We start from the raw sequence: 44,711 nt of genomic DNA on the forward strand, positions 1-44,711 counted from the left end.
GGGGCGGTGTCACGTCGTGCGGCGGTGGGTCGTGGTCGTGTCGGAGGGGGCGGGCGTGGCAGCGCAGCACGCCTGTGCTGCGGGCCCTCCGGCGTCGGCGTGCCGGGCGGTTACGCCTCGTCCCGGCGCAGGGACGGCTTGAGTTCCTTCAGACGGCCGAGCAGGCCGTTCACGAACGACGGCGACTCGTCCGTCGAGAACTCCTTCGCCAGCTGCACCATCTCGTCCAGGACGACGGCGTCCGGGGTCTCGTCGACCCAGATGAGCTCGTACGCGCCCAGCCGCAGGATGTTGCGGTCCACGACCGGCATCCGGTCGAGCGTCCAGCCGACCGCGTACTGGGCGATCAGCTCGTCGATGCGCTTCGCGTGTGCCGCGTAGCCCTCCACGAGCTGCATCGTGTACTCGCTGACCGGCGGCTGCCGGGTGTCGGACCGGGACAGCCGGACCCAGTCCGCGAGGACCGTCAGGACGTCGGCGCCGCGCTGGTCGCCCTCGAAGAGGATCTGGAAGGCGCGCTTGCGGGCCGTGTTGCGGGCAGCCACGGTTAGCTGTTCACCCGGCCGAGGTAGTCGCTCGTGCGGGTGTCGACCTTGATCTTCTCACCGGTGGTGATGAAGAGCGGGACCTGGATCTGGTGACCGGTCTCCAGGACGGCGGGCTTGGTGCCACCGGTGGAACGGTCGCCCTGGACGCCCGGCTCGGTCTCGGCGATCGTCAGCTCGACGGCGGCCGGGAGCTCGACGAAGAGCACCTCGCCCTCGTGCTGCGCGACGGTGGCGGTGAAGCCCTCGACGAGGAAGTTGGCGGCGTCGCCGACCGCTTTCCGGTCGATGTGCAGCTGGTCGTAGGTCTCCATGTCCATGAAGACGAAGTACTCGCCGTCCATGTACGAGAACTGCATGTCGCGCTTGTCGACAGTGGCGGTCTCGACCTTGACGCCGGCGTTGAAGGTCTTGTCGACCACCTTGCCGGACAGCACGTTCTTCAGCTTGGTGCGCACGAAGGCCGGGCCCTTGCCGGGCTTGACGTGCTGGAACTCGACGACGGACCAGAGCTGGCCGCCTTCGAGCTTGAGCACCATGCCGTTCTTGAGGTCGTTCGTGGAAGCCACGGTTGCGGAATCTCCTGGACTGACGTACGACCCCGGGGCATGCGCACAGCGCGAGGCTAGAGCGCGAGCAGCTCCTTGGTCGTGATGGTGAGTAGCTCGGGTCCGCCGTCCGCCTCGGGGCGTACGACGAGCGTGTCATCGATCCGGACACCGCCCCGGCCCGGGAGGTGGACCCCAGGTTCGACGGTGACCGGCACGCAAGCGTCCAGTTTACCCATGGCGGCGGGGGCCAACTGCGGGTCCTCGTCGATTTCGAGTCCGACGCCGTGTCCGGTCAGCGGGGGCAGCGCCTCCGCATAGCCCGCGGAGTCCAGCACCTGGCGGGCCGCGCGGTCCACGTCGCCGTAGGCGGCGCCGGGCGCCAGGGACTCCCGTCCGGCGCGCTGAGCGGCGAAGACGAGGTCGTACAGCTCGACCTGCCAGTCCGCGGGCGAGGTCCCGATGACGAACGTACGGCCGATCTCGCAGCGGTAGCCGCGGTAGGTCGCGCCCAGGCACACGGTGAGGAAGTCGCCCTCCTCCACCCGCCGGTCGGTGGGGCGGTGGCCGCGGCGGCCGGAGTTCGGACCGGTGGCGACGGACGTGGGGAAGGCCGGCCCGTCGGCGCCGTGGTCGACCAGACGGCGCTCCAGCTCCAGCGCGAGGTGCCGTTCGGTGCGGCCGACCAGGATGGACTCCAGCAGCTCGCCGAGGGCCTGGTCGGCGATCTCGGCGCCGATGCGCAGGCAGGAGATCTCCTCCTCGTCCTTGACCACCCTGAGCTGCTCCACGGCCCCGCCGAGGTCGCCGAGGCGCAGCCGCGGGGCGACGGAGGCGATCGCTCTGTGCCGGGCGACCGTGAGGTGGTGTTCCTCCACGGCCAGGGAGTCGGCGTCCTGGGACACGGCGAGGTCGGCCGCGGTGACCACCGTGTCGCCGCCGGCGCCGCTGGGCGGCAGGACGTGCAGGCGCAGGTTCTCGTCGGGCCGCCCCTCGTAGGCACGGTCCTCGGGCGGCCCGGTGCACACGAGGAGGTCCTCGCGCTTGCCGAGCAGCAGCGCGGAGCCCTGCGGGGCTGCGGCGGCGAGGTAGCGCACGTTGGCTGGGCGGGTGACGAGCGCTGCCGCGGTGCCGGCCGCGGTGAAGTGGTCTCTCAGCCGGGATCGGCGGGTCGCGTACACCTCTGACATGAGACGAGCGTAGGAGTTTTGTGGCGGTTATGCCGATTCGTGGGGGCCGAGTGGGGTTGCGGGGCAGGTGGGGGGTGGTGCCCCCGCCTACCAGCTCGGGGGGCTCGCTATGGCCCTGGCCAGGACCTCGTCCAGGACGCGGGCCGTGCCGGGGACGTCCAGCTGGGAGTTGTCGATGATCGGCAGGCCCGAGCCGTACCAGCCGGCCATGCGGCCGTGGATACGGGCCACCTCCTCGTCGGTGAGGCGGCGGTTGCCGGTGCGTTCGGCGTTGCGCTCCAGGACGATGTCCAGGCCCGGCAGGATGACGACCGGGAGCAGGCCGGGGCCGACGTGCCGCTTCCAGCCGCCGAGGCCGACGACCGGGCGGTCCGGGAAGACGGCGTCGTCGAGGATGCAGGAGATGCCGTTGGCGAGGAAGTTCCGGGCGGCGAAGCCGCAGGTGCGGCGGGCCAGGCGGTACTGGGCCTCGGAGTTGTCGTTCCAGCCGGACTGGGGGTCGGCGAAGCCCGAGCGGACCCATTCACGGACGTCGTCCAGGCTGATGTGGGCGGTGGGCACGCGTCGGTGGTCCGCCCAGTACTTGGCGACGCTGGTCTTGCCCGCACCGGCCGGGCCGATGAGCAGGACGGCCAGGGTGGTGGTCACCGGGTCGGGGGCCGCGGCCGGAGCCGGGGGCACCGTGGGCACGCCGACCGGACCGCCGGGAGGCAGCGGGACGTGACCGGTGGTATCAGGGGCCGGCGGGGCGGCGGGCTGGGGCGCGGGGGGCTGCGGGGGCGTCGGCGGGACGGCACCGGACGGGGCCGGGAAGCCCGGCGGCGGGGGCACGGGCGCGGGTCCCTGGGAGACTCCCGGGTGCGGGCCCGGGTGGTGTGCGGCCGACACCCAGCCGGCGTGCGGCACCTGCCCCGGCTGATGGGGCGGCGGCAGCGGAGACCCCACTGCGTGCTGCATCCGTTGCCACTCCGTCTCGTCGTCTTCGGCTCGCTGCCTACCGAACGGTACCGTCCCCCGCCGTCGTTCTGTGAAACGGCCGGGGACGGCTGGAAGTGCCCATTCCGCGAAGGAAGTCGAGGTCAGGAAACGGACGGACGGAACAGCACGGGACTCAACTGGCGACCTCGCCGTACGCGGCGAGCAGGACGGCCGGGTCCGGGCCCTCCAGGACGGTCGGCTTGGCGAGACCGTCCAGGACGATGAAGCGCAGCAGGTCGCCCCGGGACTTCTTGTCGACCTTCATCGTCTCCAGCAGCTTGGGCCACTGGTCGTAGCGGTAGTGCAGCGGGAGACCGACCGCTTCCAGGACCGTGCGGTGGCGGTCCGCCGTCGCGTCGTCCAGCCGGCCGGCCAGGCGGCCCAGTTCGGCGGCGAAGTGCATGCCGACCGCGACCGCGGCGCCGTGCCGCCACTTGTAGCGCTCGTTCTTCTCGATGGCGTGGCCGAGGGTGTGGCCGTAGTTGAGGATCTCGCGCAGGCCGGACTCCTTCAGGTCCGAGGAGACGACCTCCGCCTTCACCCGGATCGAGCGCTCGATCAGCTCGGCCGTGTGCGGGCCCTGCGGGGTCCGGGCACCCTCGGGGTCGGACTCGATCAGGTCCAGGATCACGGGGTCGGCGATGAAGCCGGCCTTGATGACCTCCGCGAGCCCGGAGACGTAGTCGTTGACCGCGAGGGAGTCCAGGGCGGCCAGGTCGCACAGGACGCCGGCCGGGGGGTGGAAGGCGCCGACGAGGTTCTTGCCCTCGGCGGTGTTGATGCCGGTCTTGCCGCCGACCGCCGCGTCCACCATGGCGAGGACGGTGGTGGGGATGGCGATCCAGCGCACCCCGCGCAGCCAGGTCGCGGCGACGAAACCGGCGAGGTCCGTGGTCGCGCCGCCGCCCACGCCGACGATGACGTCGGAGCGGGTGAAGCTGGACTGGCCCAGGGCCTTCCAGCAGTAGGCGGCGACCTCGGCCGTCTTGGCCTCTTCGGCGTTGGGCACCTGGACGGCGATCGCCTCGTAGCCCTGCTCGGCCAGGTCGGCGCGGAGCGCGTCGCCGGTCTCGGCCAGCGCCTCGGGGTGGATCACGGCGACCCGCTTGGCCCGGTCGCCGATCAACCCGGCCAGCTCGCCCAGGAGTTGGCGGCCCACCAGCACCTCGTAAGGGTCGGTGCCCGCGGTGCCGGCGACCTGGATCCGGGTGACTGCCTCGCTCATGCTTCCTTCAACTCCAGTGCGTCCAGCGCTGCTTGGGTGACCTCTTCGGGGGTGCGGCCGTCGGTCGGTACGACGGCGGAGGCGACCTCCTCGTACAGGTGCCGCCGCGCCTCCATCAGCTCGCGCCACTGCTTGCGCGGGTTGACCGCGAGCAGTGGCCGGGCCACGTTCAGGCCGGTGCGCCGGACCGCCTCCTCCACGTCCATCGAGAGGTAGACCACCCGGTGCCCGGCGAGCAGGGCGCGCGTGTCGGCGTCGAGGACGGCGCCGCCGCCGAGCGCGAGGACGCCCCCGTGCTCGGCCAGCGCGGTGTGCACGGCCCGCTTCTCGATCGCGCGGAAGGCGGGCTCGCCGTCGTCGACGAAGATGTCGGCGATGGTGCGCCCCTCGGTGGCGACGATGTCCTCGTCGGTGTCCCGGTAGCCGAGGCCGAGGCGCTCGGCGAGCAGGCGGCCGACGGTGGACTTGCCGACGCCCATCGGGCCGACGAGTACGACCGCAGGCACGGCGCTCACCGGATGTGGAGGTTGTCGAGGTACGACTGGACGTTGCGGCGGGTCTCGGGCACGGAGTCGCCGCCGAACTTCTCGGCCACCGCGTCCGCGAGGACGAGCGCGACCATGGCCTCGGCGACGATGCCGGCGGCCGGCACGGCGGAGACGTCGGAGCGCTGGTGGTGGGCCTGGGTGGCCTCGCCGGTGGCGACGTCCACGGTCTTCAGCGCGCGCGGCACGGTCGCGATCGGCTTCATTGCGGCCCGCACGCGCAGCAGCTCGCCGGTGCTCAGGCCGCCCTCGGTGCCGCCGGAGCGGCCGGAGACGCGCCGGATGCCCTCGGGCGTGCCGACGATCTCGTCATGCGCCTGGGAACCGGGCACCCGGGCCAGCTCGAAGCCGTCGCCGATCTCGACGCCCTTGATCGCCTGGATGCCCATCAGGGCGCCGGCGAGACGGGCGTCCAGCTTGCGGTCCCAGTGGACGTGCGAGCCGAGGCCGACGGGCACGCCGTAAGCCAGCACCTCGACCACACCGCCGAGCGTGTCGCCGTCCTTGTGGGCCTGGTCGACCTCCGCGACCATCGCCTTGGAGGTGTCCGCGTCCAGGCAGCGCAGCGGGTCGGCGTCCAGCTTCTCGACGTCGGCCGGCGTGGGGTACACGCCCTGGGGCGCCTTCACGGAGCACAGCTCGACGACGTGCGAGACGATCTCGACGCCCGTGGTCTCCTTCAGGTACGACCGGGCGACCGCGCCCAGCGCCACCCGGGCGGCCGTCTCCCGGGCGGAGGCGCGCTCCAGGACCGGGCGGGCCTCGTCGAAGCCGTACTTCTGCATGCCCGCCAGGTCGGCGTGGCCGGGACGCGGGCGGGTCAGCGGGGCGTTGCGGGCCAGCCCGGCGAGGATCTCCGGATCCACCGGGTCGGCCGCCATGACCTGCTCCCACTTGGGCCACTCGGTGTTGCCCACCATGATCGCGACCGGGGAGCCGAGGGTCAGGCCGTGCCGGACACCACCCAGGAAGGTGACCTCGTCCTGCTCGAACTTCATGCGCGCACCGCGGCCGTATCCGAGCCGCCGCCGCGCGAGGTGGTCCGCCACCATCTCCGTGGTGATCGGCACGCCGGCGGGAAGCCCCTCCAGCGTCGCGACAAGTGCGGGACCGTGGGACTCCCCCGCGGTCAGCCAACGCAGCCTGCTCAACGGTGCTCCTCAATGCTCGCGCCCGGTACTGCCCTGCGTACACGCGTCCGCGCGTACGGCGACGGCCGGACCAGGTGCGCGACCCCGGTCCGCCACCTCCGATCCTCCCACGTCCGAGGCCGTTGTCCGGGCGCAGGTCCAGCAGGCGGACTCTCGCGGGTGCTCAGCGGGCCGCGAGCGCCTTCTCACCGGCGTGCCGCATGGCCTCCAGGGGCGCCGGGGTCCGGCCGGTCATCCGCTCGACCTGGAGGACGGCCTGGTGGACCAGCAGGTCGAGGCCGCTGACCACGGCGCCGCCGAACATGGACCAGCGGGCCGCCAGCGCGGTGGGCCAGGGGTCGTAGAGCACGTCGAAGAGGGTGGCGGGGCGCTCGGGCACCGCGGCGGCCAGCGTGTCGGTCGTACCGGCCGGGGTGGTGGCGATCACCAGCGGGGCGCGCAGGGCCTGCCCGGCGTCCGCCCAGTCCGCCGTGCGCACCTCCACGTCCAGGCGTTCGCCCCACTGGCGCATCTCGGCGGCGCGGGCCTCGCTGCGGACGTAGGCGACGACCTCGCCGGTGCAGACGCGGGCCAGGGCGGCGAGTGCGGAGGATGCGGTGGCGCCGGCGCCGAGGATCGCGGCGGAGTCGACCTGTTCGATGCCGTGCTCGCGCAGGGCGGCCACCATGCCCGGGATGTCGGTGTTGTCGCCGAGGCGTCGCCCGTCCCCGGTCAGGACGACCGTGTTGACCGCGTCGACCGAGGCGGCCGTGTCGCTGACCTCGTCCAGCAGCGGGATCACCGCCCGCTTGAGCGGCATGGTCAGGGACAGGCCCGCCCACTCGGGCCCGAGTTCGTCGAGGAAGCCGGGCAGACCGGCCTCGTCCACCTCGAAGCGGTCGTACGACCAGTCCGTGAGCCCGAGTTCGTCGTACGCGGCCCGGTGCAGCACCGGGGAGAGCGAGTGGGCGATGGGCTTGCCGAGAACGGCGGCCCGGCGGGCGTCAGTTGCCCGAGCTGGCATTGAACTTTTCCTTGAGCTGCTTGAATTCTGCGTAGGTCTTGGCGAATTCGGTATTGTTCTGGCCGTCGGTCGCCACGAAATAGATCCACCCGTCGCGGGTCGGATCCAGTGCCGCTTTCAGCGCGTCCTCACCGGGGTTGCCGATCGGCCCGGGCGGAAGTCCCTTGTGGGTGTACGTGTTGTACGGATTCTGGTTGCTGTTGATCTCCTTCTCGGAGATGCGGATGTTACTGGTGCCCTTGAGGTAGTTGTAGGTCGAGTCGAACTGCAGGAATTGGTTCGTCTCGGTGTTGGTGGGCTTGAGACGGTTGTAGACCACCTCCGCCATCTTGCGGAAGTCGTCCTGCGTCTTGCCCTCGGCCTGGACCAGGCTCGCGACGGTGACGAGCTCGAACGGGTTCTTCAGGCCCAACGCCTGGGCCTTCGAGGTGAGGCCGTAGGCGTCGTACTTGGACTTGGCGTCCGCGACCATCTGCTTCAGGATGCTGTCCGGCTTCATGCCCTTGGCGGCCGGATAGGTGCCGGGGAAGAGGAAGCCCTCCAGCGGGTCCCTGATGGCGGCGGCGTACTGTGTGTTCAGCGCCCAGGTCGGCAGGCCGAGGCTCTTGTATTCCTTCTCGGCGAGCTTCTTGGCGGTGCCGTCGGAAAGCGCGAGTTTCTTGTCGATCGCGTCGTAGACACTCGCGTTGCGCTCGCCCGGCCGCACGATGACATAGCTCTGGCTCTTCGGGTCGAGCATCAGTTTCACGGCGCTGACGGCGGACATCTGCTTCTTCAGGACATATGCGCCCGCCTGGATTCCGCCGGCCCCCGGAAGGTCGTTCTGCGCGTGCACGAAGGCCTCGGCGCTCTTGACGACCCCGGCCTCCTTCAGGCGGTTGCCGATGTCCCAGCCGCCCGCGCCCTTGGGAATCTCGACCGTCACGGACTGGTTGATGCCGTCGCCCTGGTAGTCGGGCGCCGGGGCGAAACGATTTTGGTAGAACCTGTAGCCGTAGTAACCGGCCCCGCCGAGAGCGCCGCCGAAGACCAGGACGACGACCATGCAGGCACAGCCGTTGCGTCGCTTCTGCCCCTTCTTGCCGGGTTTCTTCCCCTTGCCGCGCCGGTCGCTGCGCCTCTGGAGCTCATGCTCCTCGTCGTCGTCATCGTCGCCGCCGCCCGTGAAGAAGGGGTGCTGCTCCTCCTCGGGCTCCTCCTCCGGGTCGGGCTCCGGCTCGGGGCGCCTGCGGCCCGGCGGCTGCGGCGGCGGATAGGCGTCGTCGGTGCCGTAGAAGTCGGGCTGCTGTCCGCCGTAGGCGAGGTGCTGCTGGCCGTACGGGTCGCCCGGGTCGGCGGCGTACGGCACCTGACCCTGGCCGGCGGCCGCGTCCCAGCCGCCGTGGTGCTGGTACTGCTCCTGGGGGTGACCGACGTACTGCTGATGGCCCTGTTCGTCGTAGTACGGGTACTGCTGGTGGCCGTACCCGGACTGCTGTTGCTGGTTCCAGTCGTCGTACTGCGGCTGCTGCGGCTGCGGCTGCGGCTGCGGCTGCGGCTGCTGCGGGTATCCCTGCTGCGGGTGGCCGCCGTAGGCAGGCCGGCGCTCTATGTGCGCCTGCTGCCCTTCCCATCCGCCGTCCCCGTACAACGGGTCCTGCGGATGCCACGGTTCGGAGCCGGGGCCCCGGCCATACTCAGTCATCGATCCCCTAGAGCCGCGAGGCCGACCGGTCGCGCGGCCCCGCGGGCCCGTTTCCGTTCCGCCTCTTGCTGTGCGCCGGCTGTTCGAACACCGGCGCATCGCGCGGAACGTTACCGTATCGCGATCAGATGACCACTTCGACGCCCTCGCCGGGTGCTTTACCTGACACTCGTTCGGATTCGAGGGCCTGCTGCAGGATCACGACGGCTGCGGCCTGGTCGATGACGGCCCGGCCCTTCTTGGACTTCACGCCCGAGGCACGCAGTCCCTGACTGGCCGTCACGGTCGTCATCCGCTCGTCCACCAGGCGCACCGGGACCGGCTTGATGCCCTTGGCCAGCTCCTGGGCGAAGGCGCGGACCTTGACGGCGGCCGGACCCTCGCCCCCCTTGAGGGAGCGAGGGAGTCCGACGACGACCTCGATCGGTTCGTACTCCTCCACCAGTTGACGAAGACGGCGGTGGGCGGCGGGGATGTCCCGGCCGGGGACGGTCTCCACCGGGGTGGCGAGGATGCCGTCGGGGTCGCACGAGGCGACCCCGATCCGGGCGTCCCCGACGTCGATCGAAAGTCGACGTCCTCTGCGCATTTCCGACCGTTTCCTTACTCGGCTGTCACTTGGCGGTCTCGGTGACGAGGCGCTCGACGGCCTCGACGGCCTCGCCGACGGCGGCCGGGTTCTGGCCGCCGCCCTGGGCGACGTCCGGCTTGCCGCCACCGCCGCCGCCGAGGGTCTTGGCGGCGGTGCGGACCAGGTCACCGGCCTTCAGGCCGCGCTCGCGGGCGGCCTCGTTGGTGGCGATGACCGTGAGCGGCTTGCCGTTGTTCACCGTGAAGAGGGCGACCACGGCGGCGCGTCCACCCTGGATGCGGCCGCGCACGTCGAGGACCAGCTTGCGCAGGTCGTCCGGGGTGGTGCCGTCCGGGACCTGCCCGGTGACGACGGCGATCCCGCGCACGTCCTTGGCGGACTCGGCGAGACCGGCGGCGGCCTGCAGCACCTTCTCGGCGCGGAACTTCTCGATCTCCTTCTCGGCGTCCTTCAGCTTGCCGAGCATGGCGGAGACCTTCTCCGGGAGCTCCTCCGGGCGGCCCTTGATCAGCTCCTGGAGCTGGGCCACGACGGTGTGCTCACGGGCGAGGAAGTTGTAGGCGTCGACGCCGACGAGGGCCTCGATACGACGGACACCCGAGCCGATGGAGGACTCGCCGAGCAGCTTCACCAGGCCCAGCTGGGCGGTGTTGTGCACGTGCGTACCGCCGCACAGCTCCTTGGAGAAGTCGCCGATGGTCACCACACGGACGCGCTCGCCGTACTTCTCGCCGAACTCGGCGATGGCGCCCTGCTTCTTGGCCTCGTCGATGCCCATGACCTCGGCGTGCACGTCGAGGTCGCGGGCGAGGACCTCGTTGATCTTCTGCTCGACGTCGGTCATCACCGCCGTGGGAACGGCGGACGGCGAACCGAAGTCGAAGCGGAAGCGGCCGGGCTGGTTCTCGGAACCGGCCTGGGCGGCCGTCGGGCCGAGGGCGTCGCGCAGGGCCTGGTGGGTGAGGTGCGTGGCCGAGTGGGCGCGGGCGATGGCCTTGCGACGGCGGACGTCGATGGAGGCGTGGGCCTTGGCGCCGACGGTGACCTCGCCGACCTGGACGACGCCCTTGTGGACGTACACACCCGGGACCGGCTTCTGGCAGTCGCGGACCTCGATGACGGCACCGGAGTCGACCTTGATCCGGCCGGTGTCACCGATCTGGCCGCCGCCCTCGGCGTAGAACGGGGTGCGGTCCAGGACGACCTCGACCTCGTCGCCCTCGGTGGCGGCCGGCGAGGAGACGCCGTCGACCAGGATGCCGACGATGGTGGTCTCGCCCTCGGTGTCGCCGTAGCCGATGAAGTCGGTCTCGCCGGCGGTGTCGGCGATCTCGCGGTACGCGCCCATGTCGGCGTGGCCGGTCTTCTTGGCCTGGGCGTCGGCCTTGGCGCGCTCCCGCTGCTCCTTCATCAGGCGGCGGAAGCCCTCCTCGTCCACGGCGAGGCCCTGCTCGGCGGCCATCTCCAGGGTGAGGTCGATGGGGAAGCCCCAGGTGTCGTGGAGCAGGAACGCCTTGTCGCCGGAGAGGACCGTGCCGCCGGACTGCTTGGTCTCGGTGACGGCGGTGTCGAGGATGTTGGTGCCGGCCTTCAGCGTCTTGAGGAAGGCGTTCTCCTCGGCGATCGCGACCTTCTCGATGCGCTCGCGGTCGGTGATCAGCTCCGGGTACTGCTGGCCCATCATCCGGATCACGGTGTCGAGGAGGTCCTTGACGACCGGGCCGGTGGCGCCGAGCAGGCGCATGTTGCGGATGGCGCGGCGCATGATGCGGCGCAGCACGTAGCCGCGGCCCTCGTTGCCCGGGGTGACGCCGTCACCGATGAGCATCGTGGCGGTGCGCATGTGGTCGGTGACCACGCGCAGGGAGACGTCCGAGGCGTGGGCGTCGCCGTAGCGGACGCCGGTCAGCTCGGTGGCCTTCTCGATGACGGCCATGGAGGTGTCGATCTCGTACATGTTCTGCACGCCCTGCAGAATCATGGCGAGGCGCTCCAGGCCGAGGCCCGTGTCGATGTTCTTGCTCGGCAGCTCGCCGAGGATCTCGAAGTTGTCCTTGCCGATGCCCTCGCCGCGCTCGTACTGCATGAAGACGAGGTTCCAGATCTCCACGTACCGCTCGTCGTTGACGGCGGGGCCGCCCTCGGCGCCGAACTCGGGGCCGCGGTCGTAGTTGATCTCGGAGCAGGGACCGCACGGGCCGGGTACGCCCATGGACCAGTAGTTGTCCTTCATGCCGAGGCGCTGGATGCGCTCCTTCGGCACGCCGACGACCTCGTGCCAGATACGCTCGGCCTCGTCGTCGTCCTTGTAGACGGTGATCCAGAGCTTCTCCGGCTCCAGGCCGTAACCACCCTTGTCCTGGGGCGTGGTGAGCAGCTCCCAGGCGTACTTGATGGCGCCTTCCTTGAAGTAGTCACCGAAGGAGAAGTTGCCGCACATCTGGAAGAACGTGCCGTGGCGGGTGGTCTTGCCGACCTCTTCGATGTCGGGCGTGCGCACGCACTTCTGCACGCTGGTGGCGCGCGGGAACGGCGGCTTGACCTCGCCCAGGAAGTAGGGCTTGAAGGGCACCATGCCGGCGGGGACCAGGAGCAGAGTCGGGTCGTCCGCGATGAGCGACGCCGAAGGGACGACGGTGTGCCCGCGCTCCTCGAAGAAGCTCAGCCAGCGGCGGCGAATCTCGGCCGACTCCATCAGTGGTCCTCATTCCGGTTGTACGAGTACGTCGTGTTCTCGATGTACTTCGGGTTGCTGCGGTTGTTCTCGATGGCGGTGTACCGCCGCGGCGCGGGCAGTTCGGGGTTGTCCTGGATGCCCAGGGCCTCCTCCAGCTCGGCCTCCCGCTGGGCCATGTTGTCGCGGACGTCGAGGGCGAAGCCCACCGCTCGGTCCTTCAGCCGCTGTCCGGTCTCCAGGGCCTTGTTGGCCGCGGTCGCGGCGAGGCTCTCGGGGGTCAGCTGCTTGAGCTTGCGGTTGACCTTGGTGGTGGCCCACACACCGGCGGCGACACCTGTGGTGAACCAGAACGTACGGCGGAACATCGCTCGGTCTCAGCCCCTACTTCCCGCGGAGGTTTCGCTTGCGTCGTGCGGAGGGAACCGTGCGGCCCACGATCACGGTACGCCGGGGCGCCTTCGCGGGCACGTCCTCCTTGCGGCCGCCCAGCGCCCGGCGGACGCCGTAGCCGAAGGCCGCGACCTTGACCAGCGGGCCGCCGAAGGTGGAGGCGACGGTGGTCGACAGCGCGGAGGCGTTCGACGTGACCTCCTGGACGTCGGAGGCGATCGCGTCGACGCGGTCGATCTGGGTCTGCGCGGACCGCACGGCCGCGGAGGCGTCGGCGAGCAACGGGACGGCCTGGTCGGTCACGTCCGCCACGAGCTTGGTGGTCGCCTTGAGCGTCTGGGCCAGCCTCGCGAGGGCCACCGCGAGGAAGGAGACCAGGATCGCCCAGAAGACGGCCACCAGGATCCCGGCCACCTCTCCACCGGACACTGTGCGCACCCGCTCCCTGAAACGTGCCTCACCATCGAAAAAGTCGTGTCCGAGCCTATCGCGCCGGGACCGGGGCTCCGTACCCGATTTCCCAGGTGGCGGGTCGGAGTTGCGGGAAGCGATTGTACGCATTGAACACACTTCAGTACGCTCCGTGTCCCATGCGAGGTCCTCAGCGCCCAGATCCGTTCACCGATGGCGATCCGCCCCTGGAACTGACCACGTTCGTCGGGCGCTCGGCCGAGCTCGCCGAACTGGCGGCCGCGCTCGGACGGGCGCGGCTGGTGACCGTGACCGGGGTCGGCGGTGTCGGCAAGTCCCGGCTGGCCGCGCGGGTCGCGGCCGGGTGGGAGTACGCCTCCGGGCGGGTGGAGCTGGCCCCGGTGCGCGATCCGCAGTTCGTGGAGTACGCGGTCGCGGAGGCGCTGGGGCTGACCGATCACACCGCCCGGCCGCCGCGGGAGACGCTGCTGGAGCATCTCGCCGGCCGTCCGGCGCTGCTGGTGCTGGACGGGTTCGAGCATCTGGTGGACGCCTGTGCCGAGCTGACGGCGGAGCTGTTACGGAAGCTGCCGGAGCTACGGGTGCTGGCGGTGGGCCGGCGACCGCTGGGGCTGGCGGGCGAGCGGCTGCTCCCGCTGGCGCCGCTCGGCGAGGACGAGGCGGTGGAACTGTTCACGGACCGGGCCCGGGAGCAGGGGCTCACGGTGTCCGAGGGGCCCGAACTGCGCGAGCTGTGCGGTCGGCTGGAGGGGATCCCGCTGGCGCTGGAGCTGGCGGCCGGGCGGTTGCGGGCGCTGACCCCGGCGCAGCTGCTGGAGCGGCTGGACGACCGGTTCCGGCTGCTGACCGCGAGCGGCCGCGACGGAGCCGTGCGCCCGGTTCCCGGTGGCCCGCCGTCCCGCCACCAGACGCTGCGCACGGCCATCGGCTGGAGCCACGAGCTGTGCACGCCCGCCGAGCGGCTGCTGTGGGCGCGGCTGTCGGTGTTCGCGCAGACCTTCGACCTGGAGGCGGCGGAGTACGTGTGCAGCGGGGACGGACTGGCCGCCGAGGACGTCCTGGACGTGTTGTCGGAGCTGCTGGCCCAGTCCGTCCTCAGCCGCGAGGAGAGCCCGGCCGGACCCCGCTACCGGATGCTGGACACCGTCCGGGCCTACGGCACCGACTGGCTGGAGGGGACCGGGGACGCGGACCGGCTGCGCAGACGGCACCGGGACTGGTACCTGGGCCTGGCGACCTGGTGCGAGCTGGACTGGTTCTCGCCGAGGCAGGGCGAGGTCGCGGCACGGGTCGAGGTGGAGCTGCCCAATCTGCGGGCGGCCCTGGAGTTCTGTCTGACGCAGCCGGAGGAGGCCCATCTCGGCCAGTATCTGGCGGGGTCGCTCTGGTTCTGCTGGGTGGGCTGTGGACGGCTCGCGGAGGGACGTCGCTGGCTGGCGCGCAGCGTGGAGCTGGAGTCGGGGTACGAGCAGTCGCGGCTGAGGGCGCTGTGGGTGCTCGGCTATGTGGCGATCCTCCAGGGTGACACCGTGCCCGCGCTGACGGCGCTTCGGGAGTGCCGGGAGCAGGCCGAGCGGGTCGGCGATCCGACGGCGGTGGCGTACGCCGAGCACCGCACCGGCTGTCTGGCCCTGGTCACCGACGACATGGCCGGTGCAGAAACGCTGCTGCGGTCGGCGCTGGACCGCTACCGGCAGATCGGCGAGCTCAACAGCAACGTGCTGATGGGCCAGGTGGAGCTGGCGATGACGCGGGCCTTCCAGGGGGACCTGCCGGAGGCGGTGCGGCTGTGCGAGGACGTGCGCCGGGTGTGTGAGGACCACGGGGAGCGCTGGGCCCGGTCGTACGCGCTGTACGTGCTCGCGTACGCGGCCTGGCAGGACGGCGCCCAGGACAGGGCGCGCGAGCTGCTCGCGGAGTGCCTGCGCAATGCGCACGCCTTCCACGACCTGCTCGGCTCGGTGCTGTCGGTGGAGCTGCTGGCGCTGGTGACCGCGACCCAGGGCGACCCGGTCGAGGCGGCGCTCCTGCAGGGGGCGGCGGGCCGGATGTGGCCCTCGGTGGGGCTGCCGTTGTTCGGCTCGGCGTACTACAACGCCCCGCACGAGCGCTGCGAGGCGATGGCCCGCCGGTCCCTGGGTGACGTCCGCTATGAGGAGTGCGTCCGTGAAGGCGCCCGCCTGGACCGCGCGACGGCCGTGGCCCGGGCTCTCGGGCACGACGGGGTTCGCCCCCTGGACGCCCTGCCGACCCCCCGCGGCCCGCTGCCACCGGTCGCCGCCGGGTCCGACGGCGCCACGGACGCCGGGCTCTCCGGTCGCTCTGCCGACCCCACCCGGGGCGGCGGGGCAGACCGTCCGGGCGGCGGACCGCGGCGAGGAGCGCGCGGGGGGCGGTGAGGGGGACGGCGGGCGGTGCCGGCGGGGCGCGCGGCCTCGGCACGCACGGGCAGGGCCGGGAAACGCGAACCCGCCGCCTCGCTCACCCCGGAGGGCGAGGAAGCGGCGGGCTGAGGGACTACGCCGGGGCTGGGGTCAGCGGGCGTAGTACTCGACGACGAGCTGCTCGTCGCAGATCACCGGGATCTCCTTGCGGTTCGGCTCGCGGTCCAGGCGGAACGCCAGGGCCTTGAGGTTCACCTGGAGGTAGCGCGGGGTCTCGCCCTCGGGGGCGAAGCCACCCTCACGGGCGATCGTGAAGAGCGTCTTCTCCTTCGAGCGGTCGCGGACCTGCACGACGTCGTCCGGACGGACGCGGAAGGACGGCTTGTCGACCTTCTGGCCGTTGACCTGGATGTGGCCGTGGACGACCATCTGACGGGCCTGGTAGATGGTGCGGGCGATGCCCGAACGCAGGACCAGGGCGTCGAGACGGCGCTCGAGCTCCACGATCAGGGCCTCACCGGTCTTGCCCTGAACCTTGGACGCGCGCTCGTAGGCGCGGACCAGCTGGCGCTCGGAGATGTCGTACTGCGCGCGCAGACGCTGCTTCTCCAGCAGACGGACCTTGTAGTCCGAGTTCTGCTTGCGGCCGCGGCCGTGCTCACCCGGCGGGTAGGGGCGGGCCTCGAAGTACTTGACGGCCTTCGGGGTCAGCGCGATGCCGAGGGCACGCGACTTCTTGACCTTGGGGCGGGACTGGTTCGCCACTGTCTTTCGTCTCTTTCGTAGTTTTCGGCTCGTCAGGGTTAAGGGAGGTCGCATCCGCAGCCGGGAAAACCCGTCGGGTCCCGAGGGGACCTGCCGGGCAGCCGCTTCCCTGGTCTGGGCACATACGTGCAGCACGCGAGTGGCCCACCGACCGCCCCGGAACTCCGAGTGGTGGTGGGCTGCCCGCGACACCGTTCGACGGTGCGCGACGCTCCTGGAGTCAGTCCGTGACGGACTGGATCTCCGGCTGGCTGTCCCGCTCTGACAGCGCGGGACTCAGCACTTCGGAGCAGTCTACAGGGTGCTCAGGAGCGCTTGCGACCGAGGTGTTTCCTGGTCCACTCGACCGCGTCGGCGTATCTGGCCTCGGCGCCGTGCCGCCCCGGGGTGTAGTACTCGCGGTCCTTCAGCGCGTCCGGGGCGTACTGCTGCTGGGCGATGCCCTCCGGCAGGTCGTGCGGATACACGTACCCCTGGGCGTGGCCGAGCTTGGCGGCGCCCTTGTAGTGCCCGTCGCGCAGATGCGCCGGGACCGGGCCGGCCAGGCCCTTGCGTACGTCCTCCCTGGCGGCGCCGATCGCCATGGTCGCCGAGTTGGACTTGGGGGCGAGGGCGAGGGCGATGGTGGCGTGGCTGAGGGTCAGGGCGGCCTCGGGGAAGCCGATCATCGCGACGGCCTGGGCCGCGGCGACCGCGAGGGGCAGCGCGTTCGGATCGGCCAGGCCGATGTCCTCGCTCGCGGAGATCATCAGGCGGCGGGCGATGAAGCGGGGGTCCTCGCCGGCCTCGATCATGCGGGCCAGGTAGTGCAGGGCCGCGTCGACGTCGGAGCCCCTGATGGACTTGATGAGGGCGCTGGCGACGTCGTAGTGCTGGTCGCCGTCGCGGTCGTACGTCACCGCCGCCCGGTCGACCGTCTGCTCCAGCGTCTCCAGGCCGATCTCGCTCTCGCCCTTGTCCAGGGCGGCTCCCGCGGCCGCCTCCAGCGCGGTCAGGGCACGACGGGCGTCGCCGCCGGCGATGCGCAGCAGGTGCTCCTCGGTGTCCTCGGGGAGGCCGACGGCGTCCTTGAGGCCGCGCTCGTCGGTCAGGGCGCGCCTGAGCAGGCCCCGGATGTCCGCGTCGGTGAGGGGTTCGAGGGTCAGCAGGAGGGAGCGGGAGAGCAGGGGGGAGATCACCGAGAAGTACGGGTTCTCGGTCGTGGCCGCGATCAGGGTCACCCAGCGGTTCTCCACCGCCGGGAGCAGGGAGTCCTGCTGGGCCTTGCTGAAGCGGTGGATCTCGTCCAGGAAGAGGACGGTCTCCTTGCCGTAGCCACCGGTGGCGCGGCGGGCGCCGTCGATGACCGCGCGGACCTCCTTGACGCCCGCGGTGATCGCGGAGAGCTCCACGAACCGCTTGTTCGTCGCCTTGGAGACGACGTAGGCGAGGGTGGTCTTGCCGGTGCCCGGCGGGCCCCAGAGGATCACCGAGGACGGTCCGGCCGGGCCGCCGGAGCCCTCGCCGACCAGCCGGCGCAGCGGGGAGCCGGGCTTCAGCAGATGCTGCTGGCCCACGACCTCGTCGAGGGTACGCGGGCGCATCCGCACCGCCAGGGGGCTGGCTGCCGGGTCCGTCTCCTGGCGTTCTTCTGCTGCGGCGGTGAACAGGTCGGGTTCCACGCCCAAAACCCTAAATCACCGCACTGACAACGCGGCCGGGCCGGGCTCAGGCCCAGAGCTGGCTGCCCCAGCGGGTCAGGATCAGCATGGCGATGATGCCGCAGTGCGTGACCGGCACCACCCAGGTGAACTCACCGAGGAAGGACTTCAGCCAGCGGGGGGCCGGCAGGAAGTCGTTGCGGACGTTGAACGAGGTCACGTACCAGAACATGGTGATCGTGGCGACCCAGGCCAGCGAGCACCACAGGCACAGCGCGTTGATCCGGTACAGGGACTGGAACTGCAGCCAGGTGACGAAGCAGACGCCGAAGAGCGTGCCGAAGTTGAAGGTCAGCCAGTACCAGCGCGGGAAGCGGGCACGGGCCAGCAGGCTCATGCCGACGCCGATCACGATGCCGTAGCAGACCAGGCCTAGCCAGGGGTTCGGGAAGCCGAAGGCCGCCGCCTGCTTGCTCTCCATGACACTGCCGCAGGACACGATCGGGTTGACGCTGCACCCCGGCGTGAACGTCTTCCCGGCGAGCTTGGCCTCGAGGATCTTGTTCTTGTCGAGTGTGATGACCCAGGCGGCCAGCAGCCCGGCGGCGCCGGTGATCACCAGCAGCAGGGCGAAGGCGCGGCTGCCGCCCGCCGCGCGCGGGGCGTCGGCGGCACGCTCGGGACCCGGCTCCGTGGAGACGTCGTTGACTGTCGTCTTGCTCATCACGCCGATTCCGTCACTTGAGAGTTGGACCATCTTCGGGCACGGCTCATTGTGCCGCACGCACGTGTGTGTCCACCGTTCGGAGGACATAAGGAGGTACGCACGGTGGTCACGGATCGTTCGGTTCCGGCCGATGCCCGGGGGCGCGACAACACGCGCGAACGAACTCGCCGTGGACGTCCGCGGGCTGGGCAAGCGGTACGGGGGCGGGACCGCGGTGGGACGGGCTCGATCCCGGCATCCGGCGCGGTGAGGTGTTCGGCCTGCTCGGATCGGACGGCGCCGGCCAGGGCACCACGGTGGAGATCCTTCAGGGCGACCGGTCACGGGACGGCGGCGGGGTCCCGGTCCTCGGCGCGGGCCCGACGGCGGGCACGCGCGCGTGGAGGTCCCGTGCCGGAATCGTCTGGCAGGACGAATCCGCGCCCGCGGAGTTGACGGTGCGCGAGACGGTACGGCGCTTCGCCCGCTGCTGCCGCGTTGTCGGTGGTCCCGAGCTGCTGCTTGGACGGGGCCGACCAGTGCTTCGTGGCGCATCGGGCAGAACCGGGAACGGGCCGAGCTGATGGCCGAGTTGGGGGTGGACGACCGGACAGCGGCCGTGACGACCGGTGCGAGGCGGTACGGACTGCCGCAACAGGAGAGGGCGCCGGGAACGCCCGGCGCCCTCTTGCCGTGGCCCGGCTCAGCCGAGCCGGGACTCCAGTTCCGCCACGATCTCGTGCACGCCGATCGCCGTCTGCTCGCCGGAGTCCATGTCCTTGAGCTGGACGACGCCGTCGGCGAGGTCGCGTTCGCCGGCCACGATCGTGTAGCGGGCGCCGCTGCGGTTGGCGTTCTTCATGGCGCCCTTCAGGCCCTTGCCGCCGTACGCGAAGTCCGCCGAGATGCCGACCTTGCGCAGCTCGGTGATCTTCGCGAACAGCACGCGGCGGGCCTCCTCGCCGAGCGGGACGGCGTACACCGACGTCGTGGACGGCAGCTCCAGCTCCACGCCCTCCGCCTCCAGCGCGAGGACCGTGCGGTCGACGCCTAGGGCCCAGCCCACCGACGGCAGCGAAGGGCCGCCGATCATCTCGGACAGGCCGTCGTACCGGCCGCCGCCGCCCACCGCGGACTGCGAGCCCAGGCCGTCGTGGACGAACTCGAAGGTCGTCCGCGTGTAGTAGTCCAGGCCGCGCACCAGCTTCGGGTCGTCCTCGAAGGAGACGCCCGCCGCGGTGATCAGCTCGCGGACCTCCTCGTGGTACGCCTTGCAGGCGTCGCACAGGTAGTCCCGCAGGAGCGGGGCGCCCGTCAGCTGCTTCTGCACCGACTCGCGCTTGTCGTCGAGGACCCGCAGCGGGTTGATGTCGACCCGGCGCCGGGTGTCCTCGTCCAGGTCCAGGCCGTGCAGGAAGTCCTGCAGCGCGGCCCGGTACACCGGACGGCACTCCTTGTCGCCCAGGCTGTTCAGCAGGATCCGGAAGTTGCGCAGCCCCAGGGAGCGGTACGCCTGGTCGGCCAGGATGATCAGCTCGGCGTCCAGCGCCGGGTCCTCCGCGCCGATCGCCTCGGCGCCGACCTGGGAGAAGTGCCGGTAGCGGCCCTTCTGCGGGCGCTCGTAGCGGTACTGCGAGCCCGAGTACCAGACCTTCACCGGGAGGTTGCCCGTCTTGTACAGGTTGGCCTCCAGGACCGCACGCAGCACGGGTGCGGTCGTCTCCGGGCGCAGGGCCAGCTTGTCGCCGCCCTTCGTCTCGAAGACGTACATCTCCTTCGTCACGATGTCGGTGGACTCACCGACGCCGCGCGCGAACAGCTCGACGCTCTCGAAACCGGGCGTCTCGATGTAGCCGTAGCCGGAGCTCCTGAGCGGCGCGGCGATCGCCTCGCGGACGGCGAGGAACTTGGCGCTGTCCGGCGGCAGCAGGTCGTATGTGCCCTTGGGGGCCTTGAAAGTGCTCACGGAATTCTCTCGTCACATTCCTCGTCGGGGAGAGGTGCTCACGTCCGCTCCCTGGCCGGCCGCCACCTGCCGCAGATACGGGTTGGTGGCACGCTCCTGGCCGATGGTCGTCTGGGGGCCGTGGCCGGACAGCACCACGGTGGAGTCGTCGAGCGGCAGGCACACGCGCGCCAGCGACTCGAGCATGTCCTCCATGGATCCGCCCGGCAGGTCGGTGCGTCCGATGGAGCCGGCGAACAGCAGATCCCCGGAGAAGAACACCGACGGGATGTCGGCGGTCTCGGGCATCCGGAAGGTCACCGACCCCCTGGTATGGCCCGGCGCGTGCGCGACGGAGAACTCCAGACCGGCCAGTTCGAGGGTGGTGCCGTGCGTCAGCTCCCGGACGTCGTCCGGCTCCCCCACGGTCAGCTCTCCCATCAGCGGCATCCCGATGGACCGGCCGAGCGACTTCTCGGGGTCGCTCATCATGTACCGGTCCTCGGGGTGGATCCAGGCCGGTACGTCGTGAGCGCCGCAGACCGGGACGACCGAGGCCACGTGGTCGATGTGTCCGTGAGTGAGGACGACGGCGACGGGCTTGAGCCGATGCTTCTTCAGCGTTTCCTCGACGCCTTCGGCGGCCTGGTGGCCGGGGTCGATGATCACGCACTCCTCACCGGCGGCGGGGGCGACGAGATAACAGTTCGTCCCCCAGGCCCCGGCGGGGAACCCGGCAATGAGCACGATCGTCCTTCGTTGTGTCGATACGGGTGGCTACAAGCTGTGGTCCAGAGCCTACCGGCGCTGCCGTTTCCTCAGCGAACCCATATACGGTACGGGGCTACACGCAGCGGTCGGCTCTCGCGAGCACGCACGCGTACCGGTCGACACACGACACGCATGAGGAGAGAACCCGGTGGTCAGCCAGGAGCAGCGGCGGCGTCAGCTCGCCCGGGAGAAGTTCTTGCGGCAGCAGCAGCGGCGCACCCAGGCGCGCCGCAAGGCAGCCGTGCGCAACTCCGTGATCGCGTCGGTGCTGGGCGTGGTCGTGATCGGCAGCGTCGCGCTGTACACGACCGGGGTGCTGAAGAACGACGACAAGAAGGCCAACACCGCGGCCGACGTCACGCCCAGCGCCACACCGACCAGCAAGGCGCCGGACCCGTGCGCGAAGCCGGCGGCCGGCTCGGCGAAGAAGCTGAGCTGGAAGAAGGAGCCGGCGATGGCGATCGACACGTCGGCGAAGTACTCGATGAAGCTCGCCACGACGTGCGGTGACATCGACATCGCGCTGAAGACGGCGGCGGCTCCGCACACCGTGAACTCGTTCAACTTCCTGGCGGGCCAGGGGTACTTCGACCACACCAAGTGCCACCGCCTGACCACGACCGGCATCTACGTGCTCCAGTGCGGCGACCCGCAGGGCACCGGCATGGGCGGGCCGGGCTACACGCTCCCGGACGAGAATCTCAAGGACAAGAGCCTGAAGGGCAACACGTACCCGGCGGGCACGGTGGCGATGGCCAACACCGGTCAGAAGCACACCGGCGGCAGCCAGTTCTTCCTGGTCTACAAGGACAGTCCGTTGCCGCCCAGCTACACACCGTTCGGCACGGTGTCCGAGGCGGGCATGAAGGTGCTGCAGAAGATCGCCGCGGCCGGCGCCCAGGCGGCCGACCCGACCTCCGGCAACACCGCTCCCAACGCGACCGTGGTGATCAACAAGGCGACGGTGGCGAAGTCCTGACACCGTCCTGAACCCCAAGACGGCCAACTGCGGAATTTCGGTCGCGCTGGATGCGGACAGGCAACCCGCTGGTCGCCTATGTTGGCCGTGACGAAACTGTGGACGATGCCCGGGGCGCCGAAGCCCCCGCGGGCATCATGTGGAGGAGGCGCTGTGAGCAGCGACCCGTGGGGCCGCGTCGACGAGACGGGGACCGTGTACGTGCGTACGGCCGACGGCGAGCAGGTCGTCGGCTCCTGGGCGGCCGGCTCCCCTGAGGAGGCGCTGGCCTACTTCGAGCGCAAGTACGAGGGCCTGGTTGTCGAGATCGGCCTCCTCGAGAAGCGAGTACAGACCACCGACCTGTCGGCGAAGGACGCCCAGACCGCGATCGGCCACCTGCGCGAGCAGGTGGACGCGCACCACGCGGTGGGCGATCTGGAAGCCCTCCGGGGACGGCTGGACAAGCTCGTGGAGACCGTCGAGGCGCGCCGCGAGGAGCGCAAGCAGCAGCGGGCCAAGCAGTCCGACGAGGCCCGCAGGGCCAAGGAGGACCTGGTCGCCGAGGCCGAGCAGCTGGCGCAGTCCGACCAGTGGCGGGCCGCCGGTGAGCGGCTGCGGGCGCTGGTGGACACCTGGAAGGGGCTGCCCCGCCTCGACCGCAAGTCCGACGACGAGCTGTGGCATCGGTTCTCGCACGCCCGGTCGGCGTTCTCCAAGCGGCGCAAGGCGCACTTCGCGCAGCTGGACGCGCAGCGCGAGGAGGCCCGCCGGACCAAGGAGCGGCTGGTCGCCGAGGCCGAGGCGCTGTCCGGTTCGACGGACTGGGGTCCGACGGCGGCCCAGTACCGCGACCTGATGGCGCAGTGGAAGGCCGCGGGCCGCGCCCAGCGCGAGCACGAGGACGACCTGTGGAACCGCTTCCGCGGTGCCCAGGACGTGTTCTTCGCCGCCCGCAGCTCGGTGTTCGCCGAGCGGGACGCGGAGCAGTCGGAGAACCTGAAGCTGAAGGAGGAGCTGGCCGAGGAGGCCGAGAAGCTCCTGCCGATCGGTGATCTGAAGTCCGCGCGTGCCGCCTTCCGTTCGATCAACGAGCGCTGGGAGGCCATCGGCCACGTCCCGCGGGACGCGCGTCCGAAGGTCGAGGGCCGGATGCACGCGGTCGAGCGGGCGATGCAGGAGGCCGAGGAGGCCGAGTGGCGCCGGACGAACCCGGAGGCACGCGCGCGTGCCGAGGGCCTGACCGGTCAGCTGCAGGCCGCCGTGGACAAGCTGAGGGCGCAGATCGACCAGGCCCGCGCCCAGGGCAACAGTTCCAAGGCCGACAAGCTGGAGCGAGAGCTGGAGGGCCGCCAGGCGCTCCTGGACCAGGCTCTGAAGGGCCTGCAGGAGTTCGGCGGCTGATTACCCCGTCGCGCACGACGAAGGCCCCGTACGACGCGTACGGGGCCTTCGTCGTGTCTGCTTACGACCGGGAGCGTCCCGACGTCACGCGGTACACGTCGTACACGCCCTCCACGCCCCGTACGGCCTTCAGGACGTGGCCGAGGTGCTTGGGGTCGCCCATCTCGAAGGTGAACCGGGAGGTGGCGACCCGGTCGCGGGAGGTCTGGACGGCCGCGGAGAGGATGTTGACGTGCTGGTCGGACAGGACGCGGGTGACGTCCGACAGCAGGCGGGAGCGGTCCAGGGCCTCGACCTGGATGGCGACGAGGAAGACCGAGGACTGCGTGGGCGCCCACTCGACGTCGAGGATCCGCTCCGGCTCACGGGACAGCGAGTCCACGTTGACGCAGTCGCTGCGGTGAACCGATACACCGCTGCCGCGCGTGACGAAACCGATGATCGGGTCGCCGGGCACGGGCGTGCAGCAGCGGGCCAGCTTGACCCACACGTCGTCGACGCCCTTGACGACGACGCCCGGATCGGCGCTGGAGCGGCGCTTGCGGCCGCGGGTGCGGGACGGCGGGACCGCCTCGTCGATCTCCTCGGTGGCCGCTTCCTCCCCGCCCAGGGCCTGGACGAGTTTCTGCACGATGTTCTGCGCGGAGACGTGGCCTTCGCCGATCGCCGCGTAGAGCGCGGAGATGTCCGAGTAGCGCATCTCGTGGGCGAGCGTGACGAGTGAGTCGCCGGTGAGAATGCGCTGGATCGGCAGGTTCTGCTTGCGCATCGCCCGGACGATCGCGTCCTTGCCCTGCTCGATCGCCTCGTCGCGGCGCTCCTTGGAGAACCAGGCCCGGATCTTGTTGCGCGCCCGCGGCGACTTGACGAAGCCCAGCCAGTCGCGGGACGGCCCGGCGCCGGGTGCCTTGGAGGTGAAGACCTCCACCAAGTCGCCGTTGTCCAGGGTGGATTCGAGCGGGACGAGCCTGCCGTTGACCCGGGCCCCTATGGTGCGGTGGCCGACCTCGGTGTGTACGGCGTACGCGAAGTCGACCGGTGTGGCCCCGGCCGGCAGCGCTATGACATCGCCCTTGGGGGTGAAGACGAAGACCTCGTTGCGGGACAGGTCGAAGCGCAGGGACTCCAGGAACTCGCCGGGGTCCTCGGTCTCCTTCTGCCAGTCCAGCAACTGCCGCAGCCACGCCATGTCGTTGATGGCGTCCTTGTCCTTGCCGGAGGCCTTGGGCACGTCGGTGCGCACCTTGGAGGCGCCGGCGACGGCCTCCTGCTTGTACTTCCAGTGCGCGGCGATGCCGTACTCGGCGCGGCGGTGCATGTCGAAGGTGCGGATCTGCAGTTCGACCGGCTTGCCGTTGGGCCCGATGACCGTCGTGTGCAGCGACTGGTACATGTTGAACTTGGGCATCGCGATGTAGTCCTTGAACCGGCCGGGGACCGGGTTCCATCGCGCGTGCACGGTGCCGAGGGCCGCGTAGCAGTCGCGGACCGTGTCGACGAGGACACGGATACCCACCAGGTCGTAGATCTCGGCGAAGTCGCGGCCCCGCACGATCATCTTCTGGTAGACGCTGTAGTAGTGCTTCGGGCGCCCGGTGACGGTCGCCTTGATCCGGGCGGCGCGGAGATCGGCCTGGACCTCGTCGGTCACTATGGCAAGGTACTCGTCCCTCTTGGGCGCCCGCTCGGCGACGAGCCGCACGATCTCGTCGTACATCTTCGGGTAGAGGATCGCAAAGGCGAGGTCCTCCAGCTCCCATTTGATGGTGTTCATGCCCAGCCGGTGGGCGAGCGGCGCGTAGATCTCGAGGGTCTCGCGCGCCTTCTTCTCCTGCTTCTCGCGCTTGAGGTAGCGCATGGTGCGCATGTTGTGCAGGCGGTCGGCGAGCTTGATGACCAGGACGCGCGGGTCCTTGGCCATCGCTACGACCATCTTGCGCACGGTCTCGGCCTGCGCGGCCTCGCCGAACTTGACCTTGTCCAGCTTGGTGACGCCGTCGACGAGCAGGGCGACCGTGTCGCCGAAGTCGCGGCGCAGCTGGTCGAGGCCGTACTCGGTGTCCTCGACGGTGTCGTGCAGCAGGCCCGCCATGAGGGTGGCCGGGTCCATGCCCAGCTCGGCGAGGATCGTGGTGACGGCGAGCGGATGCGTGATGTACGGGTCGCCGCTCTTGCGCTTCTGGCCGCGGTGCCAGCGCTCGGCGACCTGGTAGGCGCGCTCGATCTGGCGCAGCGTGGAGTTCTCGATCTTGGGGTCGTTGCTGCGCACTATGCGCAGCAGGGGCTCCAGGACCGGGTTGTACGGGTTCGCGCGCTGCACTCCGAGGCGGGCCAGGCGGGCGCGGACGCGGTTGGAGGAGCCGGTGCGGGCGGGCTGGACAGCGGGCTGACGCACCACGGGCGGCTGGACCGGCCGCTCGGCCGGGGCCGGCTTGGGACGCGAGGCCTCGACCGCCTTCTCGACGGGCGCGGACTGGGCGTGCTCGATCGGCCCGCGGGTGTCGTTCTTCGCGTGGGACGCGTTGGACGCGTTCGGCGCGGGCTTGGCCGCGGGCGCCGAGGCGGGCTCGGGCTTGGCGGCGGTCAGGGGCTGGGCCTCGTCTGGCAAGAGGACTCCTCGTGCGCGATCCGGGTCCCCCGGTCAGGCTCCGGAGACCCCATGGTAGCGATCCTGCGGCTGGTCATCGCCTTCAGCCTGAAGTGAGGGCCGTCAACCTGTGCAACGCGGGAGGCTTCCGCTGGATTCCGGGGCGGTGGATTCCGGGTGTTCCAGGGGTGTGCGGCGGGTGTCCGGCGGATGACCCCGGCCTCGCCTTCGGCCCGGTCCGGGAAACACGAAGCGGCCTGCGGCTAAGCCGAGGCCGCTCGTGCAGCGACGCGCTTCAGACCTGGAGCAGTGCCTCCAGCGGAGCCCCACCCAGCGCCGGCGCCAGCCGGGCCCGGCCGCCGAGGAAGCCCAGCTCCATCAGCACGGCAAGCCCCGAGACCTCGGCACCGGCGCGCTCGATCAGCCGGATCGCGGCCTCGGCCGTACCCCCTGTCGCCAGGACGTCGTCCACGATCAGGACCCGGTCACCGGAAGCCAGGTCCTCCGCGTGCACCTCGATCTCCGCCGAGCCGTACTCCAGGTCGTACGCCTGGCGCAGCGTCGCTCCGGGCAGCTTGCCCGCCTTGCGGACCGGGATGAAGCCGAGGCCCGCGCGGACGGCGACCGGGGCACCGAGGATGAACCCCCGGGCCTCCAGCCCGACGACCTTGGTCGCGCCGGTGTCGGCGGCGATGTCGGCCAGTGCGTCGGTGAGCGCCGTGAACGCGGCCGGGTCCGCCAGCAGCGGCGTGATGTCCTTGAACATCACGCCCGGCTCGGGATAGTCGGCGACGTCCCGGATGCGGCTGAGCAGCAGCTCCTGGATGCCGGTCATCGGCGCTTCCCCGAGGGTCGGCCGCGGCCGCGGTTGCGGGACGCGGGCTGGTTGCGGGGGCCCACCACGGCGGGGGCGGCGTCGTCGGAGTCGTCGGCGCCGCGGTCCCCGGCGAGGTCCTCCTCCGCGGTGGCCTGGGCACGCTTGGCCATGACCCGCTTGGTGAGGGCCTTCATCGCCGGCTCGCGCTCCTTCAGGTCGGCGACGAGCGGCGTGGCGATGAAGATCGACGAGTAGGCACCGGCCGCGAGGCCGACGAACAGCGACAGCGAGATGTCGTTCAGCGTGCCGGCGCCGAGGAAGCCACCGCCGATGAACAGCAGGCCCGCGACCGGCAGCAGGGCGACGACCGTGGTGTTGATGGAACGGACCAGGGTGCCGTTGATCGACCGGTTGGCGATGTCGCTGTACGTCCAGCGGTTCTGCTTGGTGATGTCCTTCGTCTGCTCCTTGAGGCTGTCGAAGACGACGACCGTGTCGTAGAGCGAGTAACCGAGGATCGTCAGCAGACCGATGACCGTACCGGGCGTGACCTCGAAGCCGACCAGGGCGTAGATACCGGTCGTGATGGTGATGTCGTGGATCAGCGCGACCAGGGCGGCGATGGCCATGCGCCACTCGAAGGCGATGGCCAGGTAGATCACGACGAGCACCATGAAGATGCCCAGGCCCTCCCAGGCCTTGTTGGCGATCTGCTGGCCCCAGCTCGGGCCGACCAGGTCGGCGGCGAGCTTCTCGGGGTTGAGGTTCAGGTCCTTGGCCAGTTCCTGCTTGATCTTGTCGGACTGGCCGGTGTCGATGCCGGCGATCTGGATGCGCAGGCTGCCGTTGCCGAGCTTCTGCACGATCGCCTCGTGGCCGGAGGCGTCCTTGGCGTAGGTCTCCGCCTGGGTCACCGAGGCGCTCATGTGGGTCGGCGTGGTGAAGACCGCGCCGCCCTTGAACTCGATGCCCATGTTCAGCCCGCGCACCGCCAGGCCGACGATGGCCGTGATGGTGATCAGGATGGAGATGCCGTACCAGATCTTGCGCTTGCCGACGAAGTCGTACGAGATCTCGCCGCGGTGCAGTCGAGCGCCGAGGTTGCCGAGTTTCGACATCGCTCAGGCCTCCTTCGGGTCGACAGGGCCGGCGGCGGGGCCGGCGGGGCGGCGGGTGCGGCGCAGCGGTGGCTTGGCACCGAGGCTCTTCGGGTCGAGACCGGACCACTTGTGGCCGCTCGCGAAGAACCTGCGGCGGGCGAGGAGTGTCATCAGGGGCTTGGTGAACAGGAAGACGACGACGACGTCGAGCACGGTGGTCAGGCCGAGGGTGAACGCGAAGCCCTGGACCTTGCCGACGGTCACGATGAACAGGACGGCGGCGGCCAGGAACGACACGAAGTCGGAGACGAGGACGGTGCGCCGGGCGCGCGGCCAGGCCCGCTCGACGGCGGGGCGCAGCGAGCGGCCCTCGCGGATCTCGTCCCGGATGCGTTCGAAGTACACGATGAACGAGTCGGCGGTGATACCGATGGCGACGATGGCACCACAGACGGCCGGCAGGTTCAGCGCGAAGCCGATGGTCGGGCCGAGCAGCGACATGATCACGTAGGTGAGGACCGCCGAGACCAGCAGCGACGCCATGGCGACGACCGACAGACCGCGGTAGTAGACGACCAGGTAGATCACGACCAGGGCGAGGCCGATCGCGCCGGCGAGCAGACCGGCGTGCAGCTGCTCACCGCCGAGCGCGGCGGTGACCGTGGTGACGGACTGCTCCTGGAAGGAGAGCGGCAGGGCGCCGTAGGACAGCATGTTGGCGAGGCTCTGGGCGTCCTGCTGGGTGAAGCTGCCGGAGATCTCCGCCTGGCCACCGGTGATGGCCTGCTGCACGAACGGGCTGGAGACGACCTCGCCGTCGAGGACGATGCCGAACTCGTTCTGCGGGGACTGGTTCTTCGCCAGCTCACCGGTGACGTCGGCGAACTTCTTGGCGCCGCTGCCGGTGAAGGTCATCTGGACCTGCCAGCCGGAGGCGCCCTGGGTGTCGAAGACGGCCTGCGCCTTCTTCACCTCGGTGCCGTCGACGGCGGCCGGGCCGAGCACGTACTTGTACCAGACCTTCTTGATCTGGCCGCAGGCGATCGTGGGCTCGCCGGGCTTGGCGGCGCCTCCGACCTTGGCGCGCTCGGCGGGCTTGGTGCAGTCCAGGGCGGCGTACTGGGCCTGGAGCTTGGCGGCGGCGGTGCCGGCGCTGGAGGAGGCCGAGGGGGTGGCCGACGGCTTGGCGCTGCCGGAGGCGGTCGCGTTCGGGGTGGGGGTGGACCCGGCCTTCAGCGCGTCGGTGACGGCGCGGCCCTGGGAGGTCGCCGAGGCCGTGGGGGACGCGGTGGAGGACGAGGACGCCTTCTCCTTCGAGGAGGAGGGGGAGGGGCTCGTACTCGGCTTCGGCGAGGAGCTGCCGCTGGGGGACGCGCTCGGCGACGGGCTCTGCGCCGCGGCACCGCTCGGCTCGCTGGCCAGGACCGGGCGGAAGTACAGCTTGGCGGTGGTGCCGACCTGCTGCTGGGCTTCCTTGGAGTTGGTGCCCTTGGGGATGTTGACGATGATGTTGTCGTTCCCCTGGGTCTGCACCTCCGCCTCGGAGACGCCGAGGCCGTTGACACGGCGGTTCATGATGTCGACCGCGGTGTCCATGTTGGCCTTGTTGATCGCGGACCCCTGGTCGGCCTTCGCCTTGAGCGTGATGCTCGTACCACCGGCGAGGTCGATGCCGAGACGCGGAGTGGTGTTCCCGGAGAGGAACATGCCTCCGGTGAGCGCCACGATGGCGATCAGGATGAGGGCCAGCGAGCGCCCTGGCTTGCTCTGGGCGCTCGCGCTCCGGCCCCTCTTAGGTGCTGCCACCTTCTCGTACTCCCTCTCGGGCCGCCCCACGCGGTCGGCGCGGTCGGCCATGACATGGTGTCGGGCTGTTCCGTGCGGGAAACAGACGCCCGGTGGTGCGCGGGGCGCGATCACGCCGCGCGGCGCACCACCGGGGCGTGACTACTTCGCGTCGGAGTCGCCGTCGGTTTTCTTCGGCTCGTCGTCCGCCTTGGCCTCGGCGGCCTCGGCCGCGTCGGTGCCGTCCTCGTCGGCTTCCTTCTTACCGAGGTCGACGGCCTTGTCGTCGGAGGCGGCGGCAGCGGGCGAGTCGGACTCGTCGGTCTCGATGAGGGAGGAGGCGTCGTCCGGGACGATGTCGGCGTCGGACTTCAGGTCGTGCTCGATGCCGTGCACGATGCGGTTGTACTCGTCGTCGGTGAGTACGGCGCCGATCGCGTTCTTGGCGAAGAGGAGCTCGACGCCCGGGCCGGCGTCGAGGAGGACCGTGTCCTCGTTGACCTCCTTGACCGTCGCGTACATCCCCCCGATCGTGCGGACGCCAGAGCCGGGCTGCATCTCGTTCCGCATACTGGCAGCCTGCTGCTGCTTCTTCTTGGCCGAGCGCGTCATCAGGAACATGGCCGCGATGAGCACAATGAACGGGAGAAGGGTAAAGGCATTCACGGGACGGAAATTTCCTTCGCGCGACCGCGCGTGTGAGCGGCCTGTTGGATGGGGGCTGGTCGGCGCCGCCCGCAAAGGCGGCATCGGCGGAGTCTAAGCGAGTCCGCGCGCATGGAACAACGCTCAGCATGGCACCTGAGTTCCTGCCCGGGCCAATGCCCCGGCCGTCACGAAGGCATCACGGCGCCGTCAGGCCCCGAACAGGTCCTGTTGTCCGTTACCGCCGGTCACCGAGCGGGGCGGGGTGAGACCGAGGTGCGCCCAGGCGGCGGGGGTGGCGACGCGGCCGCGGGGGGTGCGGGCGAGCAGTCCTTCCCGGACCAGGAAGGGTTCGGCGACCTCCTCGACGGTCTCCCGCTCCTCCCCCACGGCGACGGCGAGCGTGGACAGGCCGACCGGGCCGCCGCCGAAGAGCTTCAGCAGGGCCTCAAGGACGGCGCGGTCGAGGCGGTCGAGGCCGCGCGCGTCGACCTCGTAGACCGCGAGGGCGGCAGCGGCGATGTCGCGGGTGATCAGTCCGTCCGCCTTGACCTGCGCGTAGTCGCGGACGCGGCGCAGCAGGCGGTTGGCGATACGGGGCGTGCCGCGGGAGCGGCCGGCGATCTCGGCGGCGCCGTCCGGCTCGATCTCGACGTCCAGCAGGTGCGCCGAGCGGTGCACGACCCGCTCCAGTTCGTGCGGCTCGTAGAACTCCATGTGCGCGGTGAAGCCGAAGCGGTCGCGCAGCGGGGGCGGCAGCAGGCCCGCGCGCGTGGTCGCGCCGACCAGGGTGAACGGCGGCAGCTCCAGCGGGATGGCGGTGGCGCCGGGGCCCTTGCCGACGATGACGTCGACGCGGAAGTCCTCCATCGCCATGTACAGCATCTCCTCGGCGGGCCGGGACATGCGGTGGATCTCGTCGAGGAAGAGGACCTCTCCCTCCTGGAGGGAGGAGAGGATCGCGGCGAGGTCGCCGGCGTGCTGGATGGCGGGGCCGGAGGTGATGCGGATGGGGGCGCCCATCTCGGCCGCGATGATCATCGACAGGGTGGTCTTGCCGAGGCCGGGCGCGCCGGAGAGCAGTACGTGGTCAGCGGTGGCACCACGCGCGCGTGCGGCCCGCAGGACGAGGTCGAGCTGTTCGCGGACCTTCTCCTGGCCGATGAACTCGCCGAGGTCCTTGGGGCGCAGCGCGGCCTCGACGGCCTGGTCCTCCCGGTCGGCGGACGGACCGACGAGCCGCTCGGTGGCGGGGGTGTCGGTCGTGTCGTCCCAGTTCATGGAATGTGCCTCGATCGTCGTGGGGTCAGCGGGCGCGGTTCAGGGTCTGCAGGGCGGCCTTCAGCAGCTGCCCGACCTGCGGGGTGCCGCCGGCGGCCTCGGCCTGGGGCGCCACCGCGGCGACGGCCTCGTCCGCCTCGCGGGTGGCGTAGCCGAGGCCGATGAGGGCCGCGTGCAGCTGGTCGCGCCAGCCCTGGGTGACCGGCACGCCGATCGCGGGGGCGCCGATGGGCTCGCCGAGCCGGTCCTTCAGCTCCAGCAGCAGCTTCTGCGCGCCCTTCTTGCCGATGCCGGGGACGGCGGTGAGGGCCTTCTCGTCGGCGGTGGCGACGGCGCGGCGCAGCGCGTCCGGGGTGTGCACGGCGAGCATGGCCTGGGCCAGGCGCGGGCCGACGCCGCTCGCGGTCTGGAGCAGTTCGAAGGTCTGGCGCTCGTCGTCGTCGGCGAAGCCGTACAGGGTCAGCGAGTCCTCGCGGACGACGAGCGAGGTGTGCAGCTTGGCGGGCTGACCCATGCGGAGCGTGGACAGCGTGTTCGGCGTGCACTGGACGGCCATGCCGACGCCGCCGACCTCGACGACCGCGGCGTCGGGGGCGAGCGCGGCGACCGTGCCGCTGACGAAGGCGATCATGCCGTACGGCCTTTCGTTGCGTTGAGGGAGTGACGGGCGACCGCCTGCTGCAGCCGGTTCTGGGCGGGCGCGCGCCAGATGTGGCAGATGGCGAGCGCGAGGGCGTCGGCGGCGTCGGCCGGCTTGGGTGGCGCGGAGAGCCGGAGCAGCCGGGTGACCATGGCGCCGACCTGCGCCTTGTCGGCGCGTCCGGTGCCGGTGACCGCCGCCTTGACCTCGCTGGGGGTGTGCAGGGCGACGGGGATGCCACGCCGGGCGGCGCACAGCATCGCGACGGCGCTGGCCTGGGCCGTGCCCATCACCGTGCGCACGTTGTGCTGGCTGAAGACGCGCTCCACGGCGACGAACTCGGGCCGGTGCTCGTCCAGCCACTGCTCGATGCCCTGCTCGACGGCGAGGAGGCGGTGGCCGAGATCGGCGTCCGCGGGGGTGCGGACGACGCCGACGCCGAGCATGGTGAGCGGCCGCCCCGCGATCCCCTCGACCACGCCGACACCGCACCGGGTCAGCCCGGGGTCCACCCCCAGTACGCGCACGCGCCCCTCCTCCGATCGGCTGCCGATCGCCTGTTCGTGCAGGCTATCGGGTGCCACTGACAAAGCGACGGGCCGACGGGGTGTGTCCCGTCGGCCCGTCGGCAAGCCGTGCGCGTTACGCGTCGACCTTCTCCATGATCTCGTCGCTCACGTCGAAGTTCGCGAAGACGTTCTGCACGTCGTCGCTGTCCTCGAGCGCGTCGATCAGCTTGAAGATCTTCTTGGCGCCCTCCTCGTCCAGTTCGACCTGGACGGACGGCACGAAGCTGGACTCGGCCGAGTCGTAGTCGATGCCGGCCTCCTGGAGGGCGGTGCGGACCGCGACCAGGTCGGTGGCCTCGCTGATGACCTCGAAGGTCTCGCCGAGGTCGTTGACCTCCTCGGCGCCCGCGTCCAGGACGGCACCGAGCACGTCGTCCTCGGACAGCCCGCCCTTGGGGACGATGACGACGCCCTTGCGGCTGAACATGTACGACACGGAGCCCGGGTCCGCCATGTTGCCGCCGTTGCGGGTCATGGCGACCCGGACGTCGGAGGCGGCGCGGTTGCGGTTGTCGGTGAGGCACTCGATGAGCACGGCGACGCCGTTGGGGCCGTAGCCCTCGTACATGATCGTCTCGTAGTCGGCGCCGCCGGCCTCGAGACCACCGCCGCGCTTGATCGCGGAGTCGATGTTCTTGTTCGGGACCGACTGCTTCTTGGCCTTCTGGACGGCGTCGTAGAGCGTCGGGTTGCCATCGAGGTCGACGCCGCCCATCCGGGCCGCGACCTCGATGTTCTTGATGAGCTTCGCGAAGAGCTTGCCGCGCTTGGCGTCGATCACGGCCTTCTTGTGCTTCGTCGTAGCCCATTTAGAGTGGCCGGACATCTGCCTGTCTCCTTCGCGTAACCCATCCATGTACGAACGTCAGAGATCCTACAAGGACTCTCACGTACGGTTGGCGCGCACCATGTCCACGAACAGGGCGTGCACACGGTGGTCACCGGTCAGTTCCGGGTGGAACGACGTGGCGAGCGCGTTGCCCTGACGGACGGCCACGATGTGGCCATCGTGCTCGGCGAGCACCTCGGCGTCGGCGCCCACGGACTCGACCCAGGGCGCGCGGATGAAGACGCCCTCCACAGGATCGCCCGCGACGCCCTTCACGTCGACCGCGGCCTCGAACGACTCGTTCTGGCGGCCGAAGGCGTTGCGGCGCACGATCATGTCGATGCCGCCGATCGTCTCCTGGCCCGAGCGCGGGTCGAGGATCTTGTCGGCGAGCATGATCATGCCCGCGCAGGTGCCGTAGACGGGCATGCCGGCCCGCACGCGCGCGCGAAGGGGCTCCATCACGCCGAACAGGATGGCCAGCTTGGAGATGGTGGTGGACTCACCGCCGGGCAGGACGAGGCCGTCGACCTCGGCGAGTTCCTCGGGGCGCCGCACCGGCCTGGCCACGGCGTCCGCCGCGGCCAGGGCGATGAGGTGCTCCCGTACGTCGCCCTGGAGGGCCAGGACGCCTATGACAGGAGTGTTCATGGGGTTCAGTACCTGAGGTCCGTGAAGGTCCGTACCTGTGTGCTTTACCAGCCGCGGTTGGCGTAGCGCTCGGTCTCGGGGAGGGTGTCGCAGTTGATGCCGACCATGGCCTCGCCGAGGTTGCGGGACGCGTCCGCGATGATCTTCGGGTCGTCGTAGAAGGTGGTGGCCTTCACGATGGCGGCGGCGCGCTTGGCCGGGTCGCCGGACTTGAAGATGCCGGAGCCGACGAACACGCCCTCGGCGCCGAGCTGGCGCATCAGGGCCGCGTCGGCCGGAGTGGCCACGCCGCCGGCGGAGAAGAGGACGACCGGGAGCTTGCCCAGCTCGGCGACCTCCTTGACCAGCTCGTACGGGGCGCGCAGCTCCTTGGCGGCGGCGTACAGCTCGTGGTTGTCGAAGCCGCGCAGCTTGGCGATCTCGTTCTTGATCTGGCGCAGGTGGCGGACGGCCTCGACGACGTTGCCGGTGCCGGCCTCGCCCTTGGAGCGGATCATCGCGGCGCCCTCCGCGATGCGGCGCAGGGCCTCGCCCAGGTTGGTGGCACCGCACACGAAGGGGGTGGTGAAGGCCCACTTGTCGGAGTGGTTGACCTCGTCGGCCGGGGTGAGGACCTCGGACTCGTCGATGTAGTCCACGCCGAGGGACTGCAGGACCTGGGCCTCGACGAAGTGGCCGATGCGGGACTTGGCCATGACCGGGATCGAGACGGCGTCGATGATGCCCTCGATCATGTCCGGGTCGGACATGCGGGCCACGCCGCCGTCCTTGCGGATGTCGGCCGGGACCCGCTCCAGGGCCATGACGGCGACGGCGCCCGCGTCCTCGGCGATCTTCGCCTGCTCCGGCGTGACGACGTCCATGATCACGCCGCCCTTGAGCTGCTCGGCCATGCCGCGCTTCACGCGGGCGGTGCCGGTCTCGGGAGCCTGGTTCTCGATGGTGGACACGGGTGACCTCACTGAAGGGAAAGAGGGTTTCTGCACCGACGAGGAAACGCGAGTGGACCAGGCCACAGCAAGGGCCAATGGCAAGCCGGTGGATCCTTTTCGTCCGGGAAGGGTTCTTCCCGGGGTTCAGGACACCCGCTCCACCAGGGCCGCGGGGGGCTCGTCGTCCATCTCGAAGGCCAGCGGGAACGGGGCGTGGCCGGCCAGCCGGAACCAGCGGACCTTGCGGTGCTCGCGCAGCCTGCGGGCGGCGCCCACCGCGTCGTTGTGGAAGCGGCGGGCCATCGGGACCCGGCGGACGGCCTCGGCCAGCTCATGGGCCGCCTGCTCGCCGCCCGGGGCCTCGCGTACGGCCTCCACCTGGGCCGGTTCCGCGAAGACCGCGCGCAGCGCCTGGCTCAGTTCGCTCTCGGCGACCTCCCGCTGCTCCTCCTCGGCCTGACGGGCGGCGTGCGCGGCCTCGTACAGCACGATCGAGGCGGCCGGGTCCAGCACACCCGAGGTGGCCAGTTCCTGCGCCACCGAGGCCCGGCGCAGCAGCTGTGCGTCGAGCGCGGCCCGGGCGGCGTCCATCCGCACGTGCAGCCGGTCCAGCCGCCCGGCCGTCCAGCTCAGGTACACGCCGATCGCCAGGAGGGCGACGAGGATCCAGATGAGGGTTGCGGTCACGCCGGAAGGCTATCGGCTGCGCACGAGCACCCTTCCCGGCAATCCCGTCCCGACTCCACCCGCGCTCCAGCGCGCTCGCGACCGGGGCCGCCGTTGGTGCGGAACGGCACGGGGTTACGGCTGACGCCCGCGCAGAGCGGCGCGGGGGCAGCGGGGCTGCAGAAGACCGGGTCCCGCGAGACGTCCAGGCTGCTCCGAGACCCGCGGGCGCACGCGGCGGCCCACCTGTCCCGGGCCACGGCGCGGACACGGCAGTTCACGGGAACGGCGCGACGTTACGGCCGACGCCAGAGTGACCCCAGACCGCAGAAACCCGGCGCTCCCCGCCCCACCAAACGGCCGGGCAGCTCCGAGACCCACGGCCACACGGGCGGGACACCGACATCGGGCTAGGGCGCGGACACGGCAACCTCACACCGGCCCCACCCGACCGGAGCCCCCGCAACCAAGGCTGCCGGCGGACGGCAACGGGCGCGAAGTTACGGCCGACGCCCGAGTGACCCCAGACCGCAGAAGACCGGCGCTCCCGGGCCCGCGAGACGGCCGGGCCGTCCCGAGAACCGCGGGCGCACGGGGCGGGGCCGCGGCGTGGGCGCGGGCACACGATCAGTTCGTGCCCACGCGCAGTCGGCGCGGGGGGCCCGCGGAGTTCCGTGCCCGGGAGGTCGCCCGGCTCGCGGTTGCCGGCACCCGCCGCTCCACGGCTCGTCCCGGCCACCGCGAGCCGCGACCAGCCGTTGTCCCGGGCCGGCCCGCGGCCTCAGTCCCGGGCCAGGCCGAACCGTGCGCGCAGGCCGGAGCGCTCGTCGGTGGCCACCGCGGCCGTGCCGGTCGTGACCGTCTCGTACACCGACAGGATGTCCGCGCCGACCGTCGACCAGTCGAAGCGGCGCACATGGGCGCTGCCGCGTTCGCGCAGCTCGGTGAGGCGGGCCGGGTCCCCCAGGAGCCGTACGGCGGCGTCTGCGAGCGCGTGGGCGTCCTCGTTGGCGAAGACCTCGCCCGCCTCACCCCGGTCGAGGACCTGCACGAAGGCGTCCAGGTCGGAGGCGAGGACGGGTGCGCCGGCCGACATCGCCTCGACCAGGATGATGCCGAAGCTCTCGCCGCCGGTGTTGGGCGCGACGTACAGGTCGACGCTGCGCAGGAAGCGGGCCTTGTCCTCGTCGCTGATCATGCCGAGGAACTCCACGCGCGAGCGCAGCTCCGTCGGCAGGTCCTCCACGGCCTCCTCCTCGTCACCGCGCCCCGCGACCAGCAGCCGGGTCTGCGGACGGGCGGCCAGGATCTTCGGCAGGGCCTTCATCAGGACCGGCAGGCCCTTGCGGGGCTCGTCGATCCGGCCGATGAAACCGATGGTTTCGCCCTGCCACTCCGGCTTCGGCTCGGCCTTGGCGAAGAAGTCCACGTCGACGCCGTTGGGGATGACCACCGCGTCCCCGCCGAGGTGCTCGACCAGCGTCCGGCGGGCGTACTCGCTGACCGCGATCCGGGCACTGATCTTCTCCAGGGCCGCCTGCAGGATGGAGTACGCGGCGATCATCGCCCGCGAGCGCGGGTTGGAGGTGTGGAAGGTCGCCACGATCGGGCCGGAGGCCGCCCAGCAGGTCAGCAGGCCCAGCGAGGGCGAGGTCGGCTCGTGGATGTGGACCACGTCGAAGGCGCCCTCGTGCAGCCAGCGCCGTACCCGCGCGGCCGACAGGAAGCCGAAGTTCAGCCGGGCCACCGAGCCGTTGTACGGCACCGGGACCGCCCGGCCGGCCGAGACGACGTACGGCGGCAGCGGGGTGTCGTCGTCGGCCGGGGCGAGGACGGAGACGTCGTGGCCGAGGCGGAGGAAGTACTCGGCGAGGTCGCGGATGTGGAACTGGACGCCGCCGGGCACGTCCCAGGAGTACGGGCAGACGATCCCGATTCTCACGAGGGTCCCTTCGCGGGGTCGAGGTCGGCGAGCCACAGCCGCTGGAGCATGTGCCAGTCCTCCGGATGGTCGGCGATCCCGGTGGCGAAGGCGTCGGCCAGCGCCTGTGTCATGACAGACGTCTTCTCGGACCGCGTACCTGACTCGGGTACCTCGATCGGGGGGTGGACACGGCCCTGCATGACGGGCGAGTCGTCGTACCAGAGGGTGACCGGCAGCAGCAGCGCGCCGGTCTGCTGGGCGAGCAGGGCCGGGCCCGCGGGCATCCGGGTCTTCTCGCCGAAGAAGTCGACCTCGACGCCGGAGGCGGACAGGTCGCGGTCGGCGACCAGGCAGACCAGGCCGCCGTCGCGCAGCCTGCGCGCCAGGGTGCCGAAGGCGGAGCCGCCGCTGTGCGGCAGGACCTCCATGCCGAGGCCCTCGCGGTAGGCGACGAAACGGTCGTACAGCGTCTCGGGCTTGAGCCGCTCGGCGACCGTCGTGAAGGGCGTCCGGAGCTTGGTGGTGACCCAGGCGCCGGCCAGGTCGTAGTTGGCCATGTGCGGCAGGGCGAGGACCACGCCCTGGCCGGAGGCGAGCCCGTCGGTCAGGTAATGGATGTCCTTGGGGTCGAAGCCCGTTTTTATGCGCTCCCGGCTCCAGGCAGGCAGCCGGAAGGACTCCATCCAGTAGCGCAGGTACGAGCGCATGCCCGCGCGGGACAGCTCGGCGAGGCGCTCGGGACCGGCGTCGGGGAGCACGCGCGCGTAGTTCGACTCCAGGCGCCGTACGCCCTTGCCGCGCTGCTTCCAGGCGAGGTCGGCGATGGTCTGCCCGAGCCGGACCGCGACGGGTTCCGGGAGCTTCTTGACGGTGCTCCAGCCGGCGCCGTACAGCGCGTCGGTGAGCCTCTCGGCGGCGCTCACTTGGCGGCCTCGCTGGGGCTCTGGCGAGCCGCTTCCTCCGCCTCCGCGGACTCACGGCGGACGGTGACGACCCGCTGGATCAGCGTGACGAGGCTGCCGACGGCGACGATCCACAGGGCGATCGGCAGCAGCCACTGGATGCCCGGCACACCGAACTTGTGCAGGCCCGCGAATCCGGCCGCCACCAGCGAGATCACCAGCCGCTCGGCGCGTTCGACGAGGCCGTTGACGGCGACCGGCAGCCCGATCGACTCGCCGCGCGCCTTGGTGTAGGACACCACCTGGCCGCTGGCCAGGCAGAAGATCGAGACGGCGCACAGCATGTTGTCGTCGCCGTTGCCCGCGTACCAGAGCGCGAAGCCACCGAAGATCGCGCCGTCGGCGACCCGGTCGAGGGTGGAGTCCAGGAAGGCGCCCCAGCGGCTGGAGCGGCCCAGCTGGCGGGCCATGTTTCCGTCGACCAGGTCGGAGAAGACGAACAGGGTGATCACGACCGTGCCCCAGAAGAACTCGCCCCGGGGGTAGAAGACCAGCGCGCCCGCCACCACCCCGGCCGTGCCGATGAGCGTGACCGTGTCGGGGCTCACGCCCCGGCGGATGAGAAACGCGGCGAACGGTGTGAGGACACGCGTGAAGAATGCACGCGCGTACTTGTTCAGCATGGCCTTCCCGACGGTCGGTGTCGCCGCGGCCCCTGGTGGCCGCCGGCTGGCCCATCGTAGCCACGCGCGCGTGCGCGTGACGGGCGGGCACCCGCAGCACGTGGCGCGAACCGGCGTGCGCGCCGTGCGCGGGCCGTGCGTGGCGCGATCGACGTCCGCGGCTGTCGTTCGTATGGACGCAGCGTGACGGGAGTGGAAAGCTCGAATAACCGCGGGCGTCGCCGGAGCCGCCAAGCACGCGGGTCCCGCATGTCCGCGCCCACACATGACCTCACCGTGCACGGGAGGCAGGATCATGGGCGACAAGGCACAAACACACCACCCCGGGGCCGCCGGCAGGGCTCTGGAGGCCGACCAGCCCGCATCCGTACGGAACGTGGTGCTGGTCGGCCACTCCGGTTCGGGCAAGACGACGCTGGTGGAGGCCCTCGCGCTGACCGCGGGGGCGGTGAACCGGGCGGGCCGCAAGGAAGACGGCGGCACCGTCTCGGACTACGACGAGATCGAGCACCGGCAGCAGCGATCGGTGCAGCTGTCCCTGGTGCCGGTCGAATGGGACGGCATCAAGATCAACGTCCTCGACACCCCCGGATACGCCGACTTCGTCGGGGAGCTCAGGGCCGGTCTGCGCGCGGCCGACGCGGCCCTCTTCGTCGTCTCGGCCTCGGACGGCGTGGACGGCTCGACCCGGATGGTCTGGGAGGAGTGCGCGGCCGTCGGGATGCCGCGGGCGATCGTGATCACGCACCTGGAGTCCGCGCGCGCGGACTTCGAGGAGATGACCCGCCGCTGCGCGGACGCCTTCGGCGGGGACGACCCCGACGCGGTGCTCCCGTTGTACCTGCCGCTGCGCGGCCCCGAGGGCCCCGACGGGCACGCGCCCGTGACGGGGCTGGTCGGGCTGCTGTCGCAGAAGCTGTTCGACTACTCGACCGGCGAGCGCAAGGAGTCCGAGCCCGGCGAGGACCAGCTGCCTGACATAGAGGAGGCCCGCAACCGGCTCATCGAGGGGATCATCGCCGAGAGCGAGGACGAGACCCTCATGGACCGTTATCTCGGCGGTGAGCAGGTCGACGTCAAGACGCTGATCCAGGACCTGGAGCGGGCCGTCGCCCGCGGCTCCTTCCACCCCGTCCTGGCGGCCGCCCCCGCCACCGACGGCGCCCGGCAGGGGCTCGGCACGGTGGAGCTGCTGGAGCTGATCACCGGCGGGTTCCCGACCCCGTTCGAGCACCCGCTGCCCGAGGTCACCACCATCGACGGCAAGACGCGCGAGCTGAAGCCGTGCGACACCGGCGGCCCGCTGGTCGCCGAGGTGGTGAAGACCGCGTCCGACCCCTACGTCGGCCGGGTCTCCCTGGTCCGCGTCTTCTCCGGCACCCTGCGCCCCGATCAGACGGTGCACGTCTCCGGGCACGGGCTGACCGACCGCGGCCACGAGGACCACGACGTCGACGAGAAGGTCGGCGCCCTGTCCATGCCGTTCGGCAAGCAGCAGCGTCCGGTGACGCACGCGGTCGCCGGCGACCTGGTGTGCGTGGCCAAGCTCGGCCGGGCCGAGACCGGGGACACGCTCTCCGCGAAGGACGACCCGCTGCTGATGGAGCCCTGGCGGATGCCCGACCCGCTGCTGCCGCTCGCCATCCAGGCGCACAGCAAGCCCGACGAGGACAAGCTCTCGCAGGGCCTGTCCCGGCTGGTGGCCGAGGACCCGACGATGCGCCTGGAGCAGAACCAGGACACCCACCAGGTGGTCCTGTGGTGCCTGGGCGAGGCCCACGCGGACGTCGCCCTGGAACGGCTGCGCAGCCGCTACGGCGTCCAGGTCGACGTCGTCCCGCACCGGGTCTCCCTGAGGGAGACGTTCGCGAACAAGGCCGCCGGGCGCGGACGGCACGTGAAGCAGTCCGGCGGGCACGGCCAGTACGCCATCTGCGAGATCGAGGTGGAGCCGCTGCCCGGCGGCTCGGGCATCGAGTTCGTGGACAAGGTGGTCGGCGGCGCCGTGCCGCGGCAGTTCATCCCCTCCGTGGAGAAGGGCGTACGGGCGCAGGCCGCCAAGGGGGTCGCCGCCGGGTATCCGCTGGTGGACGTGCGGGTCACGCTGCTGGACGGCAAGGCGCACTCGGTGGACTCCTCCGACGCCGCCTTCCAGACCGCGGGCGCGCTGGCGCTGCGGGAGGCCGCGGCGGACGCGAAGATCCATCTGCTGGAGCCGGTGGCCGAGGTGTCCGTACTGGTCGGCGACGACTACGTGGGCGCCGTGATGAGCGACCTGTCCAGTCGGCGCGGCCGGGTGCTGGGCACCGAGCAGGTGGGTTCGGGCCGGACCCTGATCAGGGCCGAGGTGCCCGAGTTCGAGATCGGCCGGTACGCCGTCGACCTGCGCTCGCTGTCGCACGGCACGGCGCGCTTCGACCGCTCCTACGCCCGGCACGAGCCGATGCCGCCGCAGATCGCCGAGCGGATCCGCGAACAGGCGGGTGAGAACTCGTAGTTCACCACCCTTGCGCCGGGAGCGCGGGCGGGCGGCTTCGGCCGTCCGCCCGCGGGTTGTCGGTGGCGGCGGATACGCTGATCACGTGATCGCGTCGGGCCGCAGTCGTCCGGCTGTGACGGGATGTCGACGCGACGGACTGTTCAACAGGTGTGCGGGGCAGGGAAGTCGGGAAGGCCGCAGAGGCGACACAGGCAGCCGAGGGGGCGGGAATGTCGTTGGGAACGGAGTGGGACGGGCCTCAGGTGCCCGTCTCGGGCGACGAGGGTCAGGCGGCGACCTCCGCGCTGGCCTCCGCGGCGTACCGGGACAGCCCGATCGAGGAGATCAAGAAGGCCGACAACGAGTGGCACCAGTCGACCGTGAACGCCGGCCGGATCGCGCTGCTGCGGCCCAATCTGGGTGAGGCGTTCTCGCGGGCCGTGGTCGCGCGGATGCTGGCTCCCGACCGCAAGCCGCTCATCCAGTCGTTCGGCTCGGAGCCCCAGTTCGTCGTCGAGCACTGCCTCGCGGCCAACAACATCCGCCGGGAGCGGGACAACCGTCTGACGGCCGCGACGGTGCTGTGCGGAGTGCTGTTCCTGCCCGGGCTGATCACCTGGCTGCTGGTCTTCCAGCTGCGCACGCTCGTCGCCAGGCGGGACGACAAACGGGCCGGGCCCCTCGCCACCGCTCTGCTGCTCGGTGTCGGCGTGCTCGCCGCGCTGTTCCTGATCAAGATGCCGTTCAGCGGCTTCTGGGCCTGGTATGCCCGGGCGTGCGTCGTGCTGCCCGTGCTCGGCTGGTTCTGGGCCAAGCAGATCTGCGAGAGCACGGCCAAGGACCTGCGGGCCCGCTGGGACGGCCTGCTCTCGGGCACCAGCGTCGGCGCCAAGGTCCCGGAGGCGGTGCCGCGCGGTCCGAACCAGACGGCGGCCGAGGAGCTGCGGCAGTCGCTGGCCCGGCTCAGCGCCGAGCAGCAGTCCAACTCGGTCTTCTACGCCGGCCCCAAGGGCATACTCGGCATGGGCACCCGCTGGGGCTCCTGGCAGTTGGCCGAGGACCTGGTGCCCGCCGACCCGACCCGGGAGATCCACCCCTTCCGCAGCTGGGACGTCATCCGTGCGATCCACGACCAGCTCGCCCTGCTGGAGCGCGGCCCCCTGAACACCGGCGGGTTCCCCAAGCCGTCCATCAAGCACTGGATCGTCACGCCGGTCGGCGAGAACGCCAAGGAGGTGGGCCGGCCCGGGGGCACCGACGTCGAGGCCTTCCAGGTCAAGCCGCACGCCATACAGGAGATCTGCAACAAGCAGCAGTTCGGCAGCGGCGACCGGCACTACCTGGGCGTGCAGTGGACGCTGTGGGACGGGCAGCTGGTCCTCACCATGCTGATCACGGTGACGGTGCTGCACGAGACGCTGCGGATCGAGGTGACCGGGCATGCGCTGGGACCGGTGAACCCGCTGTTCACCGCCAAGCCGGAGGCACCGAGCAAGGAGGTCTCCAAGTCGCTCAAGCCCTGGGAGACCCGGAAGGTCATGCTGCCGCTGGTCACCACCGACGAGGTGGTACGACTCGCCGCGCGCGCCCCGCTGACCTGGTATCCGCCGCTGCTCAACTGGCTCGGCGGCTCGATCGGCCTGCCCGAGCCGTTCGGTCTGCGGCACGCCTGGGCCGACCAGCCGTGGCGGCACCGTTTCATGGCCGACGACGCGCTGCGCGCCGCCACTCCGGTGCTGCGGGTGGTGCACGCGGCGGCGATGCGGGTGCTGGAGGAGAACGGCGTGGACACGGAGAAGTTCGGCACCCGCTCGGGCATCCTCAGCGGCCTGGTCCAGGACACGACACCGAGGAAGGCGGACCTGTACGACGCGTAGGCCTCCGGCGGCTTGGCGGGTGGGGGGCCTGCGGCGACTCGGCCGGTGCGGTTGCTAGCGGTGGCTTGACTGGCGCGGGAGCCTACGGTGGCTCGGCCGTGCGGGGGCCTGCGGTGGCGAGGCCTGTGCGGGAGCCAGCGGCGCTTGACCGGTGCGGGAGCCTACGGTGGCTCGGCCGTGCGGGAGCCTGCGGTGGCGAGGCCTGTGCGGGAGCCAGCGGTGCTTGACCGGTGCGGCAGCCAACGGTGGCTCGGCTGGTGTGGGGCCTATGCGGGGCCTGCGGCAATTGAGCGGTGCGCGAGCCAGCGGCGGCTCGGCCGACGCGGCAGCCAACGGCGGCTCAGCCCGTACCGGAGCCAACGGTGGCTCGGCTGGTGCGGGAGCCTGCGGTGGCGAGCCCCGGGCGGGAGCCTGCCGGCGGCTTGGCCGGTGTGGGAGCCAACGGTGGCTCGGCTGGTGTGGGGCCTGTGCGGGGCCTGCGGGGCCTGCGGGCCTGCGGGGCCTGCGGGGCCTGCGGGCCTGCGGGGCCTGCGGGCCTGCGGGCCTGCGGCAATTGAGCGGTGCGCGAGCCAGCGGCGGCTTGACCGGCGCGGCAGCCAACGGCGGCCCGGCTCTCGCGGGAGCCAGCGGCGGCTTGACCAGTGCGGCAGCCAACGGTGGCTCGGCTGGTGCGGGGCCTGCGGGGCCTGCGGGGCCTGCGGGGCCTGCGGGGCCTGCGGGGCCTGCGGGTTGGCGCGGTGCGGGCCCTTGGGCTGGTTCCACCGCTCGACGCCCTTGCGGGTGAAGTGGTGCACGCCGAGCCGGGCGCACA

Annotated in this window: 37 protein-coding genes and 2 pseudogenes; 6 read left to right on the plus strand and 33 right to left on the minus strand. The window is 71.1% G+C overall.

Features of this window, described 5'->3' with window-relative positions; translation table 11 throughout:
• Positions 1-110: 110 nt before the first annotated feature.
• From nusB to AB0D93_RS39115, 13 genes are all read right to left on the minus strand, one after another.
• Positions 111-545 (minus strand): transcription antitermination factor NusB, encoded by a 435-nt coding sequence (gene nusB / locus AB0D93_RS39055; RefSeq protein WP_362130673.1) that lies wholly within the window; start codon positions 543-545, stop codon positions 111-113.
• Positions 546-547: 2 nt separating this feature from the next.
• Positions 548-1,114 (minus strand): elongation factor P, encoded by a 567-nt coding sequence (efp, locus tag AB0D93_RS39060; protein WP_362130676.1) that lies wholly within the window; start codon positions 1,112-1,114, stop codon positions 548-550.
• 56 nt (positions 1,115-1,170) lie between these two features.
• The gene (locus AB0D93_RS39065; protein ID WP_362130678.1) at positions 1,171-2,283 is read right to left on the minus strand and encodes an aminopeptidase P family protein; all 1,113 of its coding nucleotides are present in this window, start codon (positions 2,281-2,283) and stop codon (positions 1,171-1,173) included.
• A gap of 87 nt (positions 2,284-2,370) precedes the next feature.
• Positions 2,371-3,240 (minus strand): Pro-rich N-terminal domain-containing protein, encoded by an 870-nt coding sequence (locus tag AB0D93_RS39070; protein WP_362130681.1) that lies wholly within the window; start codon positions 3,238-3,240, stop codon positions 2,371-2,373.
• Positions 3,241-3,394: 154 nt separating this feature from the next.
• On the minus strand, positions 3,395-4,486 hold the full coding sequence (gene aroB, locus AB0D93_RS39075; protein ID WP_362130684.1) for a 3-dehydroquinate synthase: 1,092 nt from the start codon (positions 4,484-4,486) through the stop codon (positions 3,395-3,397).
• Positions 4,483-5,001 (minus strand): shikimate kinase, encoded by a 519-nt coding sequence (locus AB0D93_RS39080; RefSeq protein ID WP_362130687.1) that lies wholly within the window; start codon positions 4,999-5,001, stop codon positions 4,483-4,485. Before AB0D93_RS39080 ends, aroB begins: the two co-directional genes overlap by 4 nt.
• Positions 4,998-6,182 (minus strand): chorismate synthase, encoded by a 1,185-nt coding sequence (aroC, locus tag AB0D93_RS39085; RefSeq protein WP_362130690.1) that lies wholly within the window; start codon positions 6,180-6,182, stop codon positions 4,998-5,000. Before aroC ends, AB0D93_RS39080 begins: the two co-directional genes overlap by 4 nt.
• Positions 6,183-6,345: 163 nt before the next feature.
• Positions 6,346-7,185 (minus strand): shikimate dehydrogenase, encoded by an 840-nt coding sequence (locus tag AB0D93_RS39090; RefSeq protein WP_362130692.1) that lies wholly within the window; start codon positions 7,183-7,185, stop codon positions 6,346-6,348.
• Positions 7,166-8,869: an endolytic transglycosylase MltG gene (gene mltG, locus AB0D93_RS39095; protein ID WP_362130695.1), complete on the minus strand. Its 1,704-nt coding sequence runs from the start codon at positions 8,867-8,869 to the stop codon at positions 7,166-7,168. Before mltG ends, AB0D93_RS39090 begins: the two co-directional genes overlap by 20 nt.
• Before the next feature lie 124 nt (positions 8,870-8,993).
• Positions 8,994-9,458, minus strand: a complete 465-nt coding sequence (gene ruvX, locus AB0D93_RS39100) for a Holliday junction resolvase RuvX (RefSeq protein ID WP_362130699.1) — start codon at positions 9,456-9,458, stop codon at positions 8,994-8,996.
• 25 nt (positions 9,459-9,483) lie between these two features.
• Positions 9,484-12,156 (minus strand): alanine--tRNA ligase, encoded by a 2,673-nt coding sequence (alaS, locus tag AB0D93_RS39105; protein ID WP_362130702.1) that lies wholly within the window; start codon positions 12,154-12,156, stop codon positions 9,484-9,486.
• Positions 12,156-12,503 carry a hypothetical protein gene (locus AB0D93_RS39110; RefSeq protein WP_362130705.1) on the minus strand — a complete coding sequence of 116 codons (348 nt, stop codon included), beginning with the start codon at positions 12,501-12,503 and terminating at the stop codon, positions 12,156-12,158. The genes alaS and AB0D93_RS39110 overlap by 1 nt, the downstream gene beginning before the upstream one ends.
• A gap of 16 nt (positions 12,504-12,519) precedes the next feature.
• Entirely contained in the window at positions 12,520-12,957 is a 438-nt protein-coding gene (locus AB0D93_RS39115) for a DUF948 domain-containing protein (RefSeq protein WP_362130773.1), read from the minus strand.
• A gap of 161 nt (positions 12,958-13,118) precedes the next feature.
• On the opposite strand from AB0D93_RS39115, the gene AB0D93_RS39120 reads away from it, so the two are divergent.
• Positions 13,119-15,359, plus strand: a complete 2,241-nt coding sequence (locus tag AB0D93_RS39120; RefSeq protein ID WP_362130708.1) for a regulator — start codon at positions 13,119-13,121, stop codon at positions 15,357-15,359.
• A gap of 135 nt (positions 15,360-15,494) precedes the next feature.
• Here AB0D93_RS39120 and rpsD read toward each other — a convergent pair whose 3' ends face one another.
• From rpsD to AB0D93_RS39135, 3 genes are all read right to left on the minus strand, one after another.
• Complete coding sequence (gene rpsD / locus AB0D93_RS39125; RefSeq protein ID WP_031161776.1) at positions 15,495-16,109, minus strand: 30S ribosomal protein S4; 615 nt, start codon at positions 16,107-16,109, stop codon at positions 15,495-15,497.
• A gap of 305 nt (positions 16,110-16,414) precedes the next feature.
• Positions 16,415-17,770: a replication-associated recombination protein A gene (locus tag AB0D93_RS39130; protein WP_362130712.1), complete on the minus strand. Its 1,356-nt coding sequence runs from the start codon at positions 17,768-17,770 to the stop codon at positions 16,415-16,417.
• Between the two features lie 46 nt (positions 17,771-17,816).
• Positions 17,817-18,473, minus strand: a complete 657-nt coding sequence (locus tag AB0D93_RS39135) for a vitamin K epoxide reductase family protein (protein ID WP_362130715.1) — start codon at positions 18,471-18,473, stop codon at positions 17,817-17,819.
• A gap of 133 nt (positions 18,474-18,606) precedes the next feature.
• On the opposite strand from AB0D93_RS39135, the pseudogene AB0D93_RS39140 reads away from it, so the two are divergent.
• Positions 18,607-18,943: pseudogene (locus tag AB0D93_RS39140) on the plus strand (ATP-binding cassette domain-containing protein); the annotation flags it as partial.
• Between the two features lie 215 nt (positions 18,944-19,158).
• On the opposite strand, the gene hisS reads toward AB0D93_RS39140, so the two are convergent.
• Both hisS and AB0D93_RS39150 read right to left on the minus strand, forming a co-directional pair.
• Entirely contained in the window at positions 19,159-20,421 is a 1,263-nt protein-coding gene (gene hisS / locus AB0D93_RS39145) for a histidine--tRNA ligase (RefSeq protein ID WP_362130718.1), read from the minus strand.
• Between the two features lie 12 nt (positions 20,422-20,433).
• Positions 20,434-21,147, minus strand: coding sequence for an MBL fold metallo-hydrolase (locus tag AB0D93_RS39150; protein ID WP_362130721.1), 714 nt, complete (start codon positions 21,145-21,147; stop codon positions 20,434-20,436).
• A 172-nt stretch (positions 21,148-21,319) separates the two neighbouring features.
• Between AB0D93_RS39150 and AB0D93_RS39155 the strand changes: the two genes are divergently transcribed.
• Entirely contained in the window at positions 21,320-22,150 is an 831-nt protein-coding gene (locus AB0D93_RS39155) for a peptidylprolyl isomerase (protein ID WP_362130724.1), read from the plus strand.
• Between the two features lie 153 nt (positions 22,151-22,303).
• Entirely contained in the window at positions 22,304-23,533 is a 1,230-nt protein-coding gene (locus AB0D93_RS39160) for a DUF349 domain-containing protein (protein ID WP_362130727.1), read from the plus strand.
• 61 nt (positions 23,534-23,594) lie between these two features.
• Here AB0D93_RS39160 and relA read toward each other — a convergent pair whose 3' ends face one another.
• From relA to pgsA, 15 genes and pseudogenes are all read right to left on the minus strand, one after another.
• Positions 23,595-26,141: a GTP pyrophosphokinase gene (gene relA, locus AB0D93_RS39165; protein WP_362130730.1), complete on the minus strand. Its 2,547-nt coding sequence runs from the start codon at positions 26,139-26,141 to the stop codon at positions 23,595-23,597.
• Between the two features lie 274 nt (positions 26,142-26,415).
• Positions 26,416-26,955, minus strand: coding sequence for an adenine phosphoribosyltransferase (locus AB0D93_RS39170; protein ID WP_362130733.1), 540 nt, complete (start codon positions 26,953-26,955; stop codon positions 26,416-26,418).
• The gene (gene secF / locus AB0D93_RS39175) at positions 26,952-28,055 is read right to left on the minus strand and encodes a protein translocase subunit SecF (protein ID WP_362130736.1); all 1,104 of its coding nucleotides are present in this window, start codon (positions 28,053-28,055) and stop codon (positions 26,952-26,954) included. Before secF ends, AB0D93_RS39170 begins: the two co-directional genes overlap by 4 nt.
• A 3-nt stretch (positions 28,056-28,058) precedes the next feature.
• Entirely contained in the window at positions 28,059-29,843 is a 1,785-nt protein-coding gene (secD, locus tag AB0D93_RS39180; RefSeq protein WP_362130776.1) for a protein translocase subunit SecD, read from the minus strand.
• Between the two features lie 141 nt (positions 29,844-29,984).
• A complete protein-coding gene (yajC, locus tag AB0D93_RS39185) occupies positions 29,985-30,488 on the minus strand; it encodes a preprotein translocase subunit YajC (protein WP_362130739.1) in 504 nt (167 codons plus the stop codon).
• Positions 30,489-30,677: 189 nt separating this feature from the next.
• On the minus strand, positions 30,678-31,748 hold the full coding sequence (gene ruvB / locus AB0D93_RS39190) for a Holliday junction branch migration DNA helicase RuvB (protein ID WP_362130742.1): 1,071 nt from the start codon (positions 31,746-31,748) through the stop codon (positions 30,678-30,680).
• 25 nt (positions 31,749-31,773) lie between these two features.
• Positions 31,774-32,379, minus strand: a complete 606-nt coding sequence (gene ruvA / locus AB0D93_RS39195; protein ID WP_362130745.1) for a Holliday junction branch migration protein RuvA — start codon at positions 32,377-32,379, stop codon at positions 31,774-31,776.
• Positions 32,376-32,915 (minus strand): crossover junction endodeoxyribonuclease RuvC, encoded by a 540-nt coding sequence (gene ruvC / locus AB0D93_RS39200; RefSeq protein WP_362130748.1) that lies wholly within the window; start codon positions 32,913-32,915, stop codon positions 32,376-32,378. The genes ruvA and ruvC overlap by 4 nt, the downstream gene beginning before the upstream one ends.
• 115 nt (positions 32,916-33,030) lie before the next feature.
• Positions 33,031-33,783: a YebC/PmpR family DNA-binding transcriptional regulator gene (locus tag AB0D93_RS39205; RefSeq protein WP_362130751.1), complete on the minus strand. Its 753-nt coding sequence runs from the start codon at positions 33,781-33,783 to the stop codon at positions 33,031-33,033.
• 60 nt (positions 33,784-33,843) lie between these two features.
• Entirely contained in the window at positions 33,844-34,437 is a 594-nt protein-coding gene (gene pdxT / locus AB0D93_RS39210; protein ID WP_362130754.1) for a pyridoxal 5'-phosphate synthase glutaminase subunit PdxT, read from the minus strand.
• A gap of 44 nt (positions 34,438-34,481) precedes the next feature.
• Positions 34,482-35,387, minus strand: coding sequence for a pyridoxal 5'-phosphate synthase lyase subunit PdxS (pdxS, locus tag AB0D93_RS39215; protein ID WP_069781943.1), 906 nt, complete (start codon positions 35,385-35,387; stop codon positions 34,482-34,484).
• 126 nt (positions 35,388-35,513) lie between these two features.
• The gene (locus AB0D93_RS39220) at positions 35,514-36,056 is read right to left on the minus strand and encodes a hypothetical protein (protein WP_362130758.1); all 543 of its coding nucleotides are present in this window, start codon (positions 36,054-36,056) and stop codon (positions 35,514-35,516) included.
• A 760-nt stretch (positions 36,057-36,816) separates the two neighbouring features.
• Positions 36,817-37,977 (minus strand): glycosyltransferase family 4 protein, encoded by a 1,161-nt coding sequence (locus AB0D93_RS39225; protein WP_362130761.1) that lies wholly within the window; start codon positions 37,975-37,977, stop codon positions 36,817-36,819.
• Positions 37,974-38,882 carry a phosphatidylinositol mannoside acyltransferase gene (locus AB0D93_RS39230; protein WP_362130764.1) on the minus strand — a complete coding sequence of 303 codons (909 nt, stop codon included), beginning with the start codon at positions 38,880-38,882 and terminating at the stop codon, positions 37,974-37,976. The genes AB0D93_RS39225 and AB0D93_RS39230 overlap by 4 nt, the downstream gene beginning before the upstream one ends.
• Positions 38,879-39,599 (minus strand): annotated as a pseudogene (gene pgsA / locus AB0D93_RS39235) (phosphatidylinositol phosphate synthase). Before pgsA ends, AB0D93_RS39230 begins: the two are co-directional and overlap by 4 nt.
• 240 nt (positions 39,600-39,839) lie before the next feature.
• On the opposite strand from pgsA, the gene AB0D93_RS39240 reads away from it, so the two are divergent.
• Positions 39,840-42,041 carry an elongation factor G-like protein EF-G2 gene (locus AB0D93_RS39240; protein WP_362130767.1) on the plus strand — a complete coding sequence of 734 codons (2,202 nt, stop codon included), beginning with the start codon at positions 39,840-39,842 and terminating at the stop codon, positions 42,039-42,041.
• A 212-nt stretch (positions 42,042-42,253) separates the two neighbouring features.
• The gene (locus AB0D93_RS39245) at positions 42,254-43,900 is read left to right on the plus strand and encodes a hypothetical protein (RefSeq protein WP_362130770.1); all 1,647 of its coding nucleotides are present in this window, start codon (positions 42,254-42,256) and stop codon (positions 43,898-43,900) included.
• Positions 43,901-44,711 lie beyond the last annotated feature (811 nt).

Origin of the sequence: Streptomyces sp. NPDC048191, from assembly GCF_040652655.1 — a bacterium.
GTDB lineage: Bacteria > Actinomycetota > Actinomycetes > Streptomycetales > Streptomycetaceae > Streptomyces.

Excerpts from the sequence above, each read along its gene's own strand:
- AB0D93_RS39205 (WP_362130751.1), bottom strand. The coding sequence starts at position 33,783 with ATGTCCGGCCACTCTAAATGGGCTACGACGAAGCACAAGAAGGCCGTG.
- secF (WP_362130736.1), bottom strand. The coding sequence starts at position 28,055 with ATGTCGAAACTCGGCAACCTCGGCGCTCGACTGCACCGCGGCGAGATC.
- AB0D93_RS39070 (WP_362130681.1), bottom strand. The coding sequence starts at position 3,240 with ATGCAGCACGCAGTGGGGTCTCCGCTGCCGCCGCCCCATCAGCCGGGG.
- AB0D93_RS39240 (WP_362130767.1), top strand. The coding sequence starts at position 39,840 with ATGGGCGACAAGGCACAAACACACCACCCCGGGGCCGCCGGCAGGGCT.
- aroB (WP_362130684.1), bottom strand. The coding sequence starts at position 4,486 with ATGAGCGAGGCAGTCACCCGGATCCAGGTCGCCGGCACCGCGGGCACC.
- ruvX (WP_362130699.1), bottom strand. The coding sequence starts at position 9,458 with ATGCGCAGAGGACGTCGACTTTCGATCGACGTCGGGGACGCCCGGATC.
- ruvB (WP_362130742.1), bottom strand. The coding sequence starts at position 31,748 with ATGAACTGGGACGACACGACCGACACCCCCGCCACCGAGCGGCTCGTC.
- AB0D93_RS39120 (WP_362130708.1), top strand. The coding sequence starts at position 13,119 with ATGCGAGGTCCTCAGCGCCCAGATCCGTTCACCGATGGCGATCCGCCC.
- AB0D93_RS39170 (WP_362130733.1), bottom strand. The coding sequence starts at position 26,955 with ATGACCGGCATCCAGGAGCTGCTGCTCAGCCGCATCCGGGACGTCGCC.
- pdxT (WP_362130754.1), bottom strand. The coding sequence starts at position 34,437 with ATGAACACTCCTGTCATAGGCGTCCTGGCCCTCCAGGGCGACGTACGG.
- AB0D93_RS39110 (WP_362130705.1), bottom strand. The coding sequence starts at position 12,503 with ATGTTCCGCCGTACGTTCTGGTTCACCACAGGTGTCGCCGCCGGTGTG.
- alaS (WP_362130702.1), bottom strand. The coding sequence starts at position 12,156 with ATGGAGTCGGCCGAGATTCGCCGCCGCTGGCTGAGCTTCTTCGAGGAG.
- ruvA (WP_362130745.1), bottom strand. The coding sequence starts at position 32,379 with ATGATCGCCTTCGTCAGCGGCACGGTCGCCGCGCTCGCCCCCGACGCC.
- AB0D93_RS39245 (WP_362130770.1), top strand. The coding sequence starts at position 42,254 with ATGTCGTTGGGAACGGAGTGGGACGGGCCTCAGGTGCCCGTCTCGGGC.
- AB0D93_RS39135 (WP_362130715.1), bottom strand. The coding sequence starts at position 18,473 with ATGAGCAAGACGACAGTCAACGACGTCTCCACGGAGCCGGGTCCCGAG.
- AB0D93_RS39065 (WP_362130678.1), bottom strand. The coding sequence starts at position 2,283 with ATGTCAGAGGTGTACGCGACCCGCCGATCCCGGCTGAGAGACCACTTC.
- AB0D93_RS39090 (WP_362130692.1), bottom strand. The coding sequence starts at position 7,185 with ATGCCAGCTCGGGCAACTGACGCCCGCCGGGCCGCCGTTCTCGGCAAG.
- mltG (WP_362130695.1), bottom strand. The coding sequence starts at position 8,869 with ATGACTGAGTATGGCCGGGGCCCCGGCTCCGAACCGTGGCATCCGCAG.